The sequence below is a fragment of the Hyalangium gracile genome (assembly GCF_020103725.1).
Classification (GTDB): Bacteria; Myxococcota; Myxococcia; order Myxococcales; family Myxococcaceae; genus Hyalangium; species Hyalangium gracile.
Genome location: NZ_JAHXBG010000002.1, coordinates 230687 through 288357 on the forward strand (window position 1 = coordinate 230687; position 57671 = coordinate 288357).

39 protein-coding genes (2 of these 39 running past the window's edge) are annotated in these 57671 nt (G+C 68.4%); 14 read left to right on the top strand and 25 right to left on the bottom strand.

Annotated elements, in window-relative coordinates; translation table 11 throughout:
• On the top strand, nucleotides 1–849 hold the 3' portion of the coding sequence (locus KY572_RS04515) for a hypothetical protein (protein ID WP_224241521.1). The gene continues 48 nt to the left of window position 1, outside the view; 849 of the gene's 897 nt are visible here — the last part of the coding sequence; the start codon falls outside the window, past its left edge; its stop codon occupies nucleotides 847–849.
• Between the two features lie 275 nt (nucleotides 850–1124).
• On the opposite strand, the gene KY572_RS04520 is transcribed toward KY572_RS04515, so the two are convergent.
• Together KY572_RS04520 and KY572_RS04525 are read right to left on the bottom strand one after the other, a co-directional pair.
• Nucleotides 1125–1667 (bottom strand): cytochrome C, encoded by a 543-nt coding sequence (locus tag KY572_RS04520; protein WP_224240919.1) that lies wholly within the window; start codon nucleotides 1665–1667, stop codon nucleotides 1125–1127.
• Between the two features lie 254 nt (nucleotides 1668–1921).
• Nucleotides 1922–4471, bottom strand: a complete 2550-nt coding sequence (locus KY572_RS04525) for an RCC1 domain-containing protein (RefSeq protein WP_224240920.1) — start codon at nucleotides 4469–4471, stop codon at nucleotides 1922–1924.
• 271 nt (nucleotides 4472–4742) lie between these two features.
• On the opposite strand from KY572_RS04525, the gene KY572_RS47700 reads away from it, so the two are divergent.
• Entirely contained in the window at nucleotides 4743–5546 is an 804-nt protein-coding gene (locus tag KY572_RS47700) for a DUF4190 domain-containing protein (RefSeq protein ID WP_224240921.1), read from the top strand.
• Between the two features lie 93 nt (nucleotides 5547–5639).
• Nucleotides 5640–7358, top strand: coding sequence for a B12-binding domain-containing radical SAM protein (locus tag KY572_RS04535; protein WP_224240922.1), 1719 nt, complete (start codon nucleotides 5640–5642; stop codon nucleotides 7356–7358).
• Between the two features lie 671 nt (nucleotides 7359–8029).
• Here KY572_RS04535 and dpdD read toward each other — a convergent pair.
• The 11 genes from dpdD to mutL all read right to left on the bottom strand — a co-directional run bounded on the left by dpdD (nucleotide 8030) and on the right by mutL (nucleotide 30798).
• Nucleotides 8030–10285 carry a protein DpdD gene (gene dpdD, locus KY572_RS04540; protein WP_224240923.1) on the bottom strand — a complete coding sequence of 752 codons (2256 nt, stop codon included), beginning with the start codon at nucleotides 10283–10285 and terminating at the stop codon, nucleotides 8030–8032.
• Nucleotides 10282–10800 carry a phospholipase D-like domain-containing protein DpdK gene (dpdK, locus tag KY572_RS04545; protein ID WP_263451403.1) on the bottom strand — a complete coding sequence of 173 codons (519 nt, stop codon included), beginning with the start codon at nucleotides 10798–10800 and terminating at the stop codon, nucleotides 10282–10284. The genes dpdD and dpdK overlap by 4 nt, the downstream gene beginning before the upstream one ends.
• Nucleotides 10800–15299 carry a protein DpdJ gene (gene dpdJ, locus KY572_RS04550; RefSeq protein ID WP_224240925.1) on the bottom strand — a complete coding sequence of 1500 codons (4500 nt, stop codon included), beginning with the start codon at nucleotides 15297–15299 and terminating at the stop codon, nucleotides 10800–10802. Before dpdJ ends, dpdK begins: the two co-directional genes overlap by 1 nt.
• 10 nt (nucleotides 15300–15309) lie before the next feature.
• On the bottom strand, nucleotides 15310–16014 hold the full coding sequence (locus KY572_RS04555; protein ID WP_224240926.1) for a hypothetical protein: 705 nt from the start codon (nucleotides 16012–16014) through the stop codon (nucleotides 15310–15312).
• Complete coding sequence (dpdH, locus tag KY572_RS04560; protein ID WP_224240927.1) at nucleotides 16011–19091, bottom strand: protein DpdH; 3081 nt, start codon at nucleotides 19089–19091, stop codon at nucleotides 16011–16013. The genes KY572_RS04555 and dpdH overlap by 4 nt, the downstream gene beginning before the upstream one ends.
• On the bottom strand, nucleotides 19088–20053 hold the full coding sequence (locus tag KY572_RS04565) for a hypothetical protein (protein WP_224240928.1): 966 nt from the start codon (nucleotides 20051–20053) through the stop codon (nucleotides 19088–19090). Before KY572_RS04565 ends, dpdH begins: the two co-directional genes overlap by 4 nt.
• Complete coding sequence (dpdF, locus tag KY572_RS04570) at nucleotides 20050–22644, bottom strand: protein DpdF (RefSeq protein WP_224240929.1); 2595 nt, start codon at nucleotides 22642–22644, stop codon at nucleotides 20050–20052. Before dpdF ends, KY572_RS04565 begins: the two co-directional genes overlap by 4 nt.
• Nucleotides 22645–25950: a protein DpdE gene (dpdE, locus tag KY572_RS04575; RefSeq protein ID WP_224240930.1), complete on the bottom strand. Its 3306-nt coding sequence runs from the start codon at nucleotides 25948–25950 to the stop codon at nucleotides 22645–22647.
• 1098 nt (nucleotides 25951–27048) lie between these two features.
• The gene (locus KY572_RS04580) at nucleotides 27049–28065 is read right to left on the bottom strand and encodes a tetratricopeptide repeat protein (RefSeq protein ID WP_224240931.1); all 1017 of its coding nucleotides are present in this window, start codon (nucleotides 28063–28065) and stop codon (nucleotides 27049–27051) included.
• 161 nt (nucleotides 28066–28226) lie between these two features.
• The gene (locus KY572_RS04585) at nucleotides 28227–28898 is read right to left on the bottom strand and encodes a hypothetical protein (RefSeq protein WP_224240932.1); all 672 of its coding nucleotides are present in this window, start codon (nucleotides 28896–28898) and stop codon (nucleotides 28227–28229) included.
• Between the two features lie 97 nt (nucleotides 28899–28995).
• Complete coding sequence (gene mutL / locus KY572_RS04590; RefSeq protein WP_224240933.1) at nucleotides 28996–30798, bottom strand: DNA mismatch repair endonuclease MutL; 1803 nt, start codon at nucleotides 30796–30798, stop codon at nucleotides 28996–28998.
• A gap of 119 nt (nucleotides 30799–30917) precedes the next feature.
• Between mutL and KY572_RS04595 the strand changes: the two genes are divergently transcribed.
• The gene (locus KY572_RS04595; RefSeq protein ID WP_224240934.1) at nucleotides 30918–31877 is read left to right on the top strand and encodes an SDR family oxidoreductase; all 960 of its coding nucleotides are present in this window, start codon (nucleotides 30918–30920) and stop codon (nucleotides 31875–31877) included.
• A 3-nt stretch (nucleotides 31878–31880) separates the two neighbouring features.
• Entirely contained in the window at nucleotides 31881–33785 is a 1905-nt protein-coding gene (locus KY572_RS04600) for a lysophospholipid acyltransferase family protein (RefSeq protein WP_224240935.1), read from the top strand.
• A gap of 8 nt (nucleotides 33786–33793) precedes the next feature.
• Here KY572_RS04600 and KY572_RS04605 read toward each other — a convergent pair whose 3' ends face one another.
• The 3 genes from KY572_RS04605 to KY572_RS04615 form a co-directional block, all read right to left on the bottom strand.
• Nucleotides 33794–35767: an ATP-binding protein gene (locus KY572_RS04605; RefSeq protein WP_224240936.1), complete on the bottom strand. Its 1974-nt coding sequence runs from the start codon at nucleotides 35765–35767 to the stop codon at nucleotides 33794–33796.
• A gap of 253 nt (nucleotides 35768–36020) precedes the next feature.
• Nucleotides 36021–36899 carry a GGDEF domain-containing protein gene (locus tag KY572_RS04610; RefSeq protein ID WP_224240937.1) on the bottom strand — a complete coding sequence of 293 codons (879 nt, stop codon included), beginning with the start codon at nucleotides 36897–36899 and terminating at the stop codon, nucleotides 36021–36023.
• 91 nt (nucleotides 36900–36990) lie between these two features.
• A complete protein-coding gene (locus KY572_RS04615; protein WP_224240938.1) occupies nucleotides 36991–39597 on the bottom strand; it encodes a carboxypeptidase regulatory-like domain-containing protein in 2607 nt (868 codons plus the stop codon).
• A gap of 159 nt (nucleotides 39598–39756) precedes the next feature.
• Between KY572_RS04615 and KY572_RS04620 the strand changes: the two genes are divergently transcribed.
• Both KY572_RS04620 and KY572_RS04625 read left to right on the top strand, forming a co-directional pair.
• The gene (locus KY572_RS04620) at nucleotides 39757–40053 is read left to right on the top strand and encodes a DciA family protein (protein WP_224240939.1); all 297 of its coding nucleotides are present in this window, start codon (nucleotides 39757–39759) and stop codon (nucleotides 40051–40053) included.
• The gene (locus tag KY572_RS04625; protein WP_224240940.1) at nucleotides 40050–41561 is read left to right on the top strand and encodes a CAP domain-containing protein; all 1512 of its coding nucleotides are present in this window, start codon (nucleotides 40050–40052) and stop codon (nucleotides 41559–41561) included. Before KY572_RS04620 ends, KY572_RS04625 begins: the two co-directional genes overlap by 4 nt.
• Before the next feature lie 86 nt (nucleotides 41562–41647).
• Here KY572_RS04625 and KY572_RS04630 read toward each other — a convergent pair whose 3' ends face one another.
• Nucleotides 41648–41881 carry a hypothetical protein gene (locus KY572_RS04630; protein WP_224240941.1) on the bottom strand — a complete coding sequence of 78 codons (234 nt, stop codon included), beginning with the start codon at nucleotides 41879–41881 and terminating at the stop codon, nucleotides 41648–41650.
• A gap of 366 nt (nucleotides 41882–42247) precedes the next feature.
• On the opposite strand from KY572_RS04630, the gene KY572_RS04635 reads away from it, so the two are divergent.
• From KY572_RS04635 to KY572_RS04645, 3 genes are read left to right on the top strand one after another with little or no spacing between them, the layout of a single operon-like run.
• Nucleotides 42248–44383, top strand: a complete 2136-nt coding sequence (locus KY572_RS04635) for a lytic transglycosylase domain-containing protein (protein WP_224240942.1) — start codon at nucleotides 42248–42250, stop codon at nucleotides 44381–44383.
• Between the two features lie 56 nt (nucleotides 44384–44439).
• Nucleotides 44440–45711, top strand: coding sequence for an AHH domain-containing protein (locus KY572_RS04640; RefSeq protein WP_456077660.1), 1272 nt, complete (start codon nucleotides 44440–44442; stop codon nucleotides 45709–45711).
• 16 nt (nucleotides 45712–45727) lie between these two features.
• On the top strand, nucleotides 45728–46297 hold the full coding sequence (locus KY572_RS04645) for an imm11 family protein (RefSeq protein ID WP_263451365.1): 570 nt from the start codon (nucleotides 45728–45730) through the stop codon (nucleotides 46295–46297).
• A gap of 43 nt (nucleotides 46298–46340) precedes the next feature.
• On the opposite strand, the gene cmk is transcribed toward KY572_RS04645, so the two are convergent.
• Together cmk and KY572_RS04655 are read right to left on the bottom strand one after the other, a co-directional pair.
• Nucleotides 46341–47030, bottom strand: coding sequence for a (d)CMP kinase (gene cmk, locus KY572_RS04650; protein WP_224240945.1), 690 nt, complete (start codon nucleotides 47028–47030; stop codon nucleotides 46341–46343).
• A 14-nt stretch (nucleotides 47031–47044) separates the two neighbouring features.
• Nucleotides 47045–48013: an acetyl-CoA carboxylase carboxyltransferase subunit alpha gene (locus tag KY572_RS04655; RefSeq protein WP_224240946.1), complete on the bottom strand. Its 969-nt coding sequence runs from the start codon at nucleotides 48011–48013 to the stop codon at nucleotides 47045–47047.
• Between the two features lie 113 nt (nucleotides 48014–48126).
• Between KY572_RS04655 and KY572_RS04660 the strand changes: the two genes are divergently transcribed.
• Nucleotides 48127–48834, top strand: a complete 708-nt coding sequence (locus tag KY572_RS04660) for a tetratricopeptide repeat protein (RefSeq protein ID WP_224240947.1) — start codon at nucleotides 48127–48129, stop codon at nucleotides 48832–48834.
• 72 nt (nucleotides 48835–48906) lie between these two features.
• Here KY572_RS04660 and KY572_RS04665 read toward each other — a convergent pair whose 3' ends face one another.
• From KY572_RS04665 to KY572_RS04680, 4 genes are all read right to left on the bottom strand, one after another.
• On the bottom strand, nucleotides 48907–50862 hold the full coding sequence (locus KY572_RS04665) for an ArsA family ATPase (protein ID WP_224240948.1): 1956 nt from the start codon (nucleotides 50860–50862) through the stop codon (nucleotides 48907–48909).
• Nucleotides 50863–51149: 287 nt separating this feature from the next.
• Nucleotides 51150–52589, bottom strand: coding sequence for an enhancer binding protein Nla6 (nla6, locus tag KY572_RS04670; protein WP_224240949.1), 1440 nt, complete (start codon nucleotides 52587–52589; stop codon nucleotides 51150–51152).
• An 81-nt stretch (nucleotides 52590–52670) separates the two neighbouring features.
• Nucleotides 52671–53321, bottom strand: coding sequence for a histidine kinase dimerization/phospho-acceptor domain-containing protein (locus tag KY572_RS04675; RefSeq protein ID WP_224240950.1), 651 nt, complete (start codon nucleotides 53319–53321; stop codon nucleotides 52671–52673).
• Nucleotides 53322–53574: 253 nt separating this feature from the next.
• Complete coding sequence (locus KY572_RS04680) at nucleotides 53575–54027, bottom strand: deoxycytidylate deaminase (RefSeq protein WP_224240951.1); 453 nt, start codon at nucleotides 54025–54027, stop codon at nucleotides 53575–53577.
• Nucleotides 54028–54181: 154 nt separating this feature from the next.
• Between KY572_RS04680 and KY572_RS04685 the strand changes: the two genes are divergently transcribed.
• The 3 genes from KY572_RS04685 to KY572_RS04695 all read left to right on the top strand — a co-directional run bounded on the left by KY572_RS04685 (nucleotide 54182) and on the right by KY572_RS04695 (nucleotide 56504).
• Nucleotides 54182–54499, top strand: a complete 318-nt coding sequence (locus KY572_RS04685) for a hypothetical protein (protein WP_224240952.1) — start codon at nucleotides 54182–54184, stop codon at nucleotides 54497–54499.
• A gap of 61 nt (nucleotides 54500–54560) precedes the next feature.
• Nucleotides 54561–55706: a glycosyltransferase family 4 protein gene (locus KY572_RS04690; RefSeq protein ID WP_224240953.1), complete on the top strand. Its 1146-nt coding sequence runs from the start codon at nucleotides 54561–54563 to the stop codon at nucleotides 55704–55706.
• A 153-nt stretch (nucleotides 55707–55859) separates the two neighbouring features.
• Complete coding sequence (locus tag KY572_RS04695; protein ID WP_224240954.1) at nucleotides 55860–56504, top strand: nuclear transport factor 2 family protein; 645 nt, start codon at nucleotides 55860–55862, stop codon at nucleotides 56502–56504.
• A gap of 183 nt (nucleotides 56505–56687) precedes the next feature.
• On the opposite strand, the gene msrA is transcribed toward KY572_RS04695, so the two are convergent.
• Nucleotides 56688–57383 carry a peptide-methionine (S)-S-oxide reductase MsrA gene (gene msrA, locus KY572_RS04700; RefSeq protein WP_224240955.1) on the bottom strand — a complete coding sequence of 232 codons (696 nt, stop codon included), beginning with the start codon at nucleotides 57381–57383 and terminating at the stop codon, nucleotides 56688–56690.
• 60 nt (nucleotides 57384–57443) lie between these two features.
• Nucleotides 57444–57671, bottom strand: the 3' end of a protein-coding gene (locus KY572_RS04705) for a Kelch repeat-containing protein (protein WP_224240956.1). The gene runs 906 nt beyond the window's last position; 228 of the gene's 1134 nt are visible here — the last part of the coding sequence; its start codon lies beyond the right edge, outside the window; its stop codon occupies nucleotides 57444–57446.

Consider the following 57671-nt stretch of genomic DNA (forward strand, 5'->3'; position numbering starts at 1 on the left):
AAGGGCATCGGTGGCAAGCTGCCGAAGCCCAACCTCCCGACGTCCAAGCCCACCTTCTCGCCGCGGCCGGACATCAACGGCAAGCTGCCCGGCGCCAAGCCGAACTTCCTCGATGGGTTCAAGCCTGGCGGGTTCAAGCCCGGGTTCAGCAAGCCGAACCTCCTCGATGGGTTCAAGCCGAGCCTCGGCAAGCCGAACCTGCTCGACGGGCTCAAGCCCAAGCTGGGAGGGCTGGATGGCCTCAAGCCGCACGGGCTCGGCAACGCCCTGGGCGGAGTGGGCAACCTCTTCGGCGGCCTTGCCGGTGGCGCGGCCCAGGCGGTGGGCGGCATCGTGGGTGGCGCGGCCGAGCTGGCGGGCGGCCTGGTGGGCGGCGCGGCCTCGCTGGCGGGAGCCGGGCTCAGCGCGGTGACCGCGCTGCCGGGCGCGCTGGGCATGATGCCCCCGACGCTGGATCCGTATGCCGCGGGCGGCGCTCCGGCGGACCCGTATGCCGCTGCGGGTGCCCCGGCGGATCCGTATGCCGCCGCGCTGGATCCGTATGCCGCTGCGGGCGCCCCGGTGGATCCGTATGCCGCCGCGCTGGATCCGTACGCGGCCCAGGCCAGCGCCGCCCCGGTGGATGGCGGTTATGGCGCGCAGAGCGGCGTGACCGGCCCTGCCTCCCTGCTCCAGAACGCCGTGGCGCAGCTGACGGCTCCCGTGCAGCAGGCCATCGGCGGGATCCAGAACACCGTGGCGCAGGTGACCGCCCCCGCGCAGCAGGCCGTGGGCGGGGTCCTGAACTCGGTGGGGAACGTTGCTGCCTCCGTGAACCAGGCGGCCGCGAACCTGAGCAGCCTCTTCTGATCCCCGTTGCCCGAGGCCTCACCGCCCTTCGCGCAGGAGGAGCCCCGCCGGGCGCGGTCTGAGCCAACTGGTCTGCTTGTCATACCAGTTCGGTCCAGCTCCGCCGCCAGCGGGGCTCTGCTGCTTGTCGGATCCGCGGGGGAGTGTGACGCCCGGTCAACCACTCGAAGGCCACGGTGCGCACCAAGGTGGCACGCCCGCGCGATGACGGCGGTCCGGTTGGGACGACCGGTCGAACCTCGGAGCCGAGCGGTCGCAGGGCCCGGACGGACGTCTCAAGGACCGGGCTCGGCGTGGGGAATGGCTCGCAGGTACTCGTAGATGGCGCGCAGATCGCGTTCGGTCATGTTCTTGTAGACGGGCCACGGCATGACCTGAAGGATCGAGCCATCCTCGTCCCTGCCAGTGCGGATGAGGTGCACGAAGGCGTCGTAGGACAGCCCGCCCGGATTGCCCGCGCCATCCGGGGTGAGGTTGGTCGAGACGATGTCGGGCCCGAAGGGCCTCCCGCCCGAAAGGAAGTGCGCCGAGTTGATCTGCTCCGGCTCGCCCAGGAACGGGTCGCCTCCCTCGACGAAGGATGGGTAGGTGTGGCAGTCGTTGCAGGCCCCCTGCGCGTTGACGATGTAGCTGCCGAGCCCCACCAGGTCGCGGTCCTTCCCGGCCAGGTCGAGGGGCACAGGTGAGAGGGCCAGCCCCTGCTCGATCCGCTTCCGTTCCGCGCGCGCGAGCTCCTCATCGCCGCACTCCATGCCCCCCATCGGAGCAGCCACCGCGAGGCCGAGCACCACCCAGCTTCCCAACTTGAAGTCGCGCATCCGTTGCTTCGCTTTCTCCCGGCTGGAGGCCGGGGGCGCGGACATAGGTGACTGGAGTCGAGGTCACATTCGTCCCACGGGTACACGCCACCGTCGTAAAGAAGGCAGCGACTGGCCCCTCAGTCCCTGCTCATCACAACTTTGGAGCCCTCTGCACCGTGCAAGGAATCTTGGGGTGACGGCGGTTCCGGGGCTCGAATGCCAAGACCGGCGTGGACGTGTCTCCCCTGCTCGCTCGTGGAGAGCAACGAACGTCACTGCATGAAGTGCGTCAACATCACGGGCGTCACCCGGCGCATGGTCGTCCCATCACCGAGTTCCCCCTCGCCGTTCGAGCCCCACGTCCAGAGGGTGCCATCCGACGCCACCGCCGCTGAATGGTAGAAGCCCGAGGCGACCGTGGTGGTAGCGGTGAGACCGGGCACCTGCACCCGCATCAGGCGGTTGTTGGTCGTTCCATCCCCGAGCTGGCCATGGAAGTTGTAACCCCACGTCCACACGGTGCCGTCCAGCTTCACCGCGACGGTCGAATAGCCCCGAGTTGCGATGCCGCTGACACCGCTCAGGGAATTCACCAACACGGGCGTGGAGCGGTTGGTCGTCGTCTGGTCTCCCAGCTGGCCGTAGCCGTTGTAGCCCCAGGCCGAGACATAGCCGTACTGGCGCACGGCCATGGTGTGGTAGCCCCCCGCGGAGATGTCGACGGCGTCGGTGAGTGAAGACGTCTTCACCGGCGTCCACCGCTGGGTCGTGGTCCCATCCCCGAGCTGTCCATGGGCGTTGTAGCCCCACGCCCACACGGTGCCATCCGCCTTCAGCGCCACGGAGTGGTACCCACCGGCGCTCACGGCGATGACGCCGGTGAGGCCCGTCACTCGCACGGGGATCAGCCGCTGGGTGGTCGTCCCATCCCCGAGCAGGCCATAGCCGTTGTAGCCCCACGCCCAGACGGTGCCATCCGCCTTCAGCGCCAACGAGTGGTACCACCCCGCGGAGATGGCGACGACGTTGCTGAGTCCCGACACCTGCACGGCGGTCAGCCGCTCGGTGGTGGACCCATCCCCGAGCGAGCCATAGCCGTTGTAGCCCCACGTCCACACGGTGCCGTCCTCCTTCAGCGCCATGACGTGGTATCCGCCCGCGCTGATGTCGACGACGCCATCGATGTCCCATACCGGCTCATCCGGCTCGGAGCGGCTCACGGTCGAGCCGTCGCAGAGCTGCCGCTCGGAGTTGCGGCCCCAGGTGTAGACCTTGCCATCCTGCTTCATCACCACCGTGTACGAGTCGCCCGCGGACACCTTCTTGATGGGAGGCAGCACCGGCACCACGGGCGTGTTGCGCTGGGTGATGGTGCCGTCTCCGAGCTGACCGGAGACGTTCGAGCCCCAGGCATACACGGAGCCATCCGTCGTCATCGCCACCGTGTGGTTGTCCCCGGAGTCGAGCCCCATCACGTCCGACAGGCCGCTCACCTGGACGGGGGTGAAGCTGCGGGCGGTCGTCCCGTCCCCGAGCTGGCCAGAGCCGTTATCACCCCAGCCCCAGACGGTCCCGTCCTCCAGGAGGACCGCGGAGAAGTAGAAGCCAGCGGCCAGGCGAGTGACGCCGTTGAGCCCAGGCACCTCCGACGGGACCGAGCGGTTGGTGGTCGTCCCATCGCCGAGCTGTCCGTAGAAGTTGTTGCCCCACGTGGCGACGCTGCCGTCCTTCTTCAGCGCCAGCGTGTGATAGAAGCCCGCCGTCACCGCGGCGGCGTTGGACAGACCCATGACGCGCACGGGCGTCGGCCGGTACGTCGTCGTCCCGTCTCCGAGCTGGCCGTAGTCGTTGGCCCCCCAGGCGAACACGGTGTTGTCCTTCTTCCACGCCACCGAGTGGAACTGGCCCGCCGAGAGGGAGCCCATGCCGCTCAGGCTCGTCACCCGCACCGGTGAGTTGCGCTGGATCGTCGTCCCGTCTCCGATCTGCCCGTAGGAGTTGTGGCCCCACGCCCAGACAGTGCCGTCCTTCTTCAGCGCCAGCGTGTGGAAGGAGCCGGCGCCCACCGCGACGACATCGCTCAGGTTCGGCACCTGCACGGGGAACGAGCGCAGCGTGGTCGTCCCATCTCCCAGCTGACCGTTGCCGTTGTTGCCCCAGGTCCACACGGTGCCGTCCTCCTTCAGCGCCACCGAGTGGTAGGAGCCCGTGGCCACGGCGACGATGTTGCTCAACCCCCTCACCTTCTGAGGCGTGGAGCGAGGGGCTCGGTGGCCGATCCCCAGCTGACCATTGAAGTTGTAGCCCCAGGACCACACGGTTCCGTCCGCCTTCAGCTCCAGCGTGTGCTGGTAGCCCGCGGAGACGCCGGGGCAGGCCTGCTGCACGTTCTGGAAGAGCGACCGGGAGACGCTCAAGCACGGCGCGCGCACGCCATTGCTGTCGAGCACCATCGGGTAGGCCGTCACCTCCACCGAGTGCACGCCACAGTTCATCCCGGACTGGCTGTAGAACCAGTCGCCCCCGGTCGTCGGAATCTCTTGCTTCATCGCCAGCGTGCCGTCCACGCGGTACTCCACGAGGACCCCGTCCGCCATGCCCGACACCGCATAGGTCCCGGCGCCCGCCAGCTCCCCTTCGAACGAGCTGATCCCGTCCAGCGTCAGCTCGCTCACGTCCAGCCCCGCGCACAGCGCCTGCTCCTGGGTGCTCAGCACCTGCTCGGCACCCGGCGCCTGTGCTTCCGGGGGCACTCCGCAGGCCAGCCACGCCACTCCCGCCAGGACCGCCCACAGGTGCATGCCCTTCATCTCTTGCCTCATGGTCCATTCCTCCGGCGCATGGGCGCTTCGGGCCCAGGCCAGTGCTCGTTCGCGCGGAGCCATGTGCATCCGGCAAGCCAACGGAGCGGGCGTTCTCGATTTCCCGGCGGTCCCAATCGTTCTCGGGGCTTGCCAGCACTGGGAGCTCGAGCGGCGGTCTCCCCTACCCTGGCCCTGATAACGGGAGTGTCCAGGCGGAGGGCTGCTCCTGATAACAGTTGTTTCCCGCAGGCCTTCGCCACACCTGCTCTGCCCGTGGAAGACTGGGAGCGTGTCCACCCTCGACGTTCCGCTTGGCCCCACCTCTGCCCGCTGTGCCACCCACCCGACGGAGGCCTCCAGCGGCACGTGCGCGCGCTGCGGCACCTTCTTCTGTCCCAGGTGCGTGAAGCGGATCTCCAACCAGGACTGGTGCTCGGCGTGCGCGGCCCGCCCGGAGGTCGACTACCTGGAGCGCCTGCGCCTCAAGCTGTGGGGACGCCGAGACGCCGCGGCCTGGGTGTTCGGTGCCTTCGGGCTGCTGCTCGCGCTCATCACGATCCTGTCGGTGTTGCAGCGGCGGATGTCCTGGCTGCTCCAGCTGCTCATGGCGGCCTGCGCGGTGGCCAGCATCACCTTCTTCCTGGGCAGGAAGTGGGCGCGAGAGGCACTCATCGTCACGTCCCTGAGCTGCGCCATGGCGTTCCTGGCGGTCGGCCCCCGGGCCAGCGCGGTCGTCTTCCTGGTCGCCGGCTGCAGCGTGAGCCTGCTCTACCTCAATACGCGCAACCGGCTTTTCTTCCAGGAGCAGGTCTCAACCGCCCGACTCCAGCGCCTGTGGAACGTGCTGGAGAACAACCCGAGAGCCCGCGATGCGATGAACCTGGGCCTCGCGTCCCTCTTCTTTCCGCTCTTCGCACCGATGGCCCTCCTCCTCGGAGTGGTAGCCCTGCAGCGGGTGGATCCGCACGCCCAGCCCCCCATCGGGCGCAAGGGCCAGGCTATCGTCGGCATCGTCCTGGGAACCGTCATGACGGTCCTCTGGGGCCTGCTGCTGTGGAGCGTCGCCAACAGCAGCCGCGAGGAGAACTACTGAGCGCGGGCTCCCAGCCAGGAGCGGATGGGCGACAGCCCCCTGGCGGTTGCCCGTTGGTATAGTCGCCACCTTCGGAAGGTTGGGTTCCGCCTCATGCATGGCCGTCGTGTCCTCTCTCCAGTCCTCCTGCTCGGCGCCGGTACCGGCGAGGCTACTTGCGGGATCCTCTACCTCGCGGGCTATCTGCGACGCGGCGGCATCGAGGCCTTCGTCCGGCTCTATGACGGGGATGAGACCGAAGAAGCGGTCGCACGCTCGCTCGAAGCCATGGTGGCGCGCGTACGCCCTCGGCTGGTCGGCATCAGCCTCAAGTGGTTCCACCACGTCCACCGAGCGCTGCTCCTGGCCCGGACGCTGCGCCGGATCGATCCCGAGATCCGGATCGTCGTGGGCGGAAACTCCGCGTCGTACTGGTGGCGGGAGCTGAGCGGGTTCGACTGCATCGATCACGTCATCCTGGGCGACGGCGAGCTGCCGCTGCTCGCGCTCTGCCAGGGTGCCCCCTCCCCTCCGAACTGCATCACCCGGGCTCCGGACGGCAGTCCGCGACGGCTGCCCCTGGCGTACGTGCAAGGCACCAAGAACAGCGAGGACGTCTACTACTCGCACTTCAACGACATCTTCCTCAGCCGCCAGGATCTCCACGCCTACTCGGGCTGGGTCGCGCCCGGTAAGGGGTGCGGTGAGAACTGCCTCTATTGCGGTGGGGCCCGCGGCAACCAGAAGGCGGACTTCGGACGCGCGAAGCCATTCCTGCGGCCCGAGGAGAACGTGCGCCGCGATCATCAGGAGACCGCTCACCGGACGTGGCAGTACCGCTACGACTTCTCGGGAAGCTCGGCGGAGTTTCTGCAGAGCACCTGGGCCGGGGTCGATCTCTCACGCCACTCCTGCACGTATTTCTTGTGGGGTGTGGCGCGGATGGAGCTCATCGACGCTCTGGCCCAGACCTTCGAGAAGGTCTACATGGTGCTCGACATCGGCTGCTTCTCGGAGCAGCAGCGGCTCGAGCAGATGCGTCGCGGCCTCCTCAAACCATGTGCCACGGACTGGCAGCTCATGGAGCTGATCGAACAGTGCCACCGCCATCCCAATCTGGACGTCGAGGTCTCTGGCATCGCGGGCCTGCCCTTCGCCAGCGCCGCCACGCTCGAAGAGGAAGTCCGTCTGGTGAAGCGCGTGATCGGCATGGACTGCGTGGTGGGCTACCAGCGGCTCGAAGCGCAGCCGGGGGCGCTCGTCACCGAGCACCCCGCGCGGTTCGACATGGAGACCGAGGCGCGAACGTTCGCGGAGTTCCTCGAGTACTTCGAGCAGCGTGAGCCGGGCGAGGTAACGGTGCCGATGATCCGCTTCCGTGACGCGGCACTCGAGGCGGCGGTGCAGCGCACCTCCGATCACGTGGACTCCCTCATGTGGGAGCACCGCGCCGCGAGGCGAAGGATCGCCATCAACGGACGCACGCGCTTGCTGAATACCGCCCCCTCGACGCTCCAGTTCAAGCTCGGAGATTGGTTGGGCCAGCACCGGGTCCCCGCCAAGGTGGCCCAGGAGCAGGTGACCGTCGTGCGCTCGGTGGACGGAACGGGCATGGCCTGCGCACCTTCGGTCAGCCCTCGAAGGTTCACCGATCCGACGCTCGACCAGGGCGAGGACGGGAAGATCCTCCTGAGCACCCTGGCCGCCTTCGAGCGTCCGACGACGGTGTCCAGCGCGGTGGCGCAGCTGGGAGCCAAGGTGAGGCTCGACCCGGACTCAGCGCTCGAGGTCATCGAGCATCTCGTGGACGGGCGCTTCCTGCAGCCGGCGTGAAGCGATGGAGCCCACAATGGGCCGAGCGCGCCGAGAAAGCGCTTTGGGTAGCCTCCTGCGCAAGGAGCCCAACGCATGTTCCATGCAGAAGGTAACGGTTCTAGCGGGCAAGCCCGGATCAGAGCCGTCGGAGTGGCTGCCCTCCTTTCCTTGCTCTCCGTAGGTTGCTCGCGCGGCCAGACAAGCCGAAGTGGTGCCTGCTGCACCTGCCGCAACGGCGAACTGCAACAACACCGGACCCTTCTGTGAAGCGGCACCCCGGGTCAAGCACCTGCGTTGGTTCGTCCTTGTCGTCTTGCGGCAACACGTACCCCAACGCTCTGCGGACACAGCTGCGCTTGGGGCAGCACTGGCCGAGGAGCAACGGGGCGCAGGGGCGTAGCCCCTGCGACTTCGACTGCATAGGACTGCCGATCTGCTGCTGGCTCCCGAGGTTTCGTCGTCCTTCTGTTCGCGCTCGAAGGTGGCGGGCCGTGCCGCCGGCGCATCGGGGTAACTCCAGGCATCCATTTCCCCCTGACGCGAGCCCCGAAACCAAGCTCGCGCGGCTTGTTTCAGGTTCCACCCGAGGGAGCGGCATGACAGATGCGTATCATCACCGATCCCTGGATGCCGTGCTCCTCGTGGACAGGTGAACAAAGGGCAAACGGCCGTCCAGGCATCAATCCCGCTCAGGGATTCACCGAAATCGTGGACTTCAGGTAATCAAAAATGACCCGCAGCGCGCTCGCGCTCCCCTTGCCGCTCGGCCGCAGCAACGGCCGGTCCTTGGGCCTGTGACTCTCGATGAAAAGCGTCGCCGCGTGCTTGGCACTGGCCGTCACCATGACGAAAAGGTCCGAGTCCCGCGCCAGTTGCTTGAGCCGATCGTTGCCCACCTTGTCGTGACTGAGCTGGACCTGAACCTTGGGAAACGTCTCCTCCAGAACGTCGCGGACACGCCGGCCCGCCGCCTCGGTCAGCGTGTAGATGACGACCTTCTTGTTCGCCAAGGCCTTGGCGTCTTCTTGAAGCCCCTTCAGCGCCTCGGAGGCTGAAGCGCCGCCCTCCTGGGAGCCGAGCAGGCCCGACATGGACAATTCGATGCTCAGCTTCCGCAGCAGATGCCACTGCGACGCATCGACCCGCTCGCGGATCTTCCCCAACTGGCTCGTGAGGGTACCGAGCATGCGCTGGCGCACTGTTTCGCCCGAGCACGGGTAGACCATCAACAGATCCAGGAAGTCGATCATCCCATCCAGCAGGACGGGGGAGCACCAGCTCTTCCAGAGTTCCTCGGCCTGACCGACCAGTTCCGAGTAGAGCTCGGAGCGCAGGCCGATGCGGAGAAGTGCCTCGGCCAGCTCATTGAAGATCCGCACGGCATCCACGCCACCCTGGGTGCCATAGACGAGCGCCTCGACGAGCCGGAGGTAGACACCCCGAAACTCGGCCCGGGGAAACGCCTCGTCCCGCTGGAAGAAAGCAAGCAGATGGGGAAGTGCATCCTGGAAGGCATCCCCCATGCCCACTTCCTGGATGAGCAGGGCCAGCTCCTCCGTGCGCGGTTGCGGAGAGAGCAGTGCCTCGATGGACCACTCGAATGCGCCCTGCCGCGCCGTCTCCTGCGCTCGTTCCCATCGGGCATCCTCGCGGAGGCGCCGAAGCCATTCGATCCAGTCCGTGGGGATCGCACTTCCCTGAACGCGAGCGGTCGCTCTTCCGGCAATGGCCGCATAGAAGTCCCGGTTGCTGCGGGAGCGCAGGAGCGTCTCCTGTTCGCCGGGAGCGAGCGCATGGAAGGCACGATCCGCCTCATGCTCGGCCTCGAGGGTGCCCAGCTCGTACGCGCACTCGAACAGGAGCCGTGTCCGCTCGAGCGAAGGGCTGGCCTGACGTGAGAGGGAGAAAGCTCGATCGAAGTCCGCCAGCAAGGCCGCTTGACGTGCTCCTTCCAGCGGGTTGGCCGCCGGAGCTGGCGCGGCGGCCGGCAAGAGCGCCGCGATCTGGAGGAGGAAGGTCTTCTCGGATGGAGGCAGAGGCAGCGACAGCAATTCGTCGCGCAGTGCGGGCCGCTCCTGAGCCACCGCGAGCAGCATGAAGCTTTTGACGATCTCCGGCCGGAGAGCGCCCGCCCGCTTCTCATAGAGGTTGCCGTAGACGGGGAGGACTTCCTCCCGGAAACGCGCCACCGCCCGGACCGCATCACCCGCGGCCTCCAGCGGGGCGAGTTCCTGCTGGTAGACGGCCGTCATGAGGGCCCAGGTGACGGGCAGCGGCCGACGAACCTGCAGCAGGCTCCCCAGATCCGGCAGGCGCAGGAGCTCCTCGGGGCTGGCAAGCGCGGAGAGGATCTGCACCCGGAGGAACAAGAGGTTCAGCGCGTCCAGCCGAAAGTTTTCCTGAAGGAAGCGCAGATGCTCCTCGGCGGAGGCGCGGTGCCCCGCCTGGATCGCCAGGTAGAGATCCCGAAGGACGGCGCTGGTGGCTCGGGGGAGCGCCCGGGCACGCCCCTTGCGGTACTCCCAGCTGGTGCGCAGCAGGGTCAGCCCATTGAAGATGTCCTTGTCCCCACTGGAATTCCGCCCGCGGAAGTGAAAGGCCCGCCCTCCCGTGAGCTCGCGCACGGCGCGCTCGATGGGATGGGACTCGTCCAGCACGGCGGGCAGCCCACGAAAGTCCGAGTAGCTCGGGCCGATGAACGCGGTGAGTTCCTCACCGAGGATCCGGAGTTCCGCGTCGGTGAACGCCATTCCATACCAATCGATCTTCTGGCCCTTCCGCCAGTAGGGCAGCACGGTCCGCTGAGGCGAGTGGGTGCGCAGCCGCTCCACCCACGGGCGAAGCTTGCCTGCGGGGGTGTTCCCTCCCTTCTCGATCTCTCCCAGGGAGAAGTCATTGCCGGCGCCGAAGAAGCGCTGGAGGAACGAGGGAATGTCCAAGCTCATGGCAGCTCCGCTCCCCAACGCTCCGCGAGCAGCACCCGCTTCTCGGCCACCACATCCTGCGCGGTGAAGAAGTGGATGAACTCCTCGTTGAGGGTGATCCCGCTGTAGGTGAAGTTCATCGAGCCGCTCAGGTAATACCCATCCCCGAGAAGCCCCTTCTCGTGCAGGGCCTTCTGCTCGTGTAGCTTCAGGCGCGGGTGATTGCCCGCGCGCATGACATCCAGGAAGGCCTCATTCCGGGAATCGGGCCGCGTGGCGATGTGGAGGGTCGTCCCGCTCTCCAGGAGCCGGCGCAGCACGGCGGAGAGGCGGATGGGTGCAGTGCCCCACTCTGGCGCCAGGGTGAAGAAGGAATAGGCGCGGTTCTCCAGGACGGCGATGTCGGAGATCCACGGGGACACCAACCAGATGCACCGGCTGGGCGACACGAGCTCCGAGGCGAAGAGGGCCTGGAGCAACGCGGGGACATTGGGAGCCCTCGCCGAGGTGGACAGGTGACGGGCTTCGCGCAACATCAAGGGATGACCTCCGGGCAGCGCAGCTTCACGGAGAAGCCCGTGAGTTCACGTACCACGGCTTCGACTCGCGGGAAGAGATGGAGGAACCCCACCTCGATGGGATCGGCCACCAGTTGGAGAAGTGCGCTCTTGAGCGCATCGCGCTCAGCCTCGGCCGCTACCAGCCTCACCGAGCCTCCCTCCGCGAGCGTCGTCTGCACCTGATTCCGCCAGTCCTGACTGGAGAGCTCGATCGTCCGCTCCGTGGGCCCGATGCAATCCAGGACAATCTCCCGATCCGCCTCGGGAAGGCTGGCGAACGGGTTGTAGGACGACAGCGCCCGGGCCCGAATGATGCTCCCCCGAGGCCACAGCAGGCCGTAGATGGCCTGGTAGCGCCAGGACGCCTCCTCATGCATCCCCTGCCCCACGCTGGTGAATCCCGCCGCAAGCGCCTCGTCCTGACTGGCCACGAAGGCAAAGGGACGCGCCTCGATCTCGATGCCCAAACGGGCCTCCTCCTGCTCCCATAAGCGCAGGAGCACGCGGAGCACCTCATCCGTCTCCTGGCTGCTACCGGGACGGAGCACCCGGGCGTGGAGGGCGCAGATGACGGAGTGCGAGGTGAGCAGTCCCCGTGATGCCATGACTGCGCGCAGGTGCTCCGCGGCCCGGGATAGGCTGCGCATCCCATAGGCACCGCGGACCTCGGCGAGCGCGTCGGAGAGTTCCTGCTCTGTCTCCAGCAGCTTCAGCAAGCGGGTGAGCTCCGAGTCCACCAGCTCGAAGTCCGACGGCGCCAGCGCGCTCTCCGCGAGGAGATAGAACAGGCGTGGATCCTCCGCCGTGCGCCGGAGGATCTCCTCGACGATGCCGCCCCCTCCCATGGAGTCCTCGGTGATCCAGATCTCCCGCCACTCCTCCGAGGGAAGCGCCCCTTGCGGAGAGGGCCCCGGGTCGAGATCGAGCGTGAGATCCCCCGCATCGAACTGAGGGCAGAGGCGTTGACAGGCCTCCAGCAGGGCCCCTCCCAGGGTGGCGCAGAAGCGCTCCTGGGCCCACCGGTGCCACCCGCCATCGGGAGGCTCCCAGAGGCTGCGCGCCAGCTCGTGGAGCCGGGCCTGGACCTCGGGGTTGCGGCAGAGTTCCTCGATGTTCTTGTGGACACGGGCCTTGCCCGCTGGCTCGGCGTCCTCCTGCGCTTCCACGTCGACCACCTGGAAGATCACGTCGAGGACGGAGGAGAGCTCTTCGTCCAGCTCCGCCTCGCGCAGTTCAGCCGCGGCTTCCTTCAACGTCGACTGGGCGCCAGAGGCCTGTGTCACCAGCGCCGCCAGGTACACCTGACCCAGCCAGTCCAGCTGGAAGGTATTGGCCAGGGAGCCCAGCAGCTCGTCCTGCTGGACTCGGTGGCGGAAGTACGCGGAGCGGAAGGCTCGGAGCTTGCGCTCGCTGCCGGCTCCCGCCTCCATGCGCAGGTTCTCCGGCATCCGAAAACGGAAGCGGATGCCATCCACGTCCTTGACGAAACCCACTGCTGCGGGAGGTCCACCGGGTGACTCGCAAAACCGGAGGGAGAGGCACCGCTCCTCGTACTGAACCTTGAGCTCCGCCTCGCAGCCAATCGCGAACCGGCGGACGTGGATGCGTGAGTCGAGGTTGTGGGTGAAGTAGCGCACGTCCTCGAAGAGGCGCGCCCAGGGAGTCCCCGCGGGAGGCCGGATGGCCACCCCGTCGTCCTCGGAGAAGATCTGGCTGCGCCACTCCAGCGTACCTCGCGAGCTGGCCTGGACGGCCCGCTCCGTCACCTGGGTCTTCAGAACCCAGGGGCGGATGCACCGGACGGGCACCACCTTCCCGTCCTGGATCATCTGGAAGATCCCCGCCTCCTCGAACTCCGCGCACCAGGACGTAACGGGCATGTCCTGGTTCTCGTCCACCAGGTTGGGCGGGGGGATCCAGTGTTTGATGTCCCCGCGGCTGATGGCGAATCGACGGGTGACATTGCCAGGAGTCAGCACCCGCATGGCCTGGACGATGGGCATGACGTCCTTGCCCTCCTCGTCGCGGCTGGTCTCCGGCGGGTTGATGATGGTGACCTCGGGCAGGTTGAGGTCACTGAAGAGGTTCTCGGGGACGAAGTCGGGCAACGGGGCGTTGCGCGCCTGGAGATCCTGGCTCCCCTCCCCTGCCTGAACCTGGAGGCGAGCCCACTTCGAGCGCAGCCGCCGGAGCATGGTGGGAACGACCGAGGCCAGCAGCGCTCGTGGTGGCTCCCACAGGACGGCGATCACCTCTTCTGGCGGAATCTGCAGGGCCTTGGAGAGGTAGGACTCGAGCTCTCGTCGAAGTCCTTCCTCGGTCAGTAACTCCTCCAGGAGCCGGGCCTCCAACTGCTGCCGCTGAACCGCCGGGAGGTACCTGTCCGAGGCTGGCTTGGTGAAGTCGTACCAGACACTGCCCCTGCCCGCGTTCGCGGGCAGCTTCGTCGCCACCCAGTCCATCAGCGCGTACGTGGCTTGCATCCGCAACACGTGCCTGTTGAGCGTGGGCAGCGAACGCCCTTCCAGTTGGGGATCGAAGAGTTGATCGTACCCCTGGTAGGCCAGCCGATCCCGGCCGTAGTCGGACAACACCACCACCGTCCACGGGCGCATCGTCCGCCGGCGCCCGGCGCGCCCCTTGCGCTGGAGAAACGAGGCCACGTCGCGCGGGGCCTTGTGCTGCATCACCGCGCCGACCTCGGGATCGTTGTAGCCCACCTCCAACGAGGCCGTGGCCACCACCACGTCGCTGTCACGGTCGACGCCCACGTCCTGCGAGGAGGTACGGCTGATCTGGAGCGGATGCTTGAGATCGTGCCCCAGTTCCTGGGGCAGGACCCACGCCTGCCCGGCCTGGAACTGCGAGAAGTTCGGGCTCTCTGGAGGCACGCGGAGGGCGGCCAGCGGCTCCTTGATGTGACGTCCAAAGGGCCCATAACCCTCGGCGCTGCGCAGGTCGTGGTAGAGCCGGTTGGTCACGTCCAGGTCGTCGGTGAAGCAATACACTCGCTTGCCATAGGCGCCCTCGCTGAGCCCGTTCTGGGGATCCAGCGTCCGCCGCAGCAGCATGGCCGTCTGGATGCTCGTGGACAGGAGGCTCGTGCCTGAGGCGGGATCGCCCCGGAGCGCCAGCTGGTACTCCATGCCCTCCTCCACCATCGGGCCGCTGGGAGAGATCTCCTCCACGGAGGAAGGGGGCAGACCCACGAGCCGGGAGAAGAAGTCCGTGGCATCCCGCAGCGTGGCCGACAGTCCCGTGAAGTGAAGCGGACTGCCCAGCGCATGGCGATAGCGCCGCAGGACGTGCGCGACCTGCGCGCCATGGACGCCGTGGTATGTGTGCACCTCGTCCAGCAGGACGATGCGGGGACGATACGAGGTCCCCAGACCGAAGAGATGACCGAACTGAGAACTGCTCAGCTGACGGTTGAGCATCTCGGTAGTGGTGAAGAGGATGTCCGGCGGCACGTGCACCAGCCGGTCGCGCGTGAGGACGATCTCGTCCTCCTCGACCTTGCCTGGACAGTCGGGAGATTCGCAGCGCAGACGTTCCCTGCCTGCTGCCAGATCCTCCTTCCTCCACTGGAGAACCCCCTCGCACACGGGGCATCGCAGGACGGGGCAGGCGAAGCTCCCACTCCTCTCCACCCAGGCTTTGTTGCTCCGCAGCGAGTCGGCCGAGGCCTGTTGCGGAGTGAGGCCCGAGAAGGCGGCCACGATCAGCTTGCGGCCCGCCGGGAGCACTCCATCCAGGCGGCGAGCCTGCAGGAAGGTCTCGGAGAGCTGATCCTTGAGCAACTCCGTCCGCGGGTACACCGCGAGCGCCTTGGTGAAGTACTGCCCGGGGCGAATGAGCCCCGCGAGGTACGAGAGCGCGGGAAGGTAGAAGGCCAGGGTCTTGCCAGTCCCCGTGCCCGCGCAGACGATCATTCCCCGGGGCCGGCTTTCCTCGAGGTCACCGAGCATCCGCTGAGTGGCACGAAGCTGGAAGTCCGCGAGATGGAGGGGCTTTCCCCCCGCGTTGAGCAGCGCCTCGAAGGCCTGCCAACCCGTAGCCGGGAGACGGACCTCCGGCCGCATCCGGTTCAGCGCTTCGGCTGGCTGGATGTGCCGGGCCGGATACCGGCGAGGGCGCAACGCGAAGCGGTAGTCGCTCACCAGGGTGGGCGCGTTCTCCCACCGCTTCTTCGGGAAGAGCTGCCGCAGGCGCGCCATGAGGCGCGTCGTCTCGGCCATGCGCGTCCGGTACAGGGAGCGCCCCGCGATGTGGAACTCGAACAGGAGTCCTCGCTCGATGAGCTCCTCGCAGAGTTGGCCGGCGGCCACCTGCTCGTCGCGCTCGGAGAGAAAGTCGGCGGCGAACTGGCGCACCTCATCGTCGGAGAAGCCGCCATCACACAGGCCCCAGCTGAGCTGTCGGGCCTCTTCGCGTTCCAGGGTGTCGAGAAAGTCGCGGAGCAGTTCGAACGTCATAAGGCTCCCGTCAGGCTAGGCGGATGCGGAAGGTGGAAGTGAGCCGGTTGGAGACGAGCCAGGCACGCACGGAGTCCGTCCACAGATCGAGCGGAGCTCCCTGCTGTGAGACGGCCTCACGGAGGAAGCTCACCACTTCCTTGGGCACGTTGTCGCTGCCGAGCTTGCGCCACTCCGCGTCGATGTCCTGGAGCGCCTGCTTGAAGGCCTCGAGTTCAGCGGCGCTCCGAGGAGGCGTCCGGTTCCTCTGCTGGAGCGCCAGGACGCGCCCGCGCACCGCGTTCACCGTAGGGGTGAAGGCTGGGATCTTCTGGAGGATGATGAGGAGCTCATCGGAGAACCCCCGCAGCTTTCCGACGACATGGCTCGTCCATGCCTCCACCTGCGCGCGCTCGAGGGGCTCGAGGATCTTCTCCACCTTGTCCTTCAGCTGGGAGAACGGCTTGTCCAGCGCCTGATCGGGCGACGTGATGTAGGCGGCCCGGAACTCTCCCACCAGCTTGCTGATCGACTCCGCCAGCCCGGGAGGGACCGTGGACATGCCCTCGGAGCGCAGCAGCGCGGCCGTCGCGGAGAACTGCTGGAGCCGGACCTGGAGCTTCTCGATCTGCTCTCGGCGCGTCGTGAAGCGATTGAGCTGGTCGAGCTGCCGCTGGAGCTGGAGCTTCGTGTCGATCAGCTGGGGCAACTGCTGGATCTGCTCCTGCATCCTCATCCTTCACTCCTTTTGAGCTCCTCGGCCAGCTTCTCCATGGTGGCCAGCGCCGTGGTGATGGCCTCACGTGCCACTTCCAGCTCCTGCCCGCCCTCGGTCCGGAGTTGGGTGAGGTCGGAGTTCACTCGGTTGCTCGAAGCGTTCAGGAACCGCTGCGCCCGCTCGATGAAGGTCTCGATCGAAGACATTCCCGCGTGGTGGTCGCGCGAGAGATCCACGATCCGTTTGTCCGAGTTCTTCTGCTCCCGGAGGCGCGCGATGGCGGCCAGCGTCGTCCCTGCGCTGGGGGTCAGCGTCTCGACGCGCTTGATGGCCTCCTCGAGATCATTCAGGTTGATCCCCACGAAGGCGCCCGCGTCACGGGCCTTCGTCATGGTTGTGCGCAACCCGGCGAGGAGTTCCTTCCAATCCGTGGATGGCTCGATCACCTGTGTCACCCGAGACTCCCAGTCCAGATGGCGCTCCTGCTCCTCGGCCAGGGCCTTGTCGAGGAGTTCGTCCACCTTCTGGCGCACCTTCGTGATCGGCTCGAGCTCGATGCCCTTCAGGTCTTGCGGGAGGACTTCGTGCGGACGCCAGTCCTTCAAGAGCCGCTCGAGCGGCTCGACGATCCGCACGCCATCGACGATCTGGACGGCACGACGCCCACCCTTGGTGCACCCGGTCCGGCTCACGACGATCTGCTGGAGCTTCTGCCGGTTGCTGGAGAGCACCTTCGTGAGCGCCTTCCAACTGGCTCCGCGCGCCTCCGAGGCAGGAGCCCATTCCGAGAACAGGACATCCACCACCTCCTCGATCGAACCTGCCTTCGTATAGGCGGGGCGCCCGGCCAGCCGTGCTCCCAAGGTCAGGAGCTCGACAGCGGCCGGCACGGGATCGAAGGCAGTTTCAGACTCGGTGGGAGCCTGGATGCGCGCGAGCACGAGACTGGTCCACCGGTCGAGCCGGGAAGTGAAGGCCCTGAGGTACCTCGCCCCGCCCGGGAATCCCCAGTGTCCATGCCGATGGAAGCGAAGCAGTCCCTCCAGGGCGAGCGCGGTGGCGCGGAACTCCTCGGCGGTCTCGTGCTCGGGGATGCGGAGGGATATCGCCGTCGAGTGAAACTGGAGGCTCTGCCGATGGAAGTTGATGCTCTTGACCTGAAACCCACCAGTCTCGCTCACGAAGTGCTTGATGAGGAGCAGGGACGGATCCCAGAGGTGGTGTCCCGTGATGGCGGCGTGCAGATGCTCCCGGAGCGTCTGCGTGAGGGCACTGGCGAGCGTCCCTCCCTTCAGCCAGGCATTGAGTTGCTCCAGTTGCTCGTCGAGCTTCGCGTCCTTGGGATCCTGCCGGGATTCCGGGGCCACAGGCGGAACGCCCGGGGTCGCCTTCGGACCCGTGGGGATGAGAGGAGCAGGCGTAGGCGCGATCGCGACGGGTTCCTCTCTCTCCACACCCAGCGGCGGAAGATCGAAGGCCTCGTGGATGACCGGATCGAGGTCGACGAGCTCACGGCTCGAGGACCAGAACTCCAGCAGCACCTCGCGCCTGTCGCCGTGGTTCGGGTCCCTCCGGTGGATCTTGTCGGTGACCGCGATGGGCAGACCGGCCTTGCCGGTGCCGAAGTGGGCTCGCAAGGCAGGGGATGGGAAGTGTCCGGCCTTCAGATCGTCGGTGTACGTCTCCAGGGTGTGCTTGAGAACATCCTTGATGAGGAGCCGTGGCACGAACCGTCCCGGGCTGACGCGCTCCTGCATGCGCTGGAGCGCCAGGGCGTTGAACGGATAGAGCCCAACGCCATCGCGCTGGCCGAAGGCGTGGTGGCATTTCTCCTGAAAAGGACACTCCTCGCAGGCATTGGGCGGCTTCGCGGCCTGCTCGCTGCCCTGGTGCACGCCTTCGAACCAACCCTTGAGCTCGTTTGCGGGTACGCGGGACGCGTTGAGGTAGCGCGCGACGAACTGCTGGATCTCCCCACTCTGCTCCATCTCCGTTGTCGCATGTGAGTCGATGTCTAGGTTGACGGTGAAGGACGTCCGGTGCTTCACCGTCTCCCTGAAGTCGCGGAAGTAGCCGCTGGTACACGCCAGGGCCGTGCGGATGCCACAGAGAGGGCGATGGCCTTCCTGAGCGCTGCGGACCAGGAGTGCCTCGAGCAGCTGGTGCTCGATTCCCTGGAGCTTGGCGAAATCCTCGATGAGGAGGATGAGCTCGACGCCCTTCTCCGCGAGGACTTCGCGCACCTCGGTCATCAGCTTCAGCAGCCCCTCTCCTCGCAGATGCAACAATGAGGAAATGGACGCATCCAGGTTGAAGTTGAGCCAGCGGACCGCTTCCTGGAGCACGCTAGGGTCGCTGAGCTGGAAGTACACTTCCCGAGCGGCGGCGCCAGCCTGATTCACTTCATCCAGCCTGAAGCTGAGATCGGCCTCCGTGAACTTCCTTCGCTCCGTCAGGCGCTCCACCCGATCAGAGCGACCCAGCACGTGGGTCGCCAGCCGATCGATGATGCCGCCATCCGACAGGAAGTGCTTCCGGAAGACCGGGTCGTACAACAGGGCGGGCAAGGTCTGGACGCAGTACTCCTGCCCCTCCGTGAGGCCCACCATCCCATGAGCCCCGTTGGGGCCGATCTCAGTAGCGATGTTGTTGAGCAGCAGTTCGCGCGCCCGGCCCTCGGTGAGGGAGTCCGTCTCCTCATGCAGGCGCTTGCGGAAGGTGTCGAACCGCTCGCCCTCCAGGTCTCCGACGATCCGCTCGATAACGGAGCGCAGGTTGGTTCCCACCTTGGGAATGAGGAGGGGACGGCGCTTCTCCGTCTCGGGGATCTGGGTATGTAACCACCGAATGAGGTGGGACTTGCCCGTGCCCGCGTCCCCCAGGACGGGAACAAAGGCAAAGGACGAAGGACTCAGGAAGTCCTTCAGGAGTTCCTGCTCGCTGTAGGCCCGCGAAGCGGTGCCGTCCTGCAGGTCCTGGCGGGTCATCAACACGGGATGGTGCGTGGCGAGGAAGACCTCCTGAGGCACCTGAAGCGCCTCGGTGTCCATTACCTGCTCCACGCGCTCCCGCTTCCAGCAGTCGTACCGCTTCATCCGCGTGCCTCCCCCCGCCACCGGACCTGCGAGTAGAGCACCACCTGATCGTCGTCTGGCAGTTGGACCGCGTCCGCATCGGACGCGTGGGACATTTCCACCACGCCCTCCTCCTGGAGACGGAGCCACGCATGGGCGCTGGCCCGGGTCAGGGTGCGACCATCCAGCGGCTTCGAGCGGCCCGCCTGCTCATTCTCACGCCGGAACACGCCTTCCTCGAAGATGCCGCAGAGTCCGGCCAGGTCGGCCAGAACCTCCGTGAAGGCCCGGGACGCGCGGGGCTTGGGGAAGAGCTGGGGAAGGCGCAGACGCAGGTGCTTGGTGGGATCCGGAATGAGGAACTGGGTGCTTTTCTTGCTCGAGAACGTCCAGGTGAAGCCCAGGTAGCAACCCCACTCTCGCAGTTGCCCGTAGCGAGCCAGGTTGTTCATGTGCAGGGACCTGACCTGCTCTCGGTGTTCCCTATCCAGGAAGTTCCAGTCCGCTGGCGGTCGTTGGGGGTCGAAATCGAGGTACCAGGCGATGGTGCGCGCCAGGTCGTGGTTGATCGGGTTCTCGGGCTTCAGGAAGAGATCACAGAGCGTGAGCGGAGCCAGGTCCTCGGCATGCTTCGGGTCTCGAGCCGCCTTCGGCAAGTCGGGAGAGAGGACCACGCCGTCTCCGTCCTTCTCGAGCAAGCGCATGCTCTCACACGCCGCCAGCACGCGCTTGATCATCCCGCGTCCACCCTTCTCCTCTCCCTCCGGCGCAGAGGGCTGTGCCGCGGCGCTGTCCTGCACCGGTGGCTCTGCTTCGGCCTCCTCCGGCTCCCCTTTCTTGGAGGAGAGGTCGGCCAGGCCCTGGGGCATCAGCACACGCTCCAGGGTCTCGCGTGATTCACGTTGTTTTCGCGCACGAAGGAGATACCGGTAGACGGCCAGAACCCGGCTCGGCACCGCGTCCGGAATGCTGAAGACGCTCATAGGGAGACTCTTACTCGGAACTCGTCAAAGGTGAGGCTGCGACAATCGAGGACATCCCTCAACCTGCGATGGGGAGCGGTGGGGTCCACGGCATCCTGAGGGAGGAAGACCACCCGGGGAGGGGTCGGCAGACCCTCCGCCGTCCGGGCCGGCACATACATCCTGGAAGGCACGGGGCGCTCACGCGGGTGGAAGACAAGGAGCGGCCCCAGCAGCTCGGAGTCGGGAAACCGCAACTCCTCGTGGAAGAAAACAAGATGGGGCGCGCGCTCGAACTCCATACGGTAGTCCTCCAGGACCTCACGAGGAGCGACGAGGTCCTGGAGTCCCTGCCCGACGAACCAGCGAAAAGCCCTCCGGCGGTGTCGAGGCCAGGAGGCATCCTCCGCAGCCCCCTGATAGTAGATGACGAGCATCTCCCCTCCCCCCATCAAGACACGAAGTCCCGGCTCCACCGTCCGGCTCGGGCGCCACGGCGAACGAGGAGGAGGCGCGGGCATCGTGGTGCGGTGGCGGCCTGCTCTCCAGCATGCGGCGCATCCGCCACAGGCCGGGGCGACGTCGATGGCCTGACGTGGGGGACGCCCTGGAATCCGATACACCTCGGCCAGGATCTCAGCGATGCAGCGGGCCCCTCTCAGGCACTCCATCATCAGCTCGTGGCCACGCCGGGCGAAGCCGCGCTGACGCTCGGGTTCGATGACGTGGGTCCACGTCTCGGGCAGGTTGTGTGCCTCGTCGAGGATCTCCACCACGCGCCGCCGGGAATATCGCTCGAACTCCTGGGCGTACCACGCCTCCGCGTCCTGGGAGCCCTCTGCCTCGGGGGCCAACCGGGGCGGAGCCTCCGAGGAGAGCCTCAGCAAACCGGCCCGGGTCATGAGGGTGAGCGTGCGGATGTTCCACAGGACGTTGTAGGAGCGCTCGGCCATGTCGATGCCGTCGCCTTGCAGGGTCCTGCTCACATCGAGCGGAACGCGGTAGCGCCCGTTCCCCAACGGTTCCGCTTGCTTGAACATCGAGTCCCAGCGCGGCTGCCCCAGCGCGATGCTGATGATCCTGTGCTGGCTCATGTCCTGAGCTACCTTGACATCCTGCCCTGTGTAGACGACGAGCGAGATGCTAGCCCGGCCATCCCGCCCTCCCCGCCCCACCTCCTGGTAGTACCGGTCCACGGTCTCTGGGACACAGGCGTGCACCACCGCTCGCACGTCCTCCTTGTCCACCCCCAATCCGAAGGCGGAAGTCGCCACCACCATGTCCGTGGCCCCGGCCTGCCATTGCCGGAGAACTCGCTGACGCTCGGGGGTGCTGGTCTGGCCCGTGACCTCCTCGCAGCGCAGGAATCCCTGGTCGCGCAGAAGCCTCGTCCATGACTGCGCGTCCGCCACCTCCGTGGTGTAGAGAATGAGGGGCCTGGGCAGGTGGCGCAGCGCCTCGAGGATGCGATCCTGCTTCTCGGAAGGCGATGCGCACCTCGCAAAATGGAAGGAAGGCTCGGGGCGCAGTTGCACCGCTGCGATGATTCCAAACTCACCCGGCTCCTTGAAGAGCGTCTCCAGCGTGTCCAGGCAGGACTCGGTGAGGGTGGCGGTCAGGAGCAGGGTCCGAAACGACGAGCCCTTCGGGCAGGCCCGCAGCAGGCCCCGCCGGATGCCCGCCAGCTCCTGGAAGGCGGAGCGGAACTCCTCGCCCCACTGCTCGATCATGTGGGCTTCGTCGACCACGAGGAGCCGGAGCAGACCGGCGCTGGCGGCGTCATAGAGGGCGCTGCTGAGTGAGCCGAGGAGGCTCTCCGGAGAGGTGAAGACCATCCGCTGGGTCCCCTGCCGGATACGCTGGCGGATCCCCTGATTGCGTGCGCGTGCCTCCGCGTCCGTGGCCGAGAAGTAGGCCGTCGGATGGGCCACCAGGGTCCCCAGGGCACGTTCCTGATCGATGCCGAGCGCCGTCGTGGGGACGACCACCACGGCGATGCCAGAGGGCTGAGAGAGCCACAGCGCCGGCACCTGCGCGAGCAGGCTCTTGCCAGCCCCCGTGGGCAACACCGCGACGAGCGTGGAATCCGGAGGGCTGGACAGTGCACATCGCAAGGCCTCCCGTTGCGCCACGGAGCGATAGGAGGACCGCTTCGCAATGGCGATGACGGGATCTCCCGGGGCGGGCTCGTACGTGCGGCGCGGCGTTTCGGCGAACGCGGCCTTCTCAATGTCCTGGGTCTCGGGCAGCCACGAGGGATGCCACTCCGAGGCCTGCACCCGAACGAAGCCCGTACGTGTGGGGAAGGCATCCAGACCGAACGACTCCCACTGCGAAGGCTCGAGCCAGGGAGGCGCCGCTGGCACGAGCAGGCTCTGACGCACCTGACTCCCCTGCCGCTCCTGCTCGCGCCGAAGGACGTGCCTCACAAGGACGGCCAGATCACCGCGCCCAGGAACTCCTGCGGGAGGACCTTCTGTGCCACGAAGTGCCTCCACGGCCGACACGAGCCTGCGGTGACAGGGCTCCGTGAAGTCCTTGGGCGAGGCCGTGACCTCTCCGACCAGGTAGCGACGCAGGTGCTCGAATGGATCGACCACGGCCTCTTTCATTCATCCATCCTGCAGACGGCGACCGGAGAGGACGATGAACCCCACGGAGTCGAGTCGGATGGAAGGGCTTCGGATGCCCGACATCAGGGCCTGGGAGATGGTCTCTTCCACTTCCAGCTCCTGCCCGAGTGCCTCCTTGCGGTCGGGTTCATCCTGCTGCTCCCGGTAGAGCCGCAGGCGGAGTTGCTCCAGGCGGGCCGCCATCTCGGCCTCCGCCCGGCGCTCCACCTGCTCCGCGCGCTGGATGTAGCTGTCGCGCATGCGCAGGTGGACCTCGGAGGACTCCCTCATGCGCTGGCAGAGATGGGGCCATTCGCTGGGATCAACGACCTGATCGATGTCGCGCAGGTGGATCTTGGCGAGGTTCCAGTCGTTTCCACCTTTGTCATGGCTGAGGTAGGGCCGCTCGAGAAGGGACAGCCACTCGGGCTTGCGCACCTCCGAAGTGTCGTCCATGAAGATGGTCTCCACGAAGGGGGGATAGAGGGAATCCGCCCATCGGCGCAGAGCGCCAGCATCAAAGAGCTTCCACCGGGCCCCCACCTCCAGCGCAGGCCCCAGATCCGCCTCCACGAGGTAGTTGAAGCGGAAGAAGAAGCGATCCTCCTGGGAAGAGGGAGCCCAGCCTGGCTGGTAACGCCACAGGGCGAAGCACTGCCCCCGGTCATCCCAGCGCATGTAGCGGGCTACGCTGTCGACGAAGCGATCTCCGAGCCGGAAGAGCCCGGTGCCGGGGATCTCGACCGCGGTCGCTCGGTGATGCGTGCCATAGGCCGTCGCCCGGCGTACCCCATGCTGCTCGAAGAGCGGAAGGATGTGCTCGGCCAGGTAGTCCGTGGGGATCAACGTGCGGCGCGTGGCCTCGTACTGATGGACGTTGGCGAAGTCCGGATGCGCGGACCGAGCGAACTGCAGGGCATCGACCACCCAGCCATCCATGGCCTGCTCGATGGGCATCGACTGGGCGTCGAAGGCCTTGAATGACTGGACGAACGTCCCCGTGGTGTCCCGAGACAGGGCCTCGATGGCATCGAGCGCGTCCTGCTCGGCCAGGCGAGCATGCTCCTGGTCGATCTTCGCGGTGATGTCCGGGATGAGTTCACTCAACCCCTGCGCCCCCTGGTGGAAGAGGGCCTTGCGGATGACGGGCATCCGCTCCTCGACGAAGAACTGCAGCGCGGCGATGGATTGGCGGAAGACGCCGAAGCCGGTGTCCAGCATGGAGAACCAGGCGGAGTGCGAGGACGTCTCCACGTCCGGCCCCACGAACACACGGGAGCGCATCGGCTGGCTGCGACCAATCCGGTCCACGCGTCCGATGCGCTGCTCGATGCGGTTGGGAGACAGCGGCAGATCGAAGTGGATGACGACGTCGGCCATCTGCAAGTTCCGGCCCTCCTCCCCTGTCCGATCGCAGACGAGCACATCACAGTCCGAGTCGACCTCGAGGAAGCGTTTGACCTCCTCCTCCACCTTGTCCGGCGCTAGCCCGAGCTTATGGCAGGCCACCTCCTCCTCTCCCAGTGCCTCGCGCAGCCGCTCGACGATAATCTGGCAGGCCCGGGTGTACGCGGTGAAGACGAGAACCTTGGGAGCCGGCTCATCTACTTTCCTGCGCAGTTTCCGGATGATGGCCAGCAGTTCGTCGCATCGGTCTCCCTCCTCGGACTCCCGCTGGGAGACCTCGATCATCGCGGAAAGGATCTCCTCCTCTCCCTCCATCAGCGGGTGACGGCAGAGCAGCGCGAAGTCCTCTGTCGTGAAGTCATGCTTCAGCTGAGGATGGGGTTTGCGGTCGATGCGGCTTCGAACCACCTCCCCCAGGACTTCGAAGCACGTGCCCGCACTTTCCCAGAGGAGGCAGAAGAGCCGCACCAGGGACGGCTCCTGGGCCGGATCCTCCACGAGGTTCGTGTGCGCGAGGCTGCGCCAGTTCTCCAACAACTCCAGGATCTCTCCCCACCGCTCGTCGCTGTCGGACTCCTCGATGAGAGGCCGGTGCGCCGAAGAAGCAGCTTCGACATAGCGAAGCGCACGAAGCCCCTCTCCAACGGCGCGACGGCGGTTGCGGAGCATGCGGCGATAGAGGCGGTACGTCTCGCTCACATGGACACGGAGCGCGCGAATGGCCGCGTCCCGGAGGGCGCGCTCGGGTTGATCCAGGGTCTTCTCCAGCGCAGAGGCCAGAGCCTCGAGCTTCTCGTCTCCCGCGAACGTGACACGCAGGGTCTTCAGGTTCTGCCGGATGACGAACGGATGGACGCCCTCGCGCAGGGACAGGAGCAACTGGCCCACCTGCTGGCGCTTGACCACCCGTGCGCGGAAGCGCTCCTCGTCCTCCAGGCGGTACAGCCGGGGATCGAGCAGATGCAGCATCGCCAGGAAGCTGCGCTCGTTGTGGAGCGCGGGAGTCGCCGAGAGCAGAAGGAGCCGTCCCGCGCCATGAGCGAGTCGGCGGAAGGACTCGAAGCGGGCCCGCTCGGAAGCCTGATCGGAGAAGGCTAGCGCGGCGATGTGGTGGGCCTCATCGAGCACAACCAGACCCGGAATTGGCGCATCCCTGAGCTCCTCGAGCTCATCCGTTCCCAGCACCTCGACATCTCCCAGCTCGAAGGCCTCGAACTTCTCGAGCAGCTCCGCCTTCCATTGAGGAACGAGCATGGGGGGAACGAAGAGGCGCACGCTTCCGCGCGGGTCATCGAGGAGAAACTGCCGCACGATGACTCCCGCTTCGATGGTCTTGCCCAGCCCCACTTCATCGGCCAGGAGGTAGCGCTGAACGGGATCCTCCAGAACCCGGCGCACGACCTCGACCTGATGGGGCACAAGCGCAATGGAGGCAGAGAGCAAGCCCGTCATGCCTCGGGCCGCGGCGCGCTGGTCCGTGAGGGAGCGGAAGAAGGCGTGGCGGCGATCGTGGAAGAAAGGCGTCTCGTGCGCCTTCATCTTGAGGATCTCGATGGGATCCAGGATGGGCTTGTTGCAGCGGACGAAGATCTGCCCCTCGGGAACATAGCGAGACTCCGCGTTGGGAAGATCCACTTCGTACTCCCCGTCGACCAGGCGCTGGATGCGGCCGATCTGCCAGGGTTCGTCCTCATCCAACCGGAAGTAGCAGCGCGTCTGCGGACTGAGGCGATGGAGACTGACGTCACCGCGAGGCACGATCTGGCGTTCGCGCGCCGACTCGCTGGCGTCGACGAAGTACTCGATCGTGACTGTCTCTTCGTTGACCTCCGCCGCCTTACCGGGACCTTCGCTTCGGGTCCGAGCCACCACGATGGCTCCCAGTTCGAGAGCTGGCATGCCCCGAATTCTTTCCATGAACGGCCCCCTCCGTAGGCTCACAAAGACAGTCCAGAGATTAACAAGTTCGTCGCAACCCAGCACGATCGTTCAGCTTTCCCCGCCGGGTACGTTCCCACCCAGCGTGACGACCGGTGCGAGCCTCTTCGCTTTCAGTCCGGGTTCCCCTGAGAGGGTTCAGACTTTTTTTGGAAATGATTGCAGGCGGGCGAGGTCGTTTGGTCGAAATCGCATCCATGAAGGGGGGAGGAACAAAATGGCAACGGCTGCGCATGGGGTGACACCGGCGGCAGGGGCGGAGGCGACATGATCCCACCGCGTGCTCACACGTCTCTGTCTCGAGTTCTCCGGGGTTCGAGAAGGCCCAGGAGGCCCATGGCTTCCTCGAGCGGTACGCCCGGGAGCACGAATGGGTGATCTCCGCGCCGCTCCTCTGGAATCCGCGTGAGCAGAAGCAGCAGATCAACGTGCTCTACCTAGCCTGGAAGTGGGTGGACGAGCACCGCTTGGCGTTCCTCATCCCCTACCTGGTCCCCGGCAATCGCCGCCTCACCGACCAGGAACTCAGCGCCCTACCACCCGAGGGGGAAGAGAACGAAACGACAGAGGATCCACACCGGAAGCCACGGCGGCGTGAGCCGGATCCCCTCGCTCTCGGTGAGGTGGAGCAGGTGCCCCCCATCGGCGCAGGCTACAAGCGCCTGCACCAGTTCTGGGCAAACGCCCTCCGGGACAAGGCGTCCACGGGCCAAGTCATCATCCGGTTGCAGGAGAAGCAGGCGGAGCGCCTCCATCAGAAGGAGGGGCCGCTCCCGACACGAGGCCTGCTCGTGCCCTCCATCGCGGGAGACCTGGAACCACTGCGCAATCAGGAGCACGCCATCAACCGGCTGCAGAACAGCCAGGCCTGGCACTCGCCTGCTGAACCCCGGGCAACGCGAGGCCGTGGCCAAGGCACTGGCGGCGCCGGACCTCTGCCTGATCCAGGGGCCTCCAGGCCGGCCAGTCCCGCATGCCCATGCCCGGGTAGAACGCCCCAAAAGAAAACGCGGGTGGGGAACGTGTCCCTCACCCGCGCGGAAGTTCTGCTACTGACGACTACTGAGCCGGAGCCGGCGTGGGCGCGGCCGGAGCCGGAGCCGCCGGGGCCGGAGCCGCGGTGGCCGGAGCCGCTGCGGCCGGAGCCGGAGCCGCGGCGCCAGGAGCCGCCGCCGGCAGCTCACCGGCCTGACGCTTGGCCGAGTTCAGCCGCGCCTTCATCGCGCCGATGTACTGGCTGGCGGGATAGTTCGCCAGCGCCTCGCGGATCGTCGCCAGCGCGCGATCCAGCTGGTTGGTCTCCTGGTAGGACTGGGACAGCAGCACCATCGCGTAGTCACGCGTCTTGGACTTCTTGTCGCCCTCGACGAAGCGGGCCAGCAGCGGCACCGCCTTCTCGTGCTGGTTGATGCTGTTGTACGCCGCGCCCAGGAAGAAGGACGCGTCCAGCGCATCGGCCTCGCTGGGGTTCATCGCCATGAAGCGCGACAGATCATCCGCCGCGGCCTTCATGTCGTTGCGCCGGAAGGCGGCCTTGCCACGCTCGAAGGCCGAGTCACCGATCTCCTTGCGCAGCAGCGCCGCGCGGTCGGTGAGCGCCTGGCGCTCCAGCGCCGACAGCCGCGAGGTGTCCAGCTTCACCAGCGCGTCGATGCCCTTGAGCCGCTCGTCGCCCGGCAGCGTGGTCATCAGCTTGTACACGTCCGCGGCCGCGCGCTGCGCGTTCTGGTTGGCGGCCAGCTCCGCGCGCTGCTTCTCCAACTGCGAGGTGACGTCCGCCACCGACTTCTCCAGCCGCTCGCGCTCGGCGTCCGCGGTGGAGGTGCTCGCGCGGGTGGTCATCACGGCGCCGCCCACGGCCAGCACGGCGAACAGGGCGTAGGCCACGCCCGAGGAGATCCACTGACGGCGCTGGAAGTCCTCGTGGCGCTTGCCCACCGCCTTCACCTCGGCGTGGAGGTTCTTCAGGAGGTTGTCCGTCTTGATGACGAGGTTGCGTGCCTCGATCACCTCCTTGCGGATCTCCGTGAGCTCCTTGTCGACTTCTGGCTTGGTGGATTCAGCAGCTGCTGCCATGGACATCTTCCTGGTAGGCCCGGAAACAACATCGGCCGGCTCGCGCATCGTAAAGTTTCCCCTGGACGGTTCGACGACTTTCGGCACCGGGAACAGGGTCCCGGTACCCACTCATTTCCGCCCGCCGTTCAGGAGCGACCAGGGGAACGAGCGCCCGTGTATCAGAAGGGAACCCGTGAGGACGGGCCCGCATCCCTCGGAAACGTGTAGTTCACCCCCAGGGAGAACCAGCTTCCCCCGGCGTTGAACGAGCCGAGATTCTCCGCCTGCTGCCCCACCGCGCCTCGGGCGAACACGATGCGGTACTCGGCGCTGATGCCCCAGGTGGGGTTCAGGCGGAAGGTCGCTCCCACGGTCCCTGCCCAGGCCTGCGAGAACGTCTCTCGCGCGGGCTGCCCTTCGAAGGCGGCCACCGCCAGCAGCGGACCGGTGAGCAGGCCCAGGAAGGGCACCACCCCGTCCGGGCCGATGTCCAGCCACCCCCGGAAGCGCAGCCCCAGCAGCGCGCCGTAGGCCCCCGTCGTCAGCCGAGGCTTGTCCGTGAGCCGGAGCCGCTCGCCCGTGACGAACAGGTCGATGCCGAGCTCCACCAGCTCCGACATGCCGTAGGCGAACGTGCCCGCGACCAGCGGACCTCCGTGCGAGCCCGGCCCGCGCTCCAGCTCCGGACGCTGCGAGTAGTAACGGTCGTAGAAGGTGGAGTTGGTGACGAGCCGCCACCCTCCCTGGATGGAGATGCGGCCCACGCCATCGAGCGCCGGGGCGCCATCCTGGGCAGAGGCCGTGACGGCGGTGAAGGTGGCGATCAGGGTGAGCAGGAGGCTCGGGCGCATCACGGACTCTTCCGGCGCGGTGCTACAGGGTTGTGGCGCACCGTAACAGCGACCCTGGGGCCGTCAATTTTCCGTCCGCGAGCCCCGCCCCACCGGCTCAGCGCGCGCGCCGCTCCAGCTCCAGCAGGGGCATCTCCAGCACCACCACCGTGCCGTGCCGGCACGTGGGGTGGAAGTCGGCCGCGTCCAGCTCGCCCAGCAGCGCCCGGAGCTGCGCGTCCGTGAGCTTGTCCGCCGAGGCCTGGGCGGCATGGCAGGCCATCACCCGGAGCGCCTCGGCCAGCCCCACCGCGTCCAGCGCCGTGCCGGGCGGCGGCAGCGCATGGGAGAGCGACTCCAGCAGCGCCCGGGGATCGACGCCCTCCAGGCCCGGAGGCACCGACTTGAGCGCGAAGCTCGTCCCGCCGAAGGGCTCCACGTCGATCGCCAGCCGGGCCAGCGCGTCCCGCCCGTTCATCAGCGCCTTGGCCACCGGCAGCGGCAGATCCACCGTGGTGCCGAAGAGCGAGGGGGCCGGGCCCTTCCCCTCCTCCAGCAGGTGGTGGAAGTCCATCAGCCGCGCGCGCTCCAGGGCCGCGTGCCGGTCCAGCACCACGAGCGTGCCCCCCGAGCCCTCGCACACCTGGAAGCGATCGCCGAGCAGCCCCATGGGCTTGAGGGCGGCGAAGTAGCCAGGCGGAGGCGCCTCGTTGAGCATCGGCAGGGCCTGGCCGAAGGCGGGGGCCCGGCCCATGGGCACCGGGGGCGGCGGTGTTCCGGCGGTGGCGGGCGCATCCGCGGCGGTGGGCAGCGGCAGCGGAGCGCCCCAGGTGGCCTCCTGCGCCCGGGTGAGGAAGCGCTCCACGGCCTGGGCGTAGTGCGCGGCCTGGCGCTTCGGATCGGCCTCCTGCGGCGCGGGGCCCAGCCACGGCGCGGCCCGGAGCGTGCGCACGATGGCGGCCAGCACCGCGTCGTACACGCCGCGCGAGTCCGAGAAGCGGACCTCGAGCTTCTGCGGATGCACGTTCACGTCCACCGTGTGCGGATCCACGTCCAGGAAGAGCACCACCAGCGGCTGGCGCCCGGACGGCAGGTACTCCTGGTAGGCGCGCTGGATGGAGGAGATGAGGCCCCGGTCCCTCACGTAGCGGTGGTTGACGAAGGTGTAGATGCCACGCGCGGTGGGCAGGGTGTACTCGGGCGAGGCCACGAAGCCTGTGACGGTGACGCCCAGCCGCCGCTCCTCCACGGGGAACAGGTGGGGGTGCACGTCCGCCCCCAGCGCCGCGGCGATCCGCTCGGTGGGATCGTCCGGGCAGGCGGGGCTCGTGAAGAGCGGCAGCCCTCCGTGCTCCACGAGGAAGGACACCTCCGGGTGCGGCAGGGCGATCCGGATGACCGCCTCCTCCACGTGCTTGAGCTCCGTCTCGCCCCGGCGCATGAACTTGAGCCGCGCGGGCGTGTTGTAGAAGAGGTCCTCCACCGTCATCACCGTGCCCACTCGCGGCGGCGCGTCCTCCACCTGCGGCGGCGCCCCACCCTCCACAGTCACCCGGGTGCCCACCTCGGCCCCCGGCTCGGCGGTGTGCAGGGAAAAGCGCGACACGGCGGCGATGGCCGGCAGCGCCTCGCCCCGGAAGCCCTTGCTGACCAGGTTGTGCAGATCGTCCAGTTCTCGAAGCTTGCTGGTGGCGTGACGCTCCAGACACAGCACCGCGTCCTCGCGCCCCATCCCGTGCCCGTCGTCCGAGATGACGATGCGCTGCAGCCCCCCACCCTCCAGCGCCACCTGCACCGTGCGCGCCCCCGCGTCGAGCGCGTTCTCCACCAGCTCCTTCACCACGGAGGCGGGACGCTCGACCACCTCGCCGGCGGCGATCTTGTTGATGAGGTCGTCACGGAGTCGGGCGATGCGGGCCATGGGTGCGTTTCAGCCTCTCAGGGTAGTGCACCCAACGCAACACCTGGGACGTTGTCCTGTCTTTCCTACAGGAAAGGCTGACTTTCCCTCCGTTCTTCAGTAACACGCCCTCCTCGCGAATGGATGCGACTCATGCAGGCAAGAGGGGGCTGCGCGTCGCCGTCACCGGCGCCAGCGGGGACTTCGGCAGGCTGCTGCTGCCGCTGCTCGAGAAGGATCCCGCCGTGGAGAGCGTCCTGGTGCTGGACGTCACCCGGCCCGAGGGCGACAAGGTGGAGTACCACCGCGTGGATCTCACGCGCCACGACGCCGAGAGCGAGCTGACCGAGGCCCTCAGCGACAGGCCCGTGGACGCGCTCTACCACCTGGCCTTCCTGTTCGGTCCAGTACGCAACGGTTCGCTGGCGCACGAGCTGGAGGTGGTCGGCACCATCAACGTGCTGGCCGCCGTGGCGCGCGCCCGGCTGCCCAGGCTCGTGGTGCCCTCGCTCACCGCCGTCTATGGCGCCCGGGGCCAGCACCCCGCCCTGCTGCGCGAGGAGGCCCCCCTGCTGGGCTGCCCCCACAGCCGCTTCGTCACCGACAAGGTGCAGGTGGAGAATCAGGTGCGCTCGTTCCGCGAGCGCCACCCGGACACGCGCGTGCTCGTGCTGCGCTTCGCCCCCGTGCTCGGCCCCTCGGTGGACAATCCGGCCACGCGCATGCTCAAGCGCTCGGTGGTGCCCACGCTGCTGGGCTTCGATCCGCTGTGGCAGGCCATCCACGAGCAGGACGCCGCGCGCGCCATGCACCGGGCGCTCACCGCGGAGGCCTCGGGCGAGTTCAACATCGTCGGCCAGGGCGTCCTGCCGCTCTCCGGGCTCATCCGTCAGGCGGGCGCCCGGCCGATTCCCCTGCCCGGCCCGCTGTTCCGAGCGGCGCTGCACGCGCTGGGCACCGTGGGGGCGGGATTGCCCATCGCCCTGCTCGACTACATCCATTACAGCTGGGTCTCGGACGGGGAGAGGGCCGAGAGCGAGCTCGGTTTCATTCCCATCCATCACGCCCGGGATGCCGCAGCGGCGCTGAGGAGGAGTTGAGTCATGGCCACCAAGGGTGTGCTCGGGAACGATCCATTCCAGCGCGGCGCCGCGCAGCGCCCCAGCGACACTCCGTCCACTCCGGCCACTCCGCTCCGTGAGCCCGGGGAGACCGCGGCTCCGGCTGCCGCGGCGAAGAAGGCCAGGCCCGCCAGCGGCAAGGGCGGCAAGGCGGCGAAGAAGGCCGAGCCCGCCAAGGCCTCCGGCAAGGGCCGCTCGAAGGCCGCCGAGAGCCCCGCCGCGGAGGCGAAGCCCTCCAAGGGTCGCAAGGGTCGGGCCGCGGGTCCCTCCACCGAGGAGACACACCGGCTGAGGGAGCCCGCGGCGCCTGTGACGCCTCGCAAGCGCCCGCCGGCCCGGGTTCCAGTGCTCGGTGGTTCGCCCGAAGCGACCCTGCCGCGCACGCCGAAGGAGCAGGAGGTGGACCGGGTGCTGGCCACCGCCGTCGCCATCGAGGCCACCGAGGCCGCCGCGGAGGTCGCCGCGGAGGTCGCGGTGGACACCCTCCTCACGCTCCAGACCCGGCAGCAGCAAGGGGCCGCGGGAGCCCCGCCGGGCTCGCTCGAGGAGACCTGGAACCGGGAGCTGGCCACCGCCGTCGTCGCCGAGGCCGCCGAGGCCGCCGCCGAGGCCGTCCTGGAGGCGGCGCTCGCGGCTGGAACCACTCCCGCCGGAGCGACGGACGAGGTACGAAGCTTCGAGGAGCGGACGGCGATCGCGGCCGCGTTCGAGGAGGAGGAAGACGAGGACGAGGACGAGGACACCGAGGATGTGTCCGCGGAGCCCTCCCCCCTGGTCTCGGCCGAGGTGACGGTCATCGACCGGGCCTACTCCGTGGAGGTCTCGGAGAGCGCCGACCTCGACGAGGCCCAGGCCGAGCCCGAGCAGGAGCTGCCGGACACGACCCGCGACGAGCTCCCGGCCGAGCGCCAGGCGCCCATCTCCCTGGTGCCGCCCCTCTCGGACGAGGAGCCCGCCCGGGAGCCTTTCTTCACCGATCAGGCCCAGCGCGAGCAGGAGGCGTCCGCTCCCCCGTCGGAGGGATTTTTCTCGCTGGCGAAGGAGATCGCCGTGCAGGCGCTGACGAGCGCCTCGGTGGGCAAGGCGCTGGGCACGGCCCACGGGCTGCTGGACGTGGTGCGCGCGAGCCTGGGCACCAGCGGCAGCACCTCTCTGGACGAGTACGGGCGGGACGCGGAGCTGGTGGGAGGCATCCAGCCGCTGCTGGACTTCCTCTACGAGCGCTACTGGCGCGTCTCGGTGCAGGGCGCGGACCAGGTGCCACCGGGCGGCGCCATCCTCGTGGCCAACCACTCCGGGGCGCTGCCCTTCGACGGGCTGGTGGCCTCGCTGGCGCTGCTGCGCGAGCGCCCGGAGCTGCGCGAGCCGCGCTGGCTGGTGGAGGATCAGGTCTTCCACGCGCCCATGCTGGGCACGCTCTTCAACCGCCTGGGCGCGGTGCGCGCCTGCCCGGAGAACGCGGTGCGGCTGCTGGACGAGCAGCGCCCGGTGCTGGTGTTCCCCGAGGGCTACCAGGGGCTGAGCAAGCCGTTCGCGCAGCGCTATCAGCTCAAGCGCTTCGGGCGCGGCGGCTTCGTGAAGCTGGCGCTGCGCACGGGGGCCCCCATCATCCCGGTGGCCATCGTGGGCTCGGAGGAGACCTCACCGCTGCTGGGGCGCATCCCCGCCAGCTTCCTGGGCGTGCCGTACGTGCCGCTGACGAGCCCCGTGCCGCTGCCAGCCCGGTGGACGCTGCGCTTCGGCGAGCCGGTGGCCATGGAGGGGCTGGGCCCGGAGGCCGCGGATGATCTGGCCGAGGTGCAGCGCCTCACCGAGCGCACCCGCGAGGCCATCCAGGGCATGCTCCAGGCCCTGCTGCGCGAGCGCCGCTCCGTCTTCGCGGGCTGAGCCCTCCTCTACGCCGAGGAGCCCGGGCCCGCCCGCGAACCCTGGTGCTCCCGCAGCACCCGGGCCATCAGCCGGCGGATCTGCTCCACCTCGAAGGGCTTCTCCAGCCACCCGTTGGGGACCTTCTCCAGGAAGGAGCGCGCGCGGGGCGTGAAGGCGCCGCCCGTCATGAAGATGAAGCGCCCGGCCAGCCCCGGCCGCTGCTCCAGCATCCGCTCGTAGAGGTCCATCCCGGACAGGTCGGCCATCATCAGATCGCAGAAGATGACGTCGAAGGGCGTCCCGGACTGGAGCTGCTCCAGGGCGGCCTGCCCGCTGTCGACCACCGTCACCCGGTGCTTGCCGCCAATCATCCGCGCCAGCGCGCGCCCCACGCCGGGCTCATCGTCGATGATCAGCACCTGGCTGGCGTGGCTGCTGGTGGGCGCGGGCGCGGGCTCCACGGCGGGCGCGACCACCGGAGCCGCCGGGAGCAGGACGGTGAAGGTGGAGCCGCGCCCCACCTCGCTGCGCACGGTGATCTCGCCTCCCAGGCTCTGGATGATGCCGTGGCAGATGGAGAGCCCCATCCCCGTGCCCGAGCCCACCGGCTTGGTGGTGAAGAAGGGCTCGAAGATGCGCGGCAGGATCTCGGCGCGGATGCCCTCGCCGGTGTCCCCCACGTCCACGGCGACGCGGCCAGAAGCATCCATGTAGACGCGGACGCTGATCTCGCTGCCCAGGGCATTGCCCTCGGGGATGGCGTGCGCGGCGTTCACCAGCAGGTTCAGGAACACCTGCCCCAGCCGCGAGGCATCCGCCACCACCGGCGGAACCTCCTCGAAGTTCTTCGTGAGCCGGGCCCGCGAGCGCACCTCCGGCAGCGCCATCTTGATGGAGAGCTCGATCACCTCTCGCACATCCACCGGCGCGCGCTGCTCCTCGCCCTGGCGAGAGAAGATCTTCAGATCCCTCACGATGGTGCGCACCCGCTCGGCGCCCCCGTGCGCCTCCTGGAGCATCTCCCGCAGCTCTCCCAGGCGCGTGAACAGGGCCCGCTCGGTCTCCGGGGACAGCCCGCCCTGCTCATGCTCCTGGAGGAGTTGCTCCAGCTCGGCCCCGGCCAGCGACAGGTTGCTCAGCACGAAGGTGAGCGGGTTGTTGATCTCGTGGCCCACGCCGGCCGCGAGCGTGCCCATCACGCCCATCCGGTCGTTCTGCAGCAGCCGGGCCTGCATCTGCTTGCGCTCGGTGATGTCTCGCCCCAGCACCATCACCGCGGGCGCGCCGTCGAAGTCGATGGCCAGCCCGATGGTCTCGATGTCGTACCAGGTGCCGTCGCTGCGCAGCGTGCGCATCTCCTGTGGAGGCGCTGGCTGGCCCGTCGCGATGATCATCTGCATGCGCTGGGTGATCATCGGCCGATCGTCGGGATGGATCACGTCCAGCACGGGCTTGCCCAGCAGATCCTCGGGCTTCTGGTAGCGGAGCGCCGAGAGGATGGCCGGGTTGACATAGACGAAGCGCCCCTCCCGGTGGACGGCGATGCTCTCGGGCGCGCGCTCGATGAGCTGACGGAAGCTCAGCTCCGAGCGGCGCAGCGCGTCCTCGGTGCGCTTGCGCTCGGTGATGTCCTTGAACACGGACAGCCAGAAGACCCGCTCGCTCCGCGCGTCTCGCATGGGAGAGGCGCACCACAGCAGGATCCGCCCATCCCTCAGCACCACCTGCTCTTCCCTCGGCTCGAGCCAGGCCCCCTCCCCGGGCATGCCGTACAGCCGCGGGAAGGCCTCCGGCTCCGTCACGGCGGACAGGCAGTGCTGGAGCACCTCCGCGTGCAAGCCCTCGCCCCGCCGGAAGCGGTCCTCCAGCGCCTCGAGGCGCCAGAGCTGGAAGAACTGGCGGTTGGCATAGAGGACCCTGCCAGAGCGAGCCTCCACCAGATAGAGCCCGAGCGACAGGTCATCGCTCATGCCCCACAGCTCGAGCGGGCCGGCCGTCATGGCCGGTCCGCCGACAGTTCGAAATCGCGTTGGGCCCAGGGCTGCATCTGCACTCCGCCAGGCGAGGATCCGCCCCCAATCATCCTGCTGGGAGATCTAGCACAGGAGCCCAGAGGAGCAGCGCGAGCACGAGCCCACTGCGAGTAGAAGGCACGCGCACGCGGGTTGTGCTCCCACCCTCGGGGGCGACGCGTCATTTCCGACCTCCAGGGTCGGCCCGGACACTCCACACGGCTTCAGCATCGAGCGGCCGTCAGGAGCACACGCGGTTGCGGCCGCTCGTCTTCGCCTCGTAGAGCTTCGCGTCCGCCGTGCGTACCAGATCTCCAGCCTCGCGATGGCCTGGCTGGAGCATGGCCACGCCCACGGACACCGTCACCGGGATGTGGTTCTTGTCGAAGCTGAAGTGCTGCTTGGAGATCAGCTGGCGCACCTTCTCCGCGAACAGCTTCGCGCTCTTCAAGTCGATCTCCGGGAGGATGATCGCGAACTCCTCGCCGCCGTAGCGCGCGAACACGTCCTCGCGCCGGATCCGCGTGCGCACCGTCGAGGCCAGCTGCTTGAGGACGTAGTCTCCCGCCAGGTGCCCGTGCTGATCGTTGATCTGCTTGAAGTGGTCGATGTCCATCATGACGAGCGACAGCACCCGCTCGTAGCGCCGGCTGCGAGACAGCTCCCGATCGAGCTGCTCGTCGAAGTAGCGCCGGTTGTGGACCTGCGTCAGCCCGTCCATCGTCGTGAGCCGGTAGATCTCGTCGTGGTACGCCGCCTCGATGTTCCCGCCGGCGATGAACTTGAAGATCGTCCGGCCGATCTTCACCAGATCCCCGTTGCGCAGCTCCCGCTCGCCCTCCACCGCGTCGTCGTTGATGAACGTCCCGTTGGTGGAGCCCAGATCCTTGATGCGCACACCCTTCTTCGTGTTGCTGATCTGCGCGTGGTTGCGGCTCACCGCCTCCTGATCGACGCAGATGTCCGCCTTGGACGAGCGGCCGATGATGACCTCGGTCTTCTTCAAGTCATACTTCCGGCCCAGATCCAGGCCGTAGATGACCACCAGCGCCGCATCCAGGTTGAGCGGCCGGTCGGAGATCTTCGAGATGGCTGTGACGACGGTCTCGTTCTGCGCCATAACCGCTCAACTTTAACACCCGGCAAATCCAGAAACGAGTGCAGGACTTGCGGGCGATGTAGGTGTCATTGAGCGCGCGGGCTTCTTTCGTTCACTGGATGTGGATCAGGCGCGTGCTGGAGACCGCCGGGCGCAAGGTTGCTCCCGAGGGATCCACCAGGGTGGCGGTGAGGACGAGCCCCTGGCCGGAGCAGCCGGAGGGCAGCTTCAGCTCCACCTCGCCCCGTCCCTGGGAGGCGTCCACGTCTCCGCGCACGGGCTGGCCCTCGCAGCCGATGCCGCCCGTGAAGGAGAGCTGGATGTAGCCGTCATCCGTGGGGCCGCTGCCAATCCGGAGGCCGGTGGCGCGCACGCGGACGGTGCCTCCGCGTACCACGCTCTGCCCCTCCGCGGCGGGGAAGAGCCAGGTGAGCTCCGGGCGCCGATAGTCGAGCGCGGACCAGGCCCGGGTGAAGTCCTCGAGCCGATCGAGGTTCAGCGCATCCGCCTCGGCCAGTGCCGAGGGGCCCAGCCGGCCGCCGTCCGGCGCGCGGGCGGAGAGCGCCTGCACGAGCAGCAGCGCGCGCGTCCCCGTGAGATCGCCAAAGTAGGTCCGGTCCTCGAAGGGCGCGGGCGGCACCGGCAGGCGGACTCCCGACAGGGCCCGCGAGGGGTCCATCAGCACCGTCCACCGGTGGCCCAGGCGGTTGGAGAAGACAATCCTCAGCAGCGAGGCGCCGCCCAGCCCGGGATCCGTCACGAAGCGGAACTGGCGGCCCTCCAGGCCCCGGTAGGGGGTGGGCTCGAAGTTGTAGCGGGCCCCATCGGGGATGGGCAGGAAGCTGCCGGAGAGCGTGACGGGCGTGCTCCCCTTCGGATCGAAGGACAGCCCGGACAAGGGCTCCACGAGCGCGCTGCTGGCCGCGCCCGCGGAGGCATCATTGAGCGCCGCGTTGGAGGTGGCGAGAGTGATCAACCGGTACGCGCTGCCCTCCAGGCCGTGGTGCGCGGGGGCCATGCGGACGCTGACGAGCCCGGGCGCCGGCAGCCCGGCCTGCACGTCCGTGTTGGGGTCCGCGGGGGCCACGTTCACCGCCAGGCCCAGGCCGAGCGGCACCTGGCCCTGCCCGGGCACGCTCGCCGCTCCCAGGAGGAAGGCTCCGTCCAGGAAGGCGCCACGGTAGCGCGGCAGGGAAGGCACTCGGACGGCGAACTGGAAGCCCAGGGGGAGCTGCTGGAAGTCGTGATCCACCGAGGCGAAGTGCGTGGTGTCCTGGAAGTCCGGCGTGCCGTTGGCGAGCCCGGGCGTGGGCAGGAGCCGGAACTGCACGTCGCGGACGACGGAGGACTGGAAGCGCCGCAGCAGCGGGATGCTCTGGGCGAGCATCTGGCTCACATCCAGCGTGGGGCCGAAGAGGCTCGGTGGAAGCTCCGTGGGCGGCACGTCGCCCGAGATCGCCCACCCGGTGCGCGTGCCGCACCGTCCCGAGCGGATGGCCTCCTCGAGATCGCTGATCCCCGCGAGGCCGGCGTCACACACGCCCGCCACGCCGGGCGCCCAGTACTCGGCCCGGACCGGGCTGGAAGGCAGCGCCAGGTACGCGCCCCCAGGCAGCACCAGCTCGCGCGGCTGGCCCGCCAGGTTCAGGGTCACCTCCTCCGAGGGCCCCGCGAGCTGCTCGGGCGCCAGCTCCAGCCCGAGCCCTGGCATGGACAGGCCCGCGAAGCCCAGGTGCAGGTTCGCCGTGGCCGGCAGGTTGCGGAAGGTGCCCTTCGCGCCACCGTAGAGCTCCAGCGGGTTGCGCCGCAGCGGCAGCACCAGATCCCTCGAGCCCGCCGCCGTGTCGTAGTGCGCCAGCGTGAGGTAGCCGTAGTCCGCGTGGAACACCGTGAGGCTCACCACGTCCCGGGCCGGCACCCTCGCCACGCCCCCCACGTCCGTGTCCGCAGAGCCGGTGATGGCGCCCGCCGCATCGGACACCACCACGCGCGCTCCGGGCAGCGGACGTCCGGTCAGCTCGTCCGTCACCACCACGCGGACCTGCTCGGCCTCTTCGTGCGCGGCCAGCACCGTCACCTGGGCGCGGCAGCTCGTCATGCCCACCCGGGCCTCGACGGCCGCCGAGGCCGTGGCCGGCGACGCCAGCGTGAAGGTGGCGCTCGTCCCCAGCCCACCACCCGTCACCGCCACCTCCGCCGCCGTCCAGGTGATGCCCTCGGTCAGCACCACGGGCTTGCCGGTGGCGTCCCGCACCGTCACCTCGAAGCGCACCTGCGTCCCCGCTCGGCCGATGACGAAGTCCGGCGTCACCTGGCAGGACGCCGCGACCGATGCCGCCGGAGCCACGCCACACCGCCCATCCCGGCACACCTGCCCCTCCCGGCAGTCCGCGTCCCGCGAGCACAGCGACACCGCGCACTTGCCCGTATCGCACTGGCAGCCCAGCGGGTTGTTGTCGCACTCGGCCAGCGCGTACTCGCCGCGCCGCGCCGCGCCGCAATCCTCCCGGGTGCGGCAGGCCGCCTCGCAGCGGGAGGCCGCCGTGTTGCAGAAGAACAGCGACGGGTTCGGGCAGTCCTGATCCACCGTACAGGGCACGGACTGGTCGCTCGAATGGGGGGGACGGTTGTCCGTGTCTTCACTCGCCGCGCAGCCCTCCACCAGGGGGCCCAGGCAGAGCAGGCCCAGCAACGGCAACAGGCGGGTCAGAGGATTCATGACGGACTCCAGGTTCTCTCTCGGGCACACGCCACGGACCTTACAGGCCAGGGGGACAACGCGCGAACGGCCCGGGCCCACGCTCCCTGGCGCTCCAGGCCGCTGGCGCCCGCTCGCCCGGCATTGGATTTCCCGCCGCGCCGGTTGATGATTCAGCCCATGGCCCGCAATGAGCCCAAGTCCCTGGAATCCCTCCTCCCTCGTGTCCTCGCGCGGCTCGCCGAGGAGTCCGGGAAGGGGCACTCGCTGGCCCCTGTCTGGGCCGCGGCGGTGGGCCCGCAGATCGCCAAGCACACCTCGCCCTACACACTGCAAGGGGGCACGCTGGTGGTCACCGTGGCGAGCGCCGAGTGGGCGCGGACCTTGTCGCTGGAGGAGGCCTCGCTGTGTGAGCGGCTGAATGCCCGGCTGGGAGCGGGCACGGTGAAGGCGCTGTCGTTCCGGCTGGGGGGATGATGCTCACCGCCGCCCTCACCGTCCTGCTGGCCGCCGCGCCGCTGACGACCGAGTCCATGGAGCAGCAGGCCGCCCAGCATGTGCTGCGCGAGTTCGAGCGCGTGGGGCGGCGCGCGCCCGCGCAGGATCCGGCGCTCGCGGAGGCGGCGCGGAGGCTGGCCCGGGAGGCGCTGAGCACGCGCAACCCCTCGGGCGTGCCGGATCTGCACTCGCTCACCCTGGCCGTCAGCGACTCGGGCGCCGCCGATCCCAGCCCCTTCCACTTCGTCATCCGCGCCTGGGCGCACGCCCACGCCATCGAGACCTTCCTGGCGCGCAAGGACTTCAACACCGCGCCGGCCAGCCACTTCGGCGTGGGCGTCGTCACCGCGGGCGAGCGCGCGGCCCTCTTCCTGCTGCTGGCGGACCGCAAGGCCACGCTCCAGCGCTTCCCGCGCAACTTCCCGCGCGCCGGAGCCACCCAGGTGCTGTGCGGCGAGCTCACCCCGCCGCTGACGGGGGCGGACGTCTACGTCTCGGTGCCGGACGGCAACGTGGAGCGGGTGCCGCTGATGCGCAACGCGGGGGCGAAGTTCTGCGCGCAGCTGAAGTTCCCGAAGGTGGGGGGCTACACCGTGGAGGTGCTCGGCCGCTCGGCGAAGGGGCCGGAGGTGGCGGCGCTCTTCCTGGTGGACGTGGGCGGCCCCAGCCAGCGCGGCGGTGAGGAGCCCGTGGCCGAGCCCACCACCGTCGAGGAGGCCCGGCAGGCCATCCTCCGGCGCATCAACAGCCTGCGCCTGGCCTACGGCCTGAGCGCGCTGACGCCGGATCCGGCGCTGGACACGGTGGCCCAGGCGTACAGCGATCGCATGGCCCGCGAGGGCTTCTTCGCCCACGTGGCGCCGGACGGCACGGATCTGCGCGGGCGCATGGCGGCCTCGGCCCCCGCGTACCGCAGCGCCGGGGAGAACCTGGGCATGGCCTCCGGGCCGCTGTCGGCGCACTTCGGCATCGAGCACAGCCCGGGCCACCGCAAGAACCTGCTGTCCACGCAGTTCACGCACGCGGGCATCGGCGTGACGTTCCAGACGGTGGACGGCCGCCCCCAGGCCATCGTCACCGAGGTGTTCTCCGCGCCGGTCCAGCTGAGCGCCAGGGCGGACCCGGTGGTGGAGACGTACAAGGCGCTGGAGGTCATCCGGAAGCAGTACAAGCTGCCGCCGCTCAAGCGCAGCGAGGCGCTCGAGCAGATCGCCACGGACCACGTGAAGCGAGCGCTGCGACAGGACACGCCCAAGGCGCACCTGCCCGACTCGAACGTGCACGAGCGCGTCTTCCGCGCGCTGCAGAGCGCGCGCAGCGCCGCGGTGGACATCTACGTGGCGGAGGACCCCACGGCGGCGCCAGAGTCCAAGAGCCTGCTCGATGCCCGCAACAATCAAGTCGGCGTGGGCATCATCCGCGGGGACTCACTCACCTTCGGCAAGGACCGGTACTGGGTGGTGGTCATCTACACGACGCCGCGGTGAGCCTGCCTCGCCGGCGGCTCCCCCTGGGGGAGCCTCTCCGGGTCGTGGAGCCCGCTGACAGGCGGAGGGCTCCGGGACACGCGCCCTCAGACGGGGCGGCGCTGGGTGGCGTAGGCCTCGATGCCCATCTGGGGCGGCGCCACCTGCTGGTACAGCGGGCACTTCATGCACGAGAACGACTGCCAGCCGCGACGCACGGCCTCGTCCAGGCAGTTGTCGTAGTGATGGCAGTTGAGGTTGCGGTGGCTCTCGACGCCAGCGCGCTTGGGACCGGCCTCGGGGTTGATGGTCTGCGGCAGATCAGACGGACACGGCTTCATAGGATGGAGCCCTCCCACGGTAATCAGATCCCCCCCGAGCTCTGGTGAAACGGTGCTTCGGTACTGCGACTGCTGACGGCCGCCCCTACCACCGGTAGCGGGCGACCTCATGTGGCGGCGCAACCTAATGAGGTCCTCGGCGTGACGCAATGGGTCGAGGCCACATGTCTCCCTACATGACACTCCAACGGGTGGCGTGCACCCCGGAGGACTGCTGGTGAACACTCCCCAGGTCCTCTTGCGCGCGCCGATCTAGGACTTGTTGGGGCGGCTGTCAAACGACCCCCGGAACAGCTGCTCGGAGGAATGCCCCCGGAACGCCCTGCGTTAAAATGCGCTCAGGGTGCGACCGGAGAGGCAAGACCCATGAAGTGGAGTGGATTGGTGGCGGGGCTCTTTTCGGGGGCGGCGCTGGCGCAGGCCCCGGCGACGCTGGAGGCCGTGCGACTGCATCGTCCCGAGGCGGCGACGCTCGTCCGCGAGGAGCTGAAGGCCTGTGACGCGCGTAAGTGCCCGGATTCCGGGCGCCTGGCGCTGCTGGCCGGCACGCTGGTGCTCTCCGAGGGCGAGGCGGCCGAGGCCCGGCGGATCCTCGAGACCCACCCGCCTCCGGCCGCGCTGGAGGCCTTCCACGCTTATTACCGGGGTCAGGCGGCCTTCTACTCGGGAGACGCGGCAGGGGCGGCGGCGGCCTTCTCCGAGGCCGTGCAGAAGGCTCCGCCCTCGCTGGAGCCCCGGGCGCGGGCCCGGCTGGGCGAGGCGCTGCTGAAGGCCGGGAAGGCCGCGAAGGCCGCGCCGGTGCTGGAGACGGCCGCCAGCCAGACGCCCTCGGCGGAGCTGTTCTACGAGCGCGCCCAGGCGCGGTTCGCCACGGGCAATGCGGCGGGCGCGAAGGAGGACCTGCGCACGGTGGTGCTGCGCTACGCCACGCACCCGTACGCGGACGAGGCGCTCGCGCAGCTGGAGGCGCTCAAGCCGCCGGTGCGGCTGACGCTGTCCGAGCACCTGCGTCGGGCCCGGGAGCTGATGGAGGGCGGCCAGGCGTCGCGAGCGCTGACGGAGCTGGACACGGCGCAGGAGCGCAAGCTGGTGAAGAGCGCGCCGGAGCGGGCCGAGGTGGCGCTGGTGCGGGCGCAGGCGCTGTTCGCGACGGGCAAGGCGGAGGAGGCGGAGAAGTCGCTGGCCGAGGCTCGCAAGGGTCCGCCGCCGGTGGCCTCGGAGGCGGCGCTGGTGACGGCGCGGCGGGCGCTGCGGGCCAACGAGAACGAGAAGGCGCGGGCGCTGATGGCGGGCCTGGACAAGGCCTGGGCGAAGTGGCCCGCGGGCAACGAGGGCGCGTTCTTCGCCGGCTGGCTGGATCTGCAGGGCGGGCGCTTCGAGGACGCGGTGAAGGCGTTCGCCAGCTTCGAGCAGCGCTACCCGCGCTCGCGGCGGCGGGACGAGGGCATGTGGTTCCGGGCGCTCGCGCTGCTGCGGCTGGAGAAGTACTCCGAGGCCCGGGAGCAGCTGGGCCGGCTGGTGGACAACTTCCCGCGCAGCAGCCTGGTGCCGCAGGCGCGCTACTGGATGGCGCGGAGCCAGGAGCTGGGCGGCGCGTCGGCGGACGTCACGGGCCCCGAGTACGAGGCGGTGATCCGCATCGCTCCTGCCTCCTTCTATTCGCTGCTGGCCGGTGAGCGGCTGCGCGCGCTGGGCCGCACGCCCCCGCCGGTGTTCCCGGAGCCGCCGAAGCGGCTCACCGTGCAGCGTCCGCAGGAGCTGGAGCTGGCGGTGGCGCTCACGGAGGCGGGGCTCTTCCCGGACGCGTCCGAGGAGGTGGAGTCACGAGCCTCGCGCATCCGGTCGTCCGAGCAGGCCCTGCCGTTCGTGCACGCGCTCCTGTCGATGGGCGAGTACGGCTATGCGCACGCGGTCGCGGCGCGCCTGCTGTGGGGCCGGGCCTTCGGTGAGCGGGCTCCGGAGGCGCTGGCGGCCTTCTACCCGAAGGCGTTCGCCTCGGCGGTGGAGGCGGCGGCCACGCGCAACGAGGTGGAGCCGTACCTGGTGTGGGCGATCATGCGGCGGGAGAGCGCGTTCCGTCCGGAGGTGGCGAGCGCGGCGGATGCTCGCGGGCTGATGCAGATCATCCCGCCGACGGGGACGGCGATCGCGGAGAAGCTCGCGGAGCCGCGCCCGAACCCGGCGGATCTGTTCGCGCCGGACCTCAACATCCGGTACGGGGCCTGGTACCTGTCGCAGCTGATGAAGCGCTTCTCGCACCCGGTGCTGGCGGCAGCGGCCTACAACGCGGGCCCGAAGGCCACGGCGAAGTGGGCGCAGGAGAAGGGCTCGCTGCCGCTGGATCTCTTCGTGGAGGAGATCCCCTTCCGAGAGACGCGAGGCTACGTGAAGCAGGTGGTGGCGGACCTCTACCTCTACCGCGCGTTCTACGGCGGAGGCGCGGCGCTCCCACCGCTGGCGCTGACGGTCCCCTCCCCCTCCGTGGAAGGCGTGAATTTCTAGAGGTCCTTCGGCCCCTCGCCGTAGGCTGGACCCCTCCTCGGCGTGGAGGGCGTCACATGGCATGTCGCCTGACTGTCGCGATCTTGCTGATGGCTTTTGCCACCGCGTGCTCCTCGGCGCGCGTGGTTCGGCTGGACACAGGACAAGGTGTCCCACGAGAGCACCGGCCGCCCGCCTCGAACGCGCCCTTCCCGATAGCCGCAACCGCGTTCGAGAGCGCACTCTCGCGTCTGGTGCTGCAGGCTCCCCTCTCCCTCGTACCCGTCCAGCACGGCCAGCTGGTACGCGCGTCCCATCCCCACAACGATGGAGACACGCGATGGCAGCGCCTCATGAGCAGGAGCTATGCAGGCATCTGCGAACCAGGCCATCGAAGAGCCGATTGCCTCTCCCTGCTCGACGATGTGGCGGGCCTGACGGAGTGGGACAAGCTGGGGGTGGCCCTGGGCCTGTCGCTCGAACCCATGAAGGAGAGCATCTCTCGGGCGGTGGAGAACACCCTGGCCCCGCAGCTCTTCTATACGGTGATTGCCACGGGCCTCATTTCCTGGGCCATCCTGGCCGCCAATCCCGAGCCGGTCTTCACCAAGGCAGCGGCGATCGTCTCAGCGGTGATGTTGCTCTACCTGGGAGTGGAGACCTTCCTGGAGGTGGTCAGGGCGAGCAGGGAGCTGAAGCGGGCCTCTGACCGGGCCACCACCTTCGAGGAGTTGCAGCAGGCGGGTCGACGCTTCGCGCACCGGATAGGCCCCGAGGTGGCTCGTGTCTTCGTCCTTGCGGTGACGGTGGTCGTGAGCCACGGAATGGCTGGTGGCTCCGCGTGGCTGGCTGGACGGCTGTCGAGACTGCCTGGCTTCTCGGAGGCAGCGGTCCTGGGGGCCTCCCAGGTGGGCGTGAATCTGGCGAACGTGGGACAGGTGAGCGCGGTGGCTGTTTCCACCGAGGGCACCATCACCCTCACGCTGGCACCTGCGGCGGTGGCAATGGAGGCCCGGGATCCGCTACTGCACGAGCACCACATCGCTACCGATAAGTGGCTCGAGGCCACTCACAGCGGGGGACCGTGGACACCCCAGTTCCAGAAGCTCTTTGATCGGGCCGGCATGTCGTTGAACGACCCCGCCAACAAGGTACGCGTCCGAGGCCATCGCGGGCCTCATCCCGAGGAGTACCACCGCGAGATCTTCCGTCGTCTGCGCGACTCCATGAGAGAGTGCCGCGGCACGCACCAGTGCCGCGAGGCCCTGACCTCGGAGCTCAAGAAGCTGGCACAGGAGATCTGCACGGAGAGCTCCTACCTCAACAAGCTGATCACCCCGAGCCAGTGAGAGCCAGGAGCGCTGAATGCCCAAGCGGTACTTCGACCTGTTTGAGGATCTCCACGTTCCCGGGCGTTGGTCTCTGGATGACCCCGTGGATCCACGAGGACCTGAAGTAGACGTGTGGCAGTTCGAGCGGGGCAGCCGCATCGACGTGGAGGGACGACTCCGGGTCCCGGTGGACCGTCCTGGCAAGTCACTGGACTTCAGCATGACACCCGTGGGCGGAGCCCCCGTCGTCCACGCACGAGTGGCCTCTCTCCTCGCGAGCATGGCGCCCACGGACGTGCAGCTCGTGCCCGTGGAGATAGAAGGCCAGACCGAGGAGTTCTTCATCCTCAACGTCACGCGGGTGGTGAAGTGCATCGACGACAAGGCCTCTGGAGAGGTCCAATATTGGAAGCCAGAGGACGGGCGCCCCGAGAAGACCGGCAAGTACCGGGCTGTCCATGGCATGCGCATCGACCCGTCGAAGGTCGGTGATGCCAAGGTCTTCCGGCCCTGGGGCTGGATGGGGGCACTCCTCGTCTCCGAGGAGATCAAGGAGGCCCTGGAGCGCAGCGGAGCGACAGGGACGAAGTTCAAGGAGGTCTGACGCCTCCTGCCTTCGGCCTCCCTTCAAGAGCCGAGCAGTGGGCTCAGCCGCCGCGCTTCGCGAGCCGACGGAGGATCTCGTCCTCCATCTTGTGGACCACCTCGGACAGGGGCAGCGAGCTGGAGTCCATGCGCACCGCGTCCTCGGCGGCCTTCAGCGGCGCCACGGCCCGGGCCGAGTCGTCCCGGTCCCGCTTGGTCTGGTCCGCCAGCACATCCTCGAGCGAGCTCTCCACGCCCTTCTGGAACAGCTCCTCGAAGCGGCGCCTGGCGCGCACCTCGGGCGAGGCCTCCAGAAAGAACTTGGCGTCCGCGTCCGGGAACACCACCGTGCCGATGTCCCGCCCCTCGAGGATGGCGCCCTTCTGGGCCTCCAGCGCCAGCCGCCGCTGCAGCGCCAGCAGCCCCGAGCGCACCACCGGGCGGCTCGACACCTGCGAGGCCGCCATGGAGTTCTCCGGCGTGCGGATCTCCCCGGACACGTCCTGCCCGTCCAGGAAGACGTGGTTCTCCTCGCCCACCACCTGGAAGTGGATGTGGATGCGCCCGAGCAGCTCGCCCAGCCGCTCGTCGTCATCGAACGCGATGCTCTCGCGCCGGGCCATCAGCGCCACGCACCGGTAGATGGCGCCCGTGTCCACCAGATCGAACCCGAGCCGCCGCGCCAGCAGCTTGGACACCGTGGACTTGCCGGCACCCGCGGGCCCGTCGATGGCGACGATGAATGGTCTCACGCGCGCACTCTCCCTCAGCGCCCGGAGAACATGCCGAGCGCGCGGAACTTGTCGTAGCGGTCCTTCACCAGCTCGTCGGGGGTGAGCTCCGCCAGCTCGCTCAGGTGCTTGCGCAGCACCTTGCCCAGGTTCTCCGCCGTCTTCGGCGGATCCCGGTGCGCGCCACCCGCGGGCTCGGGGACCACCTCGTCGATGACCTTGAGGCCCAGCAAATCCTTGGCGGTGAGCTTGAGCGCGTCCGCGGCCTTCTCCGCCTGCGAGGAGTCACGGAAGAGGATGGAGGCGCAGCCCTCGGGCGAGATGACCGAGTACACGCTGTTCTGCATCATCAGCACGCGGTTGCCCACGCCGATGGCCAGCGCGCCACCCGAGCCACCCTCTCCAATCACGGTGGAGATGATGGGCACCTTCAGCCGGCTCATGACTTCCAGGTTGACGGCGATGGCCTCGGCCTGGCCGCGCTCCTCGGCGCCGATGCCCGGGTAGGCGCCAGAGGTGTCCACGAAGGTGAGGATGGGCTTCTCGAAGCGCTCGGCCAGCTCCATCAGCCGCAGCGCCTTGCGGTAGCCCTCGGGGCGCGGCATGCCGAAGTTGCGCGCCATGTTCTCCTTGGTGCTGCGGCCCTTCTGGTGGCCGATCAGCATCACCGGCTTGCCGTCCAGCCGCGCGAAGCCTCCCACGATGGAGGGATCCTCTCCGAAGCGGCGGTCGCCACACAGCTCGAAGAAGTCGGTGAACAGCAGCTGCACGTAGTCCAGGAAGTAGGGCCGAGCGCTGTGGCGCGACAGCTGCACCACCTGCCAGCGCGACAGATCGCTGAAGATCTCCGTCTGGAGCTTCTTGGCCTTCTTCTCCAGCTTGGCAATCTCCGAGGAGAAGTCCACGGTGCCGCTGGTGGAGAGGGCCTTGAGCTCCTCGATCTTCTTCTCCAGTTCGATGAGCGGGCGTTCGAAGTCGAGCGCGTAACCAGTACCGGTCGCCATGGCGCCGACCTAGCACCTGGCGCCCAGGGCTTCAACGTGCAACCCACTTCGCACCCCTGCCCCTGTTACGCGGTGCGTAGAATGAGCACTCTGTGCCTCCCGTCCGGAGAGACATGATGCGCCTGCTCCCCCCGCTGCTCGCCCTGCTCCTGGCCCTGCCGGCCGCCGCCCAGCCCGCCGCGCCCGCACCGTCCGCCAGGCAACTCAACACGGAGGGCTTCCGCCTCTACCAGGACGGCAAGTACCCCGAAGCCCTGGAGAAGTTCATGGCCGCGGTCCAGGCGGACCCCAAGCACGCCCTGGCCCAGTACAACGTGGCGGCCACACTCGGAGTGCTGCGCAAGCAGGGCCTCATCTGCGAGCACAGCGCCTACAAGAGCAGCATCGTCGAGCACCTCACCGCCGCGGTGAAGCTGGATGCGAAGCGGCTCAAGCGCGCCAAGGAGGACGCCGACCTGGACCCCATCCGGGACACGGTGGGGTGGCAGCGCCTGCTGGGCCTGTCCCCCACGCGCGCGGCGGACGTGCCGCAGATCCTTCGCAAGGTGGGCTGGCACGGCCCCGGCGTGGGCGTCTACGGGACGCTGGTGACGCTGCGCTTCGAGGACGGGGGCAAGGTGTCCATGGTGAAGAAGGTCCCCCAGGACGAGGGCCCGCCCAAGCCGGAAACCCTCACGGGCACCTACTCCGTGAAGGCCGGCAAGGTGGAGGTGCGCTTCCCCAACCAGAAGCCGGACACGGGCACCCTCGACGCCCAGGGCACGCTCACCTTCAAGACGCTGGGCCCCTTCTTCGACGCGCCGTCCGAGTGCGACGCCTGAAAAGCCGACACCCCCTCCCGCGCGCTCACGAGCGGCGGACAGGGGGCGCCACGTCCAGCTTCAGGCTGGCCCTCAGGCCGCCTTGATCTTCACCGGAGCGGACAGGGCGTACCAAGCGGTGCGGAACGCCTTCAGCTCGCGCAGGCCCGCCGGGTGACGGCCGAGCGCCGGAGCCATCGTCACCGGCAGGCCAATCTTCTTCTCGATGGCCTTGGCCGCGTTGAGCTCCAGCTTGCGGCGGTTCTCGCACTTGGGGCACGTGGACTTCGGGCCCACGCGGTTGACGAGCACCCGCTCCACCTGGAGCTTCTTCTCCTTCAGGTACTCCACCAGCCGCTCGGTGCGCGAGGCCGCCAGATCCTCGCCGCGCGTGACGACGACGAAGCGGGACTCGGTGGGCGAGGCCAGCGCCTCCTCGAAGCGCTTCACGTGCTTGAGCATCGCGGCCACGTCATCGGCCAGCTCGCCCAGGCCCTTGGCCTTGTACTTGGACACGATGCCGTGCAGCGCGCCCAGCCACGTCTTCGCCGCGTCCGCCAGCTCCACCACCCGCATGGAGGTGATCATCGGCGACGGATCCACGACGATGCGCTTGAAGCGCTCCTGCACCAGCGCGTCCGTGAGGCACGAGAGCGCCGCGAACTCGTCGATGCACGGCGGGGCGCACTCCAGCAGGTTGCGCAGCGCGACCAGGTCGGCCGGCACATCCCCCGTCTTCGGCGCGCCCTCGTAGGCCTTCTCCGCCTTCTCCTTCAGGCGCTTGCGCAGGGCGTTGAACCAGCCGTTCACGTCCAGCTCGCGGGCGTAGAGGCCCTTGGTGCCCTTCACCTGCGTCTCGGTGTCCGTCAGCCGGCTCTGCAGCACGTCCGACAGCGAGTGCGCCGGATCCGTGGAGATGAGGAGCACCGGCCCCTCCTTCTCCGTCAGCGTCACCGCGGCGGCCGCCGCGCACGAGCTCTTGCCCACCCCGCCCTGCCCCACGAAGAAGATGAGCCGCGTGGGCGGCAGCGGCGGCGCGGCGATGGGCGGCATGGACGGCGCACGCACCAGCGCCGGAGGACCCTCGGCGGCCGAGAACTCCAGCGCCTTGGTCTCCTTGCCTCCACGCCACTCCTTGCCGAAGTCCTTGAGCCCGTCCACCCCGCGCGGCGCCAGCTCTCGCTTCCCGATGAGCTGCACCGGCACGGTCTTGTCCAACCCCTGGAACTTGCGCACGTGCGGGGCCTGAAGGCCTCGGCGGCCCTGACAGGCCGGACAGCCGCCGCGCTCCTCCACCTGGTTGACGAGAATCTCCGTCACCGGGATGGAGCGCTCGCGCAGCTGCGCGAAGTACATGCGCGTCTGCGCCTCGGGCACCGGCTCGGCCAGCGCCACCAGGTGGAACGCGGTGCGCGCCGGATCCTTGAGCAGCGCCAAGAGCCGCTCCGCCTTGCCGCCCACCTCTTCCAGGAAGCTCGGCTCGGCGGGAGCGGGCTCCTTCTTGCCCTTGCCGCCGCTGGCCGGCTTCTCCGCCCCGGCCTTCACGATGCCCAGGAACTTGCGCACGCCCTGGGGTAGATCGAAAAGGCGCAGGGTGTGGCTCGTGGGCGCGCAGTCCACGACGATGCGATCGAACTCCTTGGCCTCGAGCAGCTCCAGCACCTGGAAGAAGCTCACCAGCTCCTCGAGCCCCGGTACCGCCTGGGCGAAGAGCTTGCCGAGATCCTCCTCCGACAGCACCGAGCCCTTCGCGGCGGCCTTCTCCAGCGCGGGCACGTAATTCGCGGCGAAGGGCTTGAGCAGCGCCGCAGGCTCCAGTTCCGCCGCGTACAGCCCACCTTCGCCCTTGCCAGCCACCAGCTTCGTGGGCTTGGCTGGGAGCTTCTTCTTCACCAGATCGGACAGCGTGCGCGCCGGATCCAGCGAAACCAGAAGCACCTTCTCCTTGGGCGCGTCATCAGCCAGATTCAACGCATAGGACGCGGCGAGCGTGCTCTTGCCAACACCACCCTTGCCGCCGAAGAAGTGAAGTACTCGCGCATCGCTCATTGCGTCGTGGCCTTCCTTGACGCCCCCCGACGGCTCCAAATCGTCCATCCGTAGACAGCCGCAGATCAGGCGCTGGAGTTCCCAGCCAGGTCATGGCCTGCACCGGAACCCCATGTGTGAGAGGCCCCGAGAATCCCCCGTCCAGAGGGTAAAAGTCAAGAAGTGACGCGGGTTTTGCAGCACTGACACACCCTCATGACGCGGTGTGCCAGCCTGCCTGGAAGCACTGCTGCCGGGGAACTCCAAAGGCGCGAAATCCGGGCCGGAATTCCTACCTGGAGGGTCTACTACCGGAAGTCTGCCTCACCTGATCCACTGCTACCCTCTCCGCCGGCGGCCTTGATGAGGCCCCCTGCCACCCCCTGGCCCTGCTGGCGGGCCTCGGCGGCGTACCGGTTGAGCTTGTTGTAGAGGGTCTTTTCCGACACCCCCAGGATCTCCGCCGTGCGGGCCTTGTTGTTCCCGTTGCGCTGGAGGCTGCCGAGGATGTACTCGCGCTCCACCGCGTCCAGCGACAGGCCGTAGGGCAGGCGGAAGGAGTGGCGCTCGGGGCTCTTGCCCGCCATGTCGGGGGGCAGGTGCTCGCGGGTGATGAGCTCGCCGTCGCAGAGGATGACGGCGCGCTCCACCGCGTTGCGCAGCTCGCGGATGTTGCCCGGCCAGTCGTGCGACTTGAGGACCTCCATCGCCTCCGGGTGCACGCCGGTGACGCGCTTGGCCGAGTCCCCGCCGAACTTCTCCACGAAGTGCTGCACCAGGATGGGGATGTCCTCCCGGCGCTCGCGCAGGGGCGGCAGGTGGACCTGGAACACGTTGAGGCGGAAGTAGAGATCCTCGCGGAAGCGCTGGTTCTTGATCTCCTGCTTGAGGTCGCGGTTCGTGGCGCACAGCACGCGCACGTCCACTTCAATCTCCACCTTGCCACCCAGCCGGCGCAGGCGGCCCTCCTCGAGCACGCGCAGCAGCTTGGCCTGCAGCTCGATGGGGATCTCACCCAGCTCGTCCAGGAAGAGCGTGCCGCCGTGGGCCATCTCGAAGACGCCCGGGCGGCGCTGATCGGCGCCGGTGAAGGCGCCGCGCTCGTGGCCGAAGAACTCGGACTCGATGAGGGTGGCCGGGATGGAGGCGCAGTTGATGGCGATGAAGGGCTTCTCGCGCCGCAGGGACAGGTTGTGGATGGCGCGCGCCACCACCTCCTTGCCCGTGCCGGACTCGCCGGAGATGGCCACGCTCGCCTTGGAGGGCGCCACCTTCTCGATCAGCTCGCCCACCTTCCGCATCACTCCGGACTGGGCGATCAGATCCTGCTGCCCCAGCTGCTTGAGGCGCCGACGCAGCGTCTGCACCTCGCGCTGCGTCTCCTTCTTCTCGAGGGCCCGCTCGATGCAGACCTTCAGCCGCGCGATGTTGAGCGGCTTCTCGATGAAGTCGTAGGCGCCCTCCTTGATCGCCGCCACGGCGGCGTCGATGGTGCCTCGGCCGGTGAGGAACACGACGGGGCAGTCCGGCAGCTCCTCGCGAAGCTGCCGCATCAGCCACAGCCCGTCCGTCTCCGGCATCGCCAGGTCCGACAAGACGACGTCCGGCCGGAACTCCCCCGCCTTGCGCAGGGCGTCGTGCCCGTCGAACGCGACCTCGACTTTGTGCCCCCAGGAGCTGAGCATTTCCGCCAGCGCCTCGCACGTCGCGCGCTCGTCATCTACGGCCAGAATTCGTGCGCTGCCCAAGATGAAGACCTCCCTACTGCGTTCACTCGCAATCGATGAACCAACAACTGGATGTAAAGAAACGCGACCGATCGAAGGGACTCAGGCGCGAGAGAAGATGAAGCGGCAGACACCGGCTCGGATCTGGAACTCCACGCCCAATTGCGCGCAGCGGAGCCCCAGCGCCGCCACCACGTCGGGCGTCTGCTCGGGCGCACTGCCCCCGGCATCCGTCACCTCGAGCACCGCGTGCGAGCCCTCGACGCGTACGGCGACGCCCACCTCGGTCCCCGCCTCCGAGCGCGCGAAGGCGCGCAGCAGGGACTGGACGAGGAAGAAGCTCAGCTCGCTGGTGTCCTGCAGCCGCACCTTGACGTCTGGCTCGATGGCGGTCTGCAGCTTCAGGCGCCGCCGCCGGCTCTCGTGAGCCAGCACGTCCAGGGAGCGCCTGGCGACCTCGGACAGGCCCGCCTCCCCCGGCCCACCGCCGCGCAGGACGATGAAGTCCGAGAACTGGCGCAGGATGCCGTCCACGCGCTGGATCTGATCGCGCATGGCCTTGATGTTCTTCGCCTGCGACGCAGGCACCTCGCCCGTCTCCCCCTTGAGCTTCTCGGAGAGCACCTCGAGGTTGATCGAGAGCGCGTTGAGCGGGTTGCGCACGTCGTGCAGGAGGCTATCCATGAGCGTGGGGACCGCGCCGTAGCGCGCCGCTCCCACCACCGGATCCGAGCCCTCCTGAACCGCAGGCACACTGGTCACTGCCGTGGACGTAACCACTGGGAACTCCTCAGGAAATATCACCATCCGCCGCGCCCCGCCTACCGGTGCGAGGATTTAGGGAGCGCCCTGTAAAACGGCAACCCCTGGGCCGGTAATTCTTGCCGAAGTCGAGGAAATCCCCTGTCAGTCCGCCTGCTTGGCAGGCTCCGGAAGTGTCCGCGGTGAGACGTTCCACTGGCACGCCCACCTCGCCCTGTCGACCGGTGAACGGTGCGTGAGGCGCTCAGCGAGGCTCGGGCGGCTGGGCGGCTTCACCGAGCCCGGTGAGCTCCAGGCCGATCTTCGCCGCGTACTCGAAGATGCGCGGATCCCGGTAGAACTCGCCGAAGACGATGCGGGTGCAGCCGCTGTTGGCGATCAGCTTGAAGCACGGCCAGCAGGGGCTGGCGGTGGTGTAGATGGTGGCCCCGTCGATGGCGACGCCGTTCTTGGCGGCCTGGATGATGGCGTTGGCCTCGGCGTGGACGGTGGCCACGCAGTGGCCGTTCTCCATCATGTGGCCCACGTCGTCGCAGTGAGGCAGGCCGCGGATGGAGCCGTTGTAGCCCGTGGAGAGGATGGTGCGGTCCCTCACGAGCAGGGCGCCCACGTGCTTGCGATCACAGGTGGCCCGGGTGGCCACCTGCCGCGCGATGTCCATGAAGTACTGATCCCACGAGCTGCGCTGCTGGGCCAAGGCGCCTCCTCCGATGCGAGCCGGCGCGCGGTGTAGCGCGACGGGCCGGGGATTCCAATGCCCCACACCTGTCGTCCGGCGGACGAAGGTCGGGCTTCGAACCTTGGTGCGATGCGCGCGCATCCCCAGTTTCCCTACCGGAGAGAGGGCCGGCATGAGTCGAGGACACGTGGGGTGGTGGGGAGCGTTGCTGATTGCGGGGCCCGCGCTGGCGCAGGAGCCCGCCGCCGAGGTGCGGAGCCTGCGCGAGGTGCAAGGCCCCATCAAGGCGGTGAACGCGGCCGGGGGCACGCTGACCCTGGAGCACTCGGGCGGTCAGGTGGAGCTGCGGGTGGATGGCACCACCACCATCTTCCTGCCGGGCCGCACAGGACGACTGGAAGATTTGAGGACGGGCCAGCGCATCCGGGCGGCCTACGAGCCGAGGGAGCGCGGCGCGGCGGCGCAGTGGATCGAGCTGATGGAGCCCTGAAGTCCACAGTCCTGGAAAAGGCCGATCGCATCGCGGGGGCAAGTGACCTAGAAGAGAGGCGATGCGTTTCCTGGTCGCCGCCCAGTTCCTCCCGGATCCGAACAGTGGGTCGGCGGGCTCGGTGCTGGCGGTAGGTCAGGCGCTGGCCGAGCGTGGGCACACGGTGGACTACGAGTGGCTGCCTCCGAACCGGGGACGGCTGCCCCACCCCGCGCTGCAGCGCCACTTCGAGATGCCGGCCCAGCAGCTCCGGGCGCTGGCCTCGCGGCTGAAGGCCCAGCCGTACGACGTGGTGATGGTGAGCCAGCCCTACGCATACCTGGCCTACGAGCTGCTGCCCGCGCTGCACCCGCGCACGCTGTTCCTGAACCGCACCCACGGCTGGGAGCACCGCCTGCTGCGGGCCGAGCAGAGCCTGGGCTACGAGCCGACCAAGACGCTCGGGCGCCGGGTGCTGTCGGGCGCCAGCTCGGCGATGACGGTGATGGCATGCTGGCGGACGGCGCGGGCGGCCCACGGGCTGGTCGCTCCGTCGTCGCTGTGCGCGCGCTTCATCCAGCAGACGTACTCGCTGCCCGACAGCAAGGTGGCCTTCATCGGCTACGGGCTCGACGCGGACTTCCTGGAGTGGCCCCGAGTCGAACCCGCCGTGCGCCTGCCGCGCCTGCTCTTCGTGGGCAACTACCTGGCCCGCAAGGGCACACGGCTCCTGGAGGAGGTGCTGCCGCGCATGGCCCGGCGCTTCCCGGGGCTGGAGCTGTCGTTCGTGGTGCAGCCGGAGGCGATGGCCGAGGTGGAGCGCCGGTACCGCCCGGCCTTCGGCGCGGGGCTGCGGGTGCACCGCTGGATGCCCAGGGCCGAGCTGCGGGAGCTCTACTCCGCGCACGAGGTGCTGCTGTTCCCCTCGCTCTTCGAGGGCTTCGGGAAGACGTGGCTGGAGGGCATGGCCTGCGGGCTGTGCGTCGTGGGCTTCGACGAGGGCGGGCTCGGGGATCTGGCGGAGCACGGCCGCGAGGCCCTCTTCTGCGAAGCGGGCGATGTGGCCGGCTGGGAGCGGCTGCTGGTGGAGGCGCTGGCGAATCCGGAGCGCGTGGCGGAGCTGCGCGGCAGGGCGCAGGAGCGTGCCCGCCAGCGCACCTGGGACGAGACGGCCAAGGACACCGAGCGCTTCTGCGAGCAGCTGCGCGCCGAGCGCGGCCTGGGCTGACTCGGAGTCCATGCGCGGCCGGCCCGCGCTCGGGCTGAGCGTTGGCCATCCGAAGTCACGCGACAGCCACTGTCGACAAACTGACTGCTGGGTTTGACCTCGTTGGCGGACTGCCATAGGAGGCCGCCGTCATTTACCGAGGAGGGGTCACAAATGAAGCGTACGATTCTGGTGTGTACCGCTGCCGTGGTCTTCGCTGGTTCCGCGTGGGCCCAGGACAAGGCGGCGAAGCCCGCGGCTCCCGCGGCGGCTCCCGCTCAGGGCGCTGGGGCGCAGGCAGGCGCGCCGCAGGGCAATGCGCCGGCCATGGACATGACGAAGATGGGTCCGATGGCGCGCAAGCCCACCAACGAGAAGCAGACCAAGAAGGAGATCACCGACTTCTTCAAGAAGATGGAGGAGACCTCGCAGAAGGGCGACATGGAGGCCATGAACGCCATGATCGACTTCCCGGTCCTCATGGTGACCGACGACCTGAAGGGCACGCCCGAGTCGAAGTCGTACAGCCGTGAGGAGTACACGGCGATGATGAAGCCCATGCTCGACAGCATGCCGAAGGACATGAAGACGACCCACAAGCCGACGATCACGGTCCTCTCGGACTCGCTGGCGGCCGTGACCGACGACTTCACGATGACGGTGGGCAAGCAGAAGATCACCGGCCGCAACGCGGGCCTGCTCGTGAAGAAGGACGGTCAGTGGAAGTGGAAGTCGATGGTCGAGGCGGGCTGGGGCGGCATGGACGCTCCGGGCGCCGGTGGCAGCGGCCAGCCGGCCCCCACCGAGGGCAAGCAGTAACGAAGAAGTCTCTTCACACCCCCTGCAAGAGTCCGCGCAACCTGAAACCGGCAGAGGGCCGAGTCCGCCTCCGGCCCCCCTGCCGGGCGAAACCTGTGCGAACTGGTCTGCTTGTCATACCAGTTCGCTGCCGGTCCGCCGACAGGGCGCCCCCCGGGGGGCAGGAACTCCTTCGGAGCGACATCAGTGCTTGGGCGCGTCGTTCCCCCAGACTTCCTTGAGTCGCGCGTCGCGGCCGCATCCGAAGCGGTAGTAGCGATAGCGCACGGGATTCTTCTGGTAGTAGTCCTGGTGGTAGTCCTCGGCCGGGTAGAAGGTGGCGGCGGGGACGAGCTGCGTCACGATGGGCTGCTTGAAGCGGCCCGAGGCCTCGAGCTGCTTCCTGGACTCGTCGGCGAGCCGCTGCTGCTCCGCATCATGGAAGAAGATGGCGGAGCGGTACTGGGAGCCGTGGTCGCAGAACTGGGCGTTGGGCGTGAGCGGGTCCACGTTGTGCCAGAAGACATCGAGCAGCTGGGCGTAGGTCACCTTGCTCGGGTCGTAGACCACCTGGACGGCCTCGGCGTGGCCCGTGGTGCCGCTGGAGACCTCCTCATAGGTGGGGTTGGCCTTGGTGCCGCCGGTGTAGCCGGACGTCGTGGAGACCACGCCCGGCAGCTTGTCGAAGGGGCCCTCCATGCACCAGAAGCAGCCGCCGGCGAAGGTGGCGGTGGCCAGCCTGGGCTTCTCCTCCTTCGCGGGCGAGGCAGCAGGCTGCGCGGCCTGGGGCTCTGGCTTCTTGGAGGGCTCGGGAGTGGCTTGCCCGGAGGCCAGGGCGCCGATTCCCACCAGCGTGGAGGCGACAGCGAGCAAGACGAGACGGGTGGAGCGGGAGGTCATGGCAGTCCTTTCCTTCTCCCGCTGGTACGAACGAGCCCCTCTTTGCGTTACATCCAGGCCTCAGCGGCGGGGCTCGAGGCCGTAGAGCTCGCTCCCGGCCAGCGGGCCACTGCTCGAGTGACCGCCTGCCACCAGGACAGCCCCTGAGGGCAGCAGGCTGGCCGTGTGGTGCGAGCGAGCCGTGGCCAGCGCCCCCGCGGGGACCCAGCGCTCCGAGCGCGGCTCGTAGAGCTCCGCATGGGCGGAGGCGATGGCCCCCATGCCCCCGACCACCAGCACCTGCCCCGA

What these genes read in the sequence shown, in the direction of transcription:
- KY572_RS04520 (WP_224240919.1), bottom strand. Translation starts at nt 1,667, where the DNA reads ATGCGCGACTTCAAGTTGGGAAGCTGGGTGGTGCTCGGCCTCGCGGTG.
- KY572_RS04525 (WP_224240920.1), bottom strand. Translation starts at nt 4,471, where the DNA reads ATGAGGCAAGAGATGAAGGGCATGCACCTGTGGGCGGTCCTGGCGGGA.
- KY572_RS04535 (WP_224240922.1), top strand. Translation starts at nt 5,640, where the DNA reads ATGCATGGCCGTCGTGTCCTCTCTCCAGTCCTCCTGCTCGGCGCCGGT.
- dpdD (WP_224240923.1), bottom strand. Translation starts at nt 10,285, where the DNA reads ATGAGCTTGGACATTCCCTCGTTCCTCCAGCGCTTCTTCGGCGCCGGC.
- dpdK (WP_263451403.1), bottom strand. Translation starts at nt 10,800, where the DNA reads ATGTTGCGCGAAGCCCGTCACCTGTCCACCTCGGCGAGGGCTCCCAAT.
- dpdJ (WP_224240925.1), bottom strand. Translation starts at nt 15,299, where the DNA reads ATGACGTTCGAACTGCTCCGCGACTTTCTCGACACCCTGGAACGCGAA.
- KY572_RS04555 (WP_224240926.1), bottom strand. Translation starts at nt 16,014, where the DNA reads ATGAGGATGCAGGAGCAGATCCAGCAGTTGCCCCAGCTGATCGACACG.
- dpdH (WP_224240927.1), bottom strand. Translation starts at nt 19,091, where the DNA reads ATGAAGCGGTACGACTGCTGGAAGCGGGAGCGCGTGGAGCAGGTAATG.
- KY572_RS04565 (WP_224240928.1), bottom strand. Translation starts at nt 20,053, where the DNA reads ATGAGCGTCTTCAGCATTCCGGACGCGGTGCCGAGCCGGGTTCTGGCC.
- dpdF (WP_224240929.1), bottom strand. Translation starts at nt 22,644, where the DNA reads ATGAAAGAGGCCGTGGTCGATCCATTCGAGCACCTGCGTCGCTACCTG.
- dpdE (WP_224240930.1), bottom strand. Translation starts at nt 25,950, where the DNA reads ATGCCAGCTCTCGAACTGGGAGCCATCGTGGTGGCTCGGACCCGAAGC.
- KY572_RS04580 (WP_224240931.1), bottom strand. Translation starts at nt 28,065, where the DNA reads ATGGCAGCAGCTGCTGAATCCACCAAGCCAGAAGTCGACAAGGAGCTC.
- KY572_RS04585 (WP_224240932.1), bottom strand. Translation starts at nt 28,898, where the DNA reads ATGCGCCCGAGCCTCCTGCTCACCCTGATCGCCACCTTCACCGCCGTC.
- mutL (WP_224240933.1), bottom strand. Translation starts at nt 30,798, where the DNA reads ATGGCCCGCATCGCCCGACTCCGTGACGACCTCATCAACAAGATCGCC.
- KY572_RS04595 (WP_224240934.1), top strand. Translation starts at nt 30,918, where the DNA reads ATGGATGCGACTCATGCAGGCAAGAGGGGGCTGCGCGTCGCCGTCACC.
- KY572_RS04600 (WP_224240935.1), top strand. Translation starts at nt 31,881, where the DNA reads ATGGCCACCAAGGGTGTGCTCGGGAACGATCCATTCCAGCGCGGCGCC.
- KY572_RS04605 (WP_224240936.1), bottom strand. Translation starts at nt 35,767, where the DNA reads ATGACGGCCGGCCCGCTCGAGCTGTGGGGCATGAGCGATGACCTGTCG.
- KY572_RS04610 (WP_224240937.1), bottom strand. Translation starts at nt 36,899, where the DNA reads ATGGCGCAGAACGAGACCGTCGTCACAGCCATCTCGAAGATCTCCGAC.
- KY572_RS04615 (WP_224240938.1), bottom strand. Translation starts at nt 39,597, where the DNA reads ATGAATCCTCTGACCCGCCTGTTGCCGTTGCTGGGCCTGCTCTGCCTG.
- KY572_RS04620 (WP_224240939.1), top strand. Translation starts at nt 39,757, where the DNA reads ATGGCCCGCAATGAGCCCAAGTCCCTGGAATCCCTCCTCCCTCGTGTC.
- KY572_RS04625 (WP_224240940.1), top strand. Translation starts at nt 40,050, where the DNA reads ATGATGCTCACCGCCGCCCTCACCGTCCTGCTGGCCGCCGCGCCGCTG.
- KY572_RS04630 (WP_224240941.1), bottom strand. Translation starts at nt 41,881, where the DNA reads ATGAAGCCGTGTCCGTCTGATCTGCCGCAGACCATCAACCCCGAGGCC.
- KY572_RS04635 (WP_224240942.1), top strand. Translation starts at nt 42,248, where the DNA reads ATGAAGTGGAGTGGATTGGTGGCGGGGCTCTTTTCGGGGGCGGCGCTG.
- KY572_RS04640 (WP_456077660.1), top strand. Translation starts at nt 44,440, where the DNA reads ATGGCATGTCGCCTGACTGTCGCGATCTTGCTGATGGCTTTTGCCACC.
- KY572_RS04645 (WP_263451365.1), top strand. Translation starts at nt 45,728, where the DNA reads ATGCCCAAGCGGTACTTCGACCTGTTTGAGGATCTCCACGTTCCCGGG.
- KY572_RS04655 (WP_224240946.1), bottom strand. Translation starts at nt 48,013, where the DNA reads ATGGCGACCGGTACTGGTTACGCGCTCGACTTCGAACGCCCGCTCATC.
- KY572_RS04660 (WP_224240947.1), top strand. Translation starts at nt 48,127, where the DNA reads ATGATGCGCCTGCTCCCCCCGCTGCTCGCCCTGCTCCTGGCCCTGCCG.
- KY572_RS04665 (WP_224240948.1), bottom strand. Translation starts at nt 50,862, where the DNA reads ATGAGCGATGCGCGAGTACTTCACTTCTTCGGCGGCAAGGGTGGTGTT.
- KY572_RS04685 (WP_224240952.1), top strand. Translation starts at nt 54,182, where the DNA reads ATGAGTCGAGGACACGTGGGGTGGTGGGGAGCGTTGCTGATTGCGGGG.
- KY572_RS04690 (WP_224240953.1), top strand. Translation starts at nt 54,561, where the DNA reads ATGCGTTTCCTGGTCGCCGCCCAGTTCCTCCCGGATCCGAACAGTGGG.
- KY572_RS04695 (WP_224240954.1), top strand. Translation starts at nt 55,860, where the DNA reads ATGAAGCGTACGATTCTGGTGTGTACCGCTGCCGTGGTCTTCGCTGGT.
- msrA (WP_224240955.1), bottom strand. Translation starts at nt 57,383, where the DNA reads ATGACCTCCCGCTCCACCCGTCTCGTCTTGCTCGCTGTCGCCTCCACG.